The organism is Paenibacillus harenae DSM 16969, from assembly GCF_000422465.1.
Lineage (GTDB): Bacteria > Bacillota > Bacilli > Paenibacillales > Paenibacillaceae > Pristimantibacillus > Pristimantibacillus harenae.
Genome location: NZ_KE383842.1, coordinates 1,549,039 through 1,606,709, shown reverse-complemented (window position 1 = coordinate 1,606,709; position 57,671 = coordinate 1,549,039). Strand labels below are relative to the sequence as shown.

The 57,671-nt window shown below is 52.1% G+C and carries 52 protein-coding genes, 4 tRNA genes and 1 other annotated feature (1 of these 57 running past the window's edge); of the genes, 53 read left to right on the top strand and 3 right to left on the bottom strand.

All coding sequences use genetic code 11. The features are described 5' to 3' along the window. From H581_RS0117970 to H581_RS0117825, 30 genes are all read left to right on the top strand, one after another. Positions 1-138: the final stretch of an adenosylhomocysteinase gene (locus H581_RS0117970; RefSeq protein WP_028611234.1), read on the top strand. 1,128 nt of this gene lie to the left of the window's left edge; the window shows 138 of its 1,266 coding nt (coding positions 1,129-1,266); its start codon lies off the left edge, out of view; it ends in the stop codon at positions 136-138. Between the two features lie 141 nt (positions 139-279). Beyond that, complete coding sequence (locus H581_RS34385) at positions 280-1,290, top strand: DUF4349 domain-containing protein (RefSeq protein WP_051250909.1); 1,011 nt, start codon at positions 280-282, stop codon at positions 1,288-1,290. 136 nt (positions 1,291-1,426) lie between these two features. Beyond that, positions 1,427-1,864: a division/cell wall cluster transcriptional repressor MraZ gene (mraZ, locus tag H581_RS0117960; protein ID WP_028611233.1), complete on the top strand. Its 438-nt coding sequence runs from the start codon at positions 1,427-1,429 to the stop codon at positions 1,862-1,864. Between the two features lie 30 nt (positions 1,865-1,894). Beyond that, entirely contained in the window at positions 1,895-2,845 is a 951-nt protein-coding gene (gene rsmH / locus H581_RS0117955; RefSeq protein ID WP_028611232.1) for a 16S rRNA (cytosine(1402)-N(4))-methyltransferase RsmH, read from the top strand. Positions 2,846-2,858: 13 nt separating this feature from the next. After that, positions 2,859-3,260 (top strand): cell division protein FtsL, encoded by a 402-nt coding sequence (ftsL, locus tag H581_RS0117950; RefSeq protein WP_028611231.1) that lies wholly within the window; start codon positions 2,859-2,861, stop codon positions 3,258-3,260. A 98-nt stretch (positions 3,261-3,358) separates the two neighbouring features. After that, entirely contained in the window at positions 3,359-5,542 is a 2,184-nt protein-coding gene (locus tag H581_RS0117945; RefSeq protein ID WP_245600058.1) for a penicillin-binding transpeptidase domain-containing protein, read from the top strand. Positions 5,543-5,677: 135 nt separating this feature from the next. After that, a complete protein-coding gene (locus H581_RS0117940; RefSeq protein ID WP_028611229.1) occupies positions 5,678-7,618 on the top strand; it encodes a stage V sporulation protein D in 1,941 nt (646 codons plus the stop codon). Between the two features lie 77 nt (positions 7,619-7,695). Continuing rightward, positions 7,696-9,183, top strand: coding sequence for a UDP-N-acetylmuramoyl-L-alanyl-D-glutamate--2,6-diaminopimelate ligase (locus H581_RS0117935; protein ID WP_028611228.1), 1,488 nt, complete (start codon positions 7,696-7,698; stop codon positions 9,181-9,183). Further along, entirely contained in the window at positions 9,180-10,592 is a 1,413-nt protein-coding gene (locus tag H581_RS0117930; RefSeq protein ID WP_028611227.1) for a UDP-N-acetylmuramoyl-tripeptide--D-alanyl-D-alanine ligase, read from the top strand. The genes H581_RS0117935 and H581_RS0117930 overlap by 4 nt, the downstream gene beginning before the upstream one ends. Before the next feature lie 4 nt (positions 10,593-10,596). Continuing rightward, positions 10,597-11,553 (top strand): phospho-N-acetylmuramoyl-pentapeptide-transferase, encoded by a 957-nt coding sequence (mraY, locus tag H581_RS0117925; protein WP_028611226.1) that lies wholly within the window; start codon positions 10,597-10,599, stop codon positions 11,551-11,553. 80 nt (positions 11,554-11,633) lie between these two features. Continuing rightward, positions 11,634-13,064: a UDP-N-acetylmuramoyl-L-alanine--D-glutamate ligase gene (murD, locus tag H581_RS0117920; RefSeq protein ID WP_028611225.1), complete on the top strand. Its 1,431-nt coding sequence runs from the start codon at positions 11,634-11,636 to the stop codon at positions 13,062-13,064. Between the two features lie 46 nt (positions 13,065-13,110). After that, entirely contained in the window at positions 13,111-14,208 is a 1,098-nt protein-coding gene (gene spoVE, locus H581_RS0117915) for a stage V sporulation protein E (protein WP_028611224.1), read from the top strand. Positions 14,209-14,500: 292 nt separating this feature from the next. Next, the gene (murB, locus tag H581_RS0117910) at positions 14,501-15,406 is read left to right on the top strand and encodes a UDP-N-acetylmuramate dehydrogenase (protein ID WP_028611223.1); all 906 of its coding nucleotides are present in this window, start codon (positions 14,501-14,503) and stop codon (positions 15,404-15,406) included. A gap of 15 nt (positions 15,407-15,421) precedes the next feature. Next, positions 15,422-16,690, top strand: coding sequence for a UDP-N-acetylglucosamine 1-carboxyvinyltransferase (murA, locus tag H581_RS0117905; RefSeq protein ID WP_028611222.1), 1,269 nt, complete (start codon positions 15,422-15,424; stop codon positions 16,688-16,690). 124 nt (positions 16,691-16,814) lie between these two features. Further along, positions 16,815-17,585: a cell division protein FtsQ/DivIB gene (locus H581_RS0117900; RefSeq protein ID WP_028611221.1), complete on the top strand. Its 771-nt coding sequence runs from the start codon at positions 16,815-16,817 to the stop codon at positions 17,583-17,585. 57 nt (positions 17,586-17,642) lie between these two features. Next, entirely contained in the window at positions 17,643-17,822 is a 180-nt protein-coding gene (locus H581_RS0117895; RefSeq protein ID WP_028611220.1) for a hypothetical protein, read from the top strand. Continuing rightward, positions 17,809-19,050 carry a cell division protein FtsA gene (gene ftsA / locus H581_RS0117890; RefSeq protein ID WP_028611219.1) on the top strand — a complete coding sequence of 414 codons (1,242 nt, stop codon included), beginning with the start codon at positions 17,809-17,811 and terminating at the stop codon, positions 19,048-19,050. The genes H581_RS0117895 and ftsA overlap by 14 nt, the downstream gene beginning before the upstream one ends. Positions 19,051-19,166: 116 nt before the next feature. Then, positions 19,167-20,288, top strand: coding sequence for a cell division protein FtsZ (gene ftsZ, locus H581_RS0117885; protein WP_028611218.1), 1,122 nt, complete (start codon positions 19,167-19,169; stop codon positions 20,286-20,288). 449 nt (positions 20,289-20,737) lie between these two features. After that, entirely contained in the window at positions 20,738-21,661 is a 924-nt protein-coding gene (spoIIGA, locus tag H581_RS0117880; protein ID WP_028611217.1) for a sigma-E processing peptidase SpoIIGA, read from the top strand. A gap of 35 nt (positions 21,662-21,696) precedes the next feature. After that, a complete protein-coding gene (sigE, locus tag H581_RS0117875; RefSeq protein WP_028611216.1) occupies positions 21,697-22,419 on the top strand; it encodes an RNA polymerase sporulation sigma factor SigE in 723 nt (240 codons plus the stop codon). A 104-nt stretch (positions 22,420-22,523) separates the two neighbouring features. Then, positions 22,524-23,306 (top strand): RNA polymerase sporulation sigma factor SigG, encoded by a 783-nt coding sequence (gene sigG, locus H581_RS0117870; RefSeq protein ID WP_028611215.1) that lies wholly within the window; start codon positions 22,524-22,526, stop codon positions 23,304-23,306. 204 nt (positions 23,307-23,510) lie between these two features. Then, positions 23,511-23,792, top strand: coding sequence for a YlmC/YmxH family sporulation protein (locus tag H581_RS0117865; protein WP_028611214.1), 282 nt, complete (start codon positions 23,511-23,513; stop codon positions 23,790-23,792). Between the two features lie 81 nt (positions 23,793-23,873). Continuing rightward, positions 23,874-24,725 (top strand): peptidoglycan editing factor PgeF, encoded by an 852-nt coding sequence (gene pgeF, locus H581_RS0117860; RefSeq protein ID WP_028611213.1) that lies wholly within the window; start codon positions 23,874-23,876, stop codon positions 24,723-24,725. Between the two features lie 3 nt (positions 24,726-24,728). Then, positions 24,729-25,445: a YggS family pyridoxal phosphate-dependent enzyme gene (locus tag H581_RS0117855; RefSeq protein WP_028611212.1), complete on the top strand. Its 717-nt coding sequence runs from the start codon at positions 24,729-24,731 to the stop codon at positions 25,443-25,445. Between the two features lie 3 nt (positions 25,446-25,448). Further along, positions 25,449-25,898 carry a cell division protein SepF gene (locus tag H581_RS0117850; protein WP_028611211.1) on the top strand — a complete coding sequence of 150 codons (450 nt, stop codon included), beginning with the start codon at positions 25,449-25,451 and terminating at the stop codon, positions 25,896-25,898. Between the two features lie 10 nt (positions 25,899-25,908). Beyond that, positions 25,909-26,178 (top strand): YggT family protein, encoded by a 270-nt coding sequence (locus H581_RS0117845; protein ID WP_028611210.1) that lies wholly within the window; start codon positions 25,909-25,911, stop codon positions 26,176-26,178. 31 nt (positions 26,179-26,209) lie between these two features. Then, positions 26,210-26,995 carry a YlmH family RNA-binding protein gene (locus tag H581_RS0117840; RefSeq protein ID WP_028611209.1) on the top strand — a complete coding sequence of 262 codons (786 nt, stop codon included), beginning with the start codon at positions 26,210-26,212 and terminating at the stop codon, positions 26,993-26,995. Positions 26,996-27,092: 97 nt separating this feature from the next. Continuing rightward, positions 27,093-27,596 carry a DivIVA domain-containing protein gene (locus H581_RS0117835; RefSeq protein WP_028611208.1) on the top strand — a complete coding sequence of 168 codons (504 nt, stop codon included), beginning with the start codon at positions 27,093-27,095 and terminating at the stop codon, positions 27,594-27,596. A gap of 77 nt (positions 27,597-27,673) precedes the next feature. After that, positions 27,674-27,973 (top strand) — a binding site (T-box leader). A 48-nt stretch (positions 27,974-28,021) separates the two neighbouring features. Then, positions 28,022-31,120: an isoleucine--tRNA ligase gene (gene ileS / locus H581_RS0117830; protein ID WP_028611207.1), complete on the top strand. Its 3,099-nt coding sequence runs from the start codon at positions 28,022-28,024 to the stop codon at positions 31,118-31,120. A gap of 137 nt (positions 31,121-31,257) precedes the next feature. Beyond that, positions 31,258-31,596 carry a DUF5665 domain-containing protein gene (locus H581_RS0117825; RefSeq protein ID WP_028611206.1) on the top strand — a complete coding sequence of 113 codons (339 nt, stop codon included), beginning with the start codon at positions 31,258-31,260 and terminating at the stop codon, positions 31,594-31,596. Here the strand turns inward: H581_RS0117825 and H581_RS0117820 are convergent, their stop codons facing one another. After that, on the bottom strand, positions 31,597-32,328 hold the full coding sequence (locus tag H581_RS0117820; RefSeq protein ID WP_028611205.1) for a TraR/DksA C4-type zinc finger protein: 732 nt from the start codon (positions 32,326-32,328) through the stop codon (positions 31,597-31,599). It abuts the gene before it with no gap. Positions 32,329-32,501: 173 nt separating this feature from the next. Between H581_RS0117820 and lspA the strand changes: the two genes are divergently transcribed. From lspA to H581_RS0117735, 16 genes are all read left to right on the top strand, one after another. Next, positions 32,502-33,023 (top strand): signal peptidase II, encoded by a 522-nt coding sequence (gene lspA / locus H581_RS0117815; protein ID WP_028611204.1) that lies wholly within the window; start codon positions 32,502-32,504, stop codon positions 33,021-33,023. Next, the gene (locus H581_RS0117810; protein WP_028611203.1) at positions 33,004-33,942 is read left to right on the top strand and encodes an RluA family pseudouridine synthase; all 939 of its coding nucleotides are present in this window, start codon (positions 33,004-33,006) and stop codon (positions 33,940-33,942) included. Before lspA ends, H581_RS0117810 begins: the two co-directional genes overlap by 20 nt. 111 nt (positions 33,943-34,053) lie before the next feature. Continuing rightward, positions 34,054-35,289, top strand: coding sequence for an LL-diaminopimelate aminotransferase (locus H581_RS0117805; protein ID WP_028611202.1), 1,236 nt, complete (start codon positions 34,054-34,056; stop codon positions 35,287-35,289). Positions 35,290-35,675: 386 nt separating this feature from the next. Next, positions 35,676-36,251, top strand: coding sequence for a bifunctional pyr operon transcriptional regulator/uracil phosphoribosyltransferase PyrR (pyrR, locus tag H581_RS0117795; protein ID WP_028611201.1), 576 nt, complete (start codon positions 35,676-35,678; stop codon positions 36,249-36,251). Further along, positions 36,248-37,147, top strand: coding sequence for an aspartate carbamoyltransferase catalytic subunit (locus tag H581_RS0117790; RefSeq protein WP_028611200.1), 900 nt, complete (start codon positions 36,248-36,250; stop codon positions 37,145-37,147). The genes pyrR and H581_RS0117790 overlap by 4 nt, the downstream gene beginning before the upstream one ends. 39 nt (positions 37,148-37,186) lie before the next feature. Further along, on the top strand, positions 37,187-38,476 hold the full coding sequence (locus tag H581_RS0117785; RefSeq protein WP_028611199.1) for a dihydroorotase: 1,290 nt from the start codon (positions 37,187-37,189) through the stop codon (positions 38,474-38,476). A 66-nt stretch (positions 38,477-38,542) separates the two neighbouring features. Continuing rightward, positions 38,543-39,688: a carbamoyl phosphate synthase small subunit gene (locus H581_RS0117780; RefSeq protein WP_028611198.1), complete on the top strand. Its 1,146-nt coding sequence runs from the start codon at positions 38,543-38,545 to the stop codon at positions 39,686-39,688. Then, entirely contained in the window at positions 39,675-42,896 is a 3,222-nt protein-coding gene (gene carB, locus H581_RS0117775) for a carbamoyl-phosphate synthase large subunit (protein ID WP_028611197.1), read from the top strand. The genes H581_RS0117780 and carB overlap by 14 nt, the downstream gene beginning before the upstream one ends. Before the next feature lie 124 nt (positions 42,897-43,020). Next, positions 43,021-43,758, top strand: coding sequence for an orotidine-5'-phosphate decarboxylase (gene pyrF, locus H581_RS0117770; protein WP_028611196.1), 738 nt, complete (start codon positions 43,021-43,023; stop codon positions 43,756-43,758). Then, positions 43,751-44,398: an orotate phosphoribosyltransferase gene (gene pyrE / locus H581_RS0117765; protein ID WP_028611195.1), complete on the top strand. Its 648-nt coding sequence runs from the start codon at positions 43,751-43,753 to the stop codon at positions 44,396-44,398. The genes pyrF and pyrE overlap by 8 nt, the downstream gene beginning before the upstream one ends. A gap of 182 nt (positions 44,399-44,580) precedes the next feature. Beyond that, the gene (locus H581_RS0117760) at positions 44,581-46,314 is read left to right on the top strand and encodes a methyl-accepting chemotaxis protein (RefSeq protein ID WP_028611194.1); all 1,734 of its coding nucleotides are present in this window, start codon (positions 44,581-44,583) and stop codon (positions 46,312-46,314) included. A 181-nt stretch (positions 46,315-46,495) separates the two neighbouring features. After that, positions 46,496-47,227 (top strand): ABC transporter ATP-binding protein, encoded by a 732-nt coding sequence (locus H581_RS0117755; protein ID WP_084134608.1) that lies wholly within the window; start codon positions 46,496-46,498, stop codon positions 47,225-47,227. Next, positions 47,193-48,257, top strand: a complete 1,065-nt coding sequence (locus tag H581_RS0117750) for an efflux RND transporter periplasmic adaptor subunit (protein WP_028611192.1) — start codon at positions 47,193-47,195, stop codon at positions 48,255-48,257. The genes H581_RS0117755 and H581_RS0117750 overlap by 35 nt, the downstream gene beginning before the upstream one ends. Before the next feature lie 3 nt (positions 48,258-48,260). Further along, on the top strand, positions 48,261-51,179 hold the full coding sequence (locus H581_RS0117745; protein WP_028611191.1) for an ABC transporter permease: 2,919 nt from the start codon (positions 48,261-48,263) through the stop codon (positions 51,177-51,179). 5 nt (positions 51,180-51,184) lie between these two features. After that, entirely contained in the window at positions 51,185-52,072 is an 888-nt protein-coding gene (locus tag H581_RS0117740; RefSeq protein ID WP_028611190.1) for an ABC transporter ATP-binding protein, read from the top strand. 5 nt (positions 52,073-52,077) lie between these two features. After that, positions 52,078-53,586 carry an ABC transporter substrate-binding protein gene (locus H581_RS0117735; protein WP_028611189.1) on the top strand — a complete coding sequence of 503 codons (1,509 nt, stop codon included), beginning with the start codon at positions 52,078-52,080 and terminating at the stop codon, positions 53,584-53,586. A 61-nt stretch (positions 53,587-53,647) separates the two neighbouring features. On the opposite strand, the gene H581_RS0117730 is transcribed toward H581_RS0117735, so the two are convergent. Further along, on the bottom strand, positions 53,648-54,193 hold the full coding sequence (locus tag H581_RS0117730) for a 2'-5' RNA ligase family protein (RefSeq protein ID WP_245600057.1): 546 nt from the start codon (positions 54,191-54,193) through the stop codon (positions 53,648-53,650). Between the two features lie 153 nt (positions 54,194-54,346). On the opposite strand from H581_RS0117730, the gene H581_RS38445 reads away from it, so the two are divergent. The 6 genes from H581_RS38445 (at position 54,347) to H581_RS0117705 (ending at position 56,377) form a co-directional block, all read left to right on the top strand. Then, on the top strand, positions 54,347-54,511 hold the full coding sequence (locus H581_RS38445) for a hypothetical protein (protein WP_169507515.1): 165 nt from the start codon (positions 54,347-54,349) through the stop codon (positions 54,509-54,511). A 111-nt stretch (positions 54,512-54,622) separates the two neighbouring features. Continuing rightward, positions 54,623-54,699, top strand: a tRNA-Met gene (locus tag H581_RS0117725). 37 nt (positions 54,700-54,736) lie between these two features. Further along, positions 54,737-54,813: transfer RNA gene (locus H581_RS0117720), tRNA-Ile, on the top strand. Between the two features lie 22 nt (positions 54,814-54,835). Then, positions 54,836-54,921 (top strand) — tRNA-Leu (locus H581_RS0117715). 246 nt (positions 54,922-55,167) lie between these two features. Then, positions 55,168-55,656, top strand: a complete 489-nt coding sequence (locus tag H581_RS0117710) for a hypothetical protein (protein ID WP_028611187.1) — start codon at positions 55,168-55,170, stop codon at positions 55,654-55,656. A 28-nt stretch (positions 55,657-55,684) separates the two neighbouring features. Further along, complete coding sequence (locus H581_RS0117705) at positions 55,685-56,377, top strand: uracil-DNA glycosylase (protein ID WP_028611186.1); 693 nt, start codon at positions 55,685-55,687, stop codon at positions 56,375-56,377. A 57-nt stretch (positions 56,378-56,434) separates the two neighbouring features. On the opposite strand, the gene H581_RS34380 is transcribed toward H581_RS0117705, so the two are convergent. Beyond that, positions 56,435-57,385 carry an S-layer homology domain-containing protein gene (locus tag H581_RS34380; protein WP_036718771.1) on the bottom strand — a complete coding sequence of 317 codons (951 nt, stop codon included), beginning with the start codon at positions 57,383-57,385 and terminating at the stop codon, positions 56,435-56,437. 203 nt (positions 57,386-57,588) lie between these two features. Here H581_RS34380 and H581_RS0117695 point away from each other — a divergent pair. Then, positions 57,589-57,661 (top strand) — tRNA-Val (locus H581_RS0117695). Positions 57,662-57,671: the final 10 nt, after the last annotated feature.

Genomic DNA, 57,671 nt, shown 5'->3' with positions numbered 1-57,671 from the left:
GGTCACAAGGTCGTTAACGTGCCGTACGAGCTGGATGAGCGGGTGGCCAGATTGAAGCTGGAGTCGCTTGGCTTCGGCATCGATAAGCTGACGGATGAGCAGATCGCTTACTTGGACAGCTGGAAAGAAGCCGAATAACGGGTTGCAGGGGCAATACGGAAGAAAACCGCGAGCGATCGCGGTTTTTTTGTTGGGCAAAGAAATGATACATCACGAACGATCCTGTAACCTTTTATTGCCCATCAACGTCTGAGAGGGAAATAATAAGGGGGGATATCCTTGTATAAACACAAAAAAAGGATGTATCTATGGGCAATCGTTATTCTTGTCACCGGTTTGCTGGCAGGCTGTTCGGCGAGCAATGAAGATTCGGCGGCTAAATCGGAGAGTGCGGCCGGTAACGGCGCTGCACTGTCACAAGAAGCGGGAGCTGCGAAAAACGACTCGCCCGGGGAATCGGAGGCGCTTGGCGATGCCTTTGCTAATGGTAAAGAAACAGGAGCTGAAACGGCATCGGGCGGTGGTTTTGCTTCGGACACGCTGCCCGTTACGGACGGGTATAATCAAAAAGTCATTTATTCGGCGTCGTTGAACATGCAGGTAGATGAATTAACGACTGCAGCCGCGTCGCTTCGCAACGCGATTCAGCTAAGCGGCGGCTACATTTTGCAATTTCAGGATACGAGACATGACGGCGAGATCGGTTCGAGCTACACGATCAAGGTGCCCGCAGCCGGGTTCATGTCCTTCATTGACCGGGTGGAGCAAATCAAGCACCGCAGCTTCGAACGGAAAATCGCGGGCAAGGATGTATCTGAGGAATACGTTGATCTGGCGTCCAGGCTGAAAGCCAGACAGCTGGTGGAAGAGCGGCTGCTAAGCATGATGGATCAAGCGGTGAAAGCCGACGATTTGTTGAAGTTCTCGCAGCAGCTCGGCACCGTGCAGGAGGATATTGAACGGATCAAAGGTAGAATCCGATATTTAGATAACAACGTTGCCTTCTCCACCGTGGAGCTGCGCATGTACCAGACGGATCAATCGATCGTGCAAGTAGGCGAGGGGGATCCGAATTTGGGAACCCGCTTGTCGGAAGCGTTGTCCGGAAGCGCGAAAGCGGTGTGGGAAGGGGTAAAGCTGCTGCTTGTCGTCGCGGCGGGAGCGCTGCCGGTATTGGTTGTCCTTGCGGTTATCGCCGTGCCGGCGGTATGGCTGAAACGCCGCTGGAAGCGTGTGAATAAACCAAGTGCTGCAAAATCCGAAGACGAACAGCAGCCGCCTTCGCCATAATCATTAATAGGATGAATTATTTTTGAAAAATCCTGCTCTCAGAGCAGGATTTTTATTTTAGGTGGCGAACTACTGTATCTAGGTGGGGAAAAGTGGGGCAAAGTGGTGGCATAGGGGGAAGGGGTGGGGCGAACTCATGTTTATGGGTGAATATCAACATAGCATTGATGAGAAAGGCCGCATTATTATTCCTTCGAAATTCCGCGAATCGCTTGGGACCTCATTTATTGCAACCCGCGGTTTGGACAATTGTTTATTCGTCTACCCGATGAGCGAGTGGAGCGTGCTGGAGCAGAAACTCAAGTCGCTGCCGCTTATGAAATCGGATGCCCGCGCCTTTACCCGCTTCTTCTTCTCCGGCGCAACCGAATGTGAGCTGGACAAACAGGGAAGGGTAAACATACCCAGCCATCTTCGCGAATATGCGAAGCTGGATAAGGAATGCATGGTGCTTGGCGTGTCCGGACGGGTGGAAATTTGGAGCAAGCAAACATGGGACGGCTATTACGAGCAGTCCGAGCAAGCCTTTAACGAAATCGCGGAGAAGCTCGTCGATTTCGATTTTAACTTCTAGAATTGACAACAAGAACGGGAGGGCTGAAGCGTGTTTCAGCATATTACAGTGCTTTTGGAAGAGGCGGTTGACGGTTTGGCTGTTAAGCCGGACGGAGTCTATGTCGATTGTACGCTTGGAGGAGCGGGTCACAGCGAGCTGATTGCATCCCGCCTGGGCGAGGGAGGCCGCTTAATCGCATTCGACCAGGATGACTGGGCGCTGGATAACGCTCGCAAGCGGCTTGCCCCTTATATGGATAAAGTGACGCTGGTACGCAGCAATTTTCGCGATTTGGAGCAGGAGCTGAGAGGCTGCGGCGTCCCGATGAATGACGGAGTGCCTCAAGTAGACGGAATCCTGTTCGATCTTGGCGTCTCCAGTCCGCAGCTGGACGAAGCGGAGCGCGGCTTCAGCTACAATCACGATGCGCCGCTCGATATGCGGATGGACCGGGAGGGAGACTTGACGGCGCACGAAATCGTTAATACGTGGGAGGAACGTGAAATCTCCCGAATTTTGGACCGGTACGGCGAAGAGAAGTTTGCCCGTTCAATTGCCCGCAACATTGTGAAAGCGCGGGAAAAGGCGCCGATTGAAAAAACAGGCGAGCTGGCGGAGCTGATCAAGCTGTCGATACCGGCGGCGACAAGGCGTACGGGCCCGCATCCGGCGAAGCGTTCCTTTCAAGCCCTCCGCATTGCCGTCAATGACGAGCTGGGGGCCGAAGAGGAAGCGCTCGAACAGACCGTACGATGCTTGAAACCGGGCGGCAGAGCTTCCGTCATTACGTTCCATTCGCTAGAAGACCGCATATGCAAGCAAATTTTTGCGAAGTTCGTAGAGAAATGCACTTGTCCGCCGGATTTTCCGTTATGCGTCTGCGGGAACAGCGGCACAATAAAATTAATTAATCGGAAACCGATATTGCCAAGCGAGGAAGAGCTTGAGCTCAATCCGCGCGCAAGATCGGCCAAACTTCGAATAGCTGAAAAATTGTAAAGGGGGATTTGAATTGGCGTACATTAATGGCAATTTGGCGCTGCAGCCGAAGCGTAAGCAAAACCAGCAAACGGTAGTTAAGGAAACGAAGAAAGTCGTCGTCACCCGCAAATCGATTCCGGTACAGGAGAAGCTATTGTACATGTTCACGGTGCTTGTTTGCGTTGCAGTTGCCGGCGTCATTATTTTCCGCTATGCTCAAATCTATGACATGAACGTTGAGATCAAGAAGCTTAACAGCGACTATCAGACGATGACGGTTGAGATGGAAGATTTGAAGAAGCAGGTCGAAATGCTCAGCGACCCGGAACGGATCCGCAGGCTGGCGGAATCGCATGGTATGGTCAGCTCGCTGGACGGCGGAATCACCGTGATGACCGGCAATAAAGAGACGAAATCGGCATCGGACGAATAGGGTGAATAATGATGATTAAACGAATCAGATTACGGACATTGTTGTTTGGAGGGGTAATGACCCTCCTTTTTCTCATTTTAATCAGTAGAATCTACTTTGTGCAGGTTGTGCAGGGCGCATTCTGGTATGGAGAAGCGAAGGAACGCTGGTCCGCGGCCGAGGTGCTGTCCGCCAAGCGGGGTTCGATTACGGACCGGAACGGGAATATACTCGCGATGGACACGATCGCTTATAATATCGCGGTCAATCCCCGGGTAATCCATGACGCGGATATCGAGGATGAGATTGTGGACGGGCTGAATAAGATTTTGGGTAAGCCGAAGGAGGAGCTGCGCAAGCTTGTAACGGCGAAAAATGCGGAAGGGAAATATTACAGCAATAGGGAAATGCGCGAAGGCGGCTGGGGAATCGATAAATCGCTTGCCGATCAAATCAAAGAATTCCGCGAACAATTATCGAAAGAAAAGGAATTATCTGATGTCGGCATTTATTTGACGGAGAGCTTGAAACGTTATTATACGAGAAATACGCTGGCCTCGCAGCTGGTCGGATATTTGGACAAAGAGGGCAAGGCCCTGAGCGGCATTGAAGCGTTCTATGACGAGCAGCTCAGAGGCGTGGACGGTTGGATCAAATATGAGAAGGACGGCAAAAGAGTCCAGCTGGCCGAAGGCGAGGTTGATTTTCAGCCGGCCGAGAACGGCCAGGACATCGAGCTCACCATTGACAGTGACATTCAATATTACGTAGAGGAAGCGCTGCAACAGATCGTGAAGGAATATAATCCGAAGAGCGCGACGATTATTGCGGCCGATCCGAATACGATGGAAATATTGGCCATGGCGAATGTGCCGACCTTTAATCCGAATGAATTTTGGAAGAGCCCTTATGCGAATTTTTATAATCATGCGATCAAATCGTTGTACGAGCCGGGCTCCACGTTCAAAATCGCTACTCTCGCGGCTGCGGTGGAGGAAGGCGTGTTCAATCCGGACGAGATGTTCAAATCGGGGAGCATTAAGCTTCAGGGAATACCAAAGCCGATCAACGATATCAAACGCGATGGCTGGGGGACGATCTCGTTCCTGGACGGGCTGAAGCATTCGAGCAACGTTGCCTTCGTTAAGCTGGGTTATGAGCGGATAGGCGCGGATAAGCTCCGCGATTATTTCTCTAAATTCGGATTCGGCCAGAAGACAGGCATTTCGCTTAGCAATGAACTGGCAGGCGTGATTAATCTTCAATATCCGAGTGACGTTGCCAGAGCGACGTTCGGTCAAGGCAACGTATTGGTGACGCCGATCCAGCAGGTGGCTGCCGTAGCGGCTGTGGCGAACGGCGGAGAGCTGCTTCAGCCTCAGATCGTGAAGAAAGTGACGGATCCGATAACGAAAACGACAACGGAAATCGAGCCGAAGGTCATTCGCAGAGTCATCTCCGAGGAAACCTCGAAAAAAGTCGGCGAATATTTGGAGCAGGTCGTATCCGACCAGGATAAGGGTACCGGTAAAAACGCGTACATTGAAGGTTACCGCGTAGCAGGCAAAACGGGAACGGCGCAAAAGGTTGTAAACGGCAAATACTCGGCCGATAAATTTGTTGTATCCTTCATCGGATATGCGCCTGTCGAAGATCCGAAGATCGTTGTCTACGTCGTCGTTGACGAGCCGAATGATCCATTGGTGGGCGGCGGTAAAGTTGCCGCGCCGGCTTTCAAGCAGATCGTGCTGAAGAGCCTGCGCAAAATGGGCGTGCCGCCTAGCCGGGAAACCGTTCCTGATTCCGGTAAGAAGGAAGCGACCGTAGAGGTTCCAGATCTTTCGAAGCTAAAGGTCGCTCAAGCAAAGGCGGAGCTGGCGGCATTGGCGATTAATTGCGAAATGGTTGGCAACGGGGCGACCGTGTTGCAGCAAATCCCGGCCGCAGGATCGGCGATTCATCCGACGCAGCGCATTTACTTAATTACGGAGCAGAGGGATAAGCTGGTGATTCCGGACTTGACGGGCGTCTCGCTGAGGGACGCCCTCGAGATCGCGTCATTGGTCGGCATCCGTCTTATTCCGGAAGGACAAGGCTTTGTCGTCTCCCAGAAGGAAGAAACGTTAAACCATGTGAAGGTTTTAAAGGTCGTTCTCGCTCCGCCGCTCGGTGCGGTTACGGAATCGGAGGGCGCCGGAGGCGAAGCCGATCCGTCGGCTGACGGCAGTACGGCGGAAGACAATACGGAAGCTGCCGGTGAAAATAACACAGACGATTCCGCTGACGACGAGGCGGAAGGGTAGCGCACTGAAGTCGTGTCTGCCGAGTAAGGCAAGAGTCACTAAAGCTTGTTCTATCCTCCGCTTGTCCCGAATAGGCTGGGAATGAGCGTAAGCGTACGCTCCACGCGAACCAGTCATGCGGAGGAGGAGCAAGTAATGAAGGTATCCAATGTGACAGTCAGGCGCCGTTTATTTATAATTCTTATTTTGGCCGGAGTATCGTTTATGGCCTTGTGCTTCCGGCTTGCTTATGTGCAGCTCTGGCAGGGCGAGGAGCTGGCCGGCAGGGCGGAGGACTCCTGGAGGCGGAATATTCCTTATGTTGCAAAACGGGGGGAAATCGTCGACCGCAACGGGGTGCAGCTTGCCTATAACGTGAGCGCACCTACGGTCTATGCGATTCCGGTTCAAATAAAGGATCATCAAGCGACGGCCGCGGCGCTGGCGCCCCTGCTCGACATGTCGCAGGAGACGATTCTCAAAAAAATCAAAAGCAAGGAAATGATCGTAAAGCTGGGTCCGGGCGGCCGGAAAATTACGATCGATAAGGCGGAGCAAATCCGTCAGCTTGGGCTGCTGGGGGTTGTGGTCGCCGAGGACAATAAGCGTTTTTATCCGTACGGCAGTCTCGCCGCGCATGTGCTGGGCTTTACGGGCATTGATAATCAGGGCTTAACGGGAGTAGAAGCCAAATACGATTCCTTGCTAAGCGGAATTGGCGGAAGCGTATCGTTCTTGTCGGATGCCGCGGGGCGTACGATGCCCAATTCTTCTGATACCTATGTCGAGCCGAAGGACGGCCTCACCATGAAGCTGACGATCGACAAGGACATCCAAACCGTCATCGAGCGGGAGCTTGACCAGGCAATGGCGAGACTGCTGCCGGACGGCGCGATCGCGATTGCGATGGATCCGAACAATGGAGAAATTCTGGGCATGTCGAGCCGTCCTACTTACGAGCCGGATAAGTACCGCGAGGTGCCTTCGGAGGTTTATAACCGCAATCTTCCGATTTGGATGACGTACGAGCCCGGATCGACCTTCAAGATTATAACGCTGGCAGCCGCTTTGGAGGAAAATAAGGTCGATTTGAAAAATGAACGTTTCTTCGATCCCGGCTTCATCGAAGTCGGCGGCGCCAAGCTGCGCTGCTGGAAGAAAGGCGGCCATGGCAGCCAAACCTTCCTGGAGGTCGTCGAGAACTCCTGCAACCCGGGCTTCGTCACGTTAGGCAACCGGTTAGGGAAAGTTAAGCTGTTCGAGTACATTAAAAATTTTGGCTTCGGCACGAAGACCGGAATCGATATCGGCGGCGAAGAGAACGGCATTCTGTTCAAGCTCAGCCAGGTCGGACCGGTCGAGCTGGCGACAACCGCCTTCGGCCAAGGCGTCTCGGTAACGCCGATCCAGCAAATTACGGCCGTCTCCGCAGCCATTAACGGCGGCACGCTATACAAGCCTCATGTCGCAAAGGAATGGATTAACCCCGAAACGGGCGCAATTGTGGAGACGGTTGAACCTGAAGCGGTGCGCCGTGTCATCTCGGAGGAAACGTCCAAGGAGGTGCGGGAGGCGCTCGAAAGCGTCGTCGCTCAAGGCACGGGGAAAAACGCGTTTATCGACGGTTATCGCGTCGGCGGCAAGACAGGAACGGCGCAGAAGGTCATAAACGGACGCTACTCTCCGAATGAACATATTGTATCGTTTATCGGCTTCGCGCCGGCAGATGATCCGCAGATCGTCGTGTACGTAGCGGTTGATAACCCGCAGGGCATCCAGTTCGGCGGCGTCGTCGCCGCGCCGATCGTCCACAACATCATGGAGGATGCGCTCTCTATCCTGGAAGTTCCGCCGCGCGAGAAGCAAATCGAGAGGGAATACACATACGGGGAAATTCCGATTGTAACGGTTCCGAATCTGGTCGGCAAGACGGTAGCGGAAATCTATGAAGACTTGAATATGAATTTCAATTTGACAACGGCAGGTTCCGGCAAAACGGTCATTCGCCAAGCGCCCGCAGCGGGCACGAGAGTTGACCGCGGCTCCACCATCCGCATCTATTTGGGCGAAGACGATAATATATCCCACTCCCACTGACTATAATTGTAGTTAACGAGAGCGCAGCTGACGGCATATAGTAAAACCGTTAGCGCTTAAGAGAGGGGTTGTAGCAGATGCGATTGAAGGAAGTTGCTAAGCTGCTTATAACGTCGCGGCTCGTTGGCGATGGGGAGACGGAATTGACCGGAATCGGGAATGATTCAAGAACCATCCAGGCAGGCCAATTGTTTATTTGTTTGAGGGGACACCGGGTAGACGGGCACTTATTTGCACAGGAAGCGGCAGCAGCCGGCGCGGCCGCCATCATAGCGGAGAGAGAGCAAGAGGTAAACATTCCGCAGCTCATCGTACGGGACGCGAGGCTGGCCATGGCCGTTGTCGCAAATCATTTTTACGGCTATCCCAGCCAGGACGTCAAGCTGATCGGCGTTACCGGCACGAACGGAAAAACGACAACGACTTATTTAATCGAGCAAATCCTAAACGATCAGAATAGGGCGACCGGCGTCATCGGCACGATCGAGCTGCGGTATGCGGGGCTGTCCTTCCCGATGTCAAGCACGACGCCGCAGACGCTGCAATTGCAGCAGTATTTGAGCCGCATGCGCGACGCCGGCACCGAATACTGCGCCATGGAGGTTTCCTCGCATGCGCTGGAGCAGGGCCGGGTGAAGGGCTGCCGCTTCCGGACGGCCGTATTTACGAATTTATCCCAGGATCATCTGGATTATCATGAAACGATGAGCCGGTACGCGGCGGCGAAAGGGTTGTTCTTCTCCCGTTTAGGCAATGCATATAAAGCGAAGGAAACCGAGCGTTCATACGCTGTACTTAACGCGGATGATGAAGTCGCCGCTGCGTACGCAGAACTTACAGCCGCCGATGTCGTAACCTATGGCATCGATCATCCCGCCGATGTCCGCGCGTCGAATATCCGTATAACGGCGAAGGGAACAACCTTTCGCGTCAGCACGTTCCGGGGCGATGCGGACGTTACGCTCCAGATGGCCGGCAAGTTTAATGTTTATAATGCATTAGCGGCCATGAGCGCAGTACTAATTGAAGGGGTAGAGCTTGAAGCGATAACCTCCAGCCTAAGCTCTATTCCCGGCGTGCCCGGACGCGTTGAGGCGGTCCATGCCGGACAAGACTTTGCCGTTATTGTCGACTATGCTCACACGCCGGATGGACTCGATAACGTGCTGAGAGCGGTAAGGGAGTTCGCCGAGAAACGGATTATTTGCGTATTCGGCTGTGGCGGCGACCGTGACCGGACCAAACGTCCGTTAATGGGAGCCATAGCGGCGGCGCATGCCGAGCATATGATTATTACCTCCGATAATCCGCGCACGGAAGAGCCGGAACGCATTATGAAGGATATCGAAGCGGGACTGATAAATAGCAATATTAACCATGAAAAATACGAGTTAATCGCCGACCGCAAGGCCGCAATTCAAAAAGCGGTTGAAATGGCAAGCCCGGGCGATGTAGTATTGATTGCGGGGAAAGGTCATGAAACCTACCAAGACATAAACGGCATCAAGCATCCGTTCGACGATCGAATAGTTGCGAAAGAAGCGATAAGGGGAATCATACATTGATTAAACGTACGATCAAGCAAATAGCCGAAATGAGCGGCGCTAAATGGAATGGAAGCGATCCTGAGCTTCTAATATCGGGTGTGACGACCGACTCGCGGCAGGCAGGGGCGGGTCGGTTGTTCGTGCCTCTGGCCGGCGAGCGTTTCGACGGCCATGATTATTTGGAGCAGGCTGTTCAGAACGGAGCGGCGGCTGCGCTGTGGCAGAAGGGGCGCGAAGTGCCGGAGGGACTCGCGGATGTTCCGCTGCTTATCGTGGGAGATACGCTGGCCGCGCTCCAGCGTCTCGCTTCGGCTTACCGCAGCGAGCTCGTCGTCCGCGTGGTCGGCATTACGGGAAGCAACGGCAAAACGACGACCAAGGATATGACGGCCGCCATCCTCGGCACGACTTATCGGGTGCGTAAAACGGAAGGCAATCTGAATAACCATATCGGATTGCCGCTTACGGTTCTCGGGCTGGACGAGGAGACGGAGGTTGCGGTACTGGAGATGGGCATGAGCGGATTCGGCGAGATTGAGCTTCTGACGAAAATCGCTCAGCCCGACGCCGCGATCATCACGAACGTCGGGGATGCTCATTTGCTGCACCTCGGCTCCCGAGCGGGAATTGCGAAGGCGAAGCTTGAGATTGCCCAGGGCTTAAGCGAGGACGGGCTGCTGCTGTACAACGGCGATGAGCCCCTGCTGGAGTCGGAGCTTCACCGGGCCGTTCTTCCCGCAGGCATCGTTCGCCGGACGTTCGGATTAAGCGAGCGTAACGAATGGTCGGCTGCCGATATTACGATCGGACCGGAGGCGTCGTCGTTTACGACGCTGTATAACGGCACGCCGAGCGGGATGGGTACCGTCCGCATTCCGGTTCCCGGCCGGCATAACGTAAGCAATGCGCTGGCAGCGATAGCCGTCGGACGATTCTTCGGCGTTCCCGCCGCGAAGATCGTTGAAGGACTTGGCGGCATGAAGCTTACGGGCATGCGGATTCAACCGGTTCGCGCCTTTAACGGGGCAATGATTCTCAATGACGCATACAATGCGAACCCAACCGCGGTAAAGGCGGCTGTCGATCTTGTCGAACAATTAGACGGCTACCGCCGCAAATGGATTGTGCTTGGCGATATGCTGGAGCTGGGACCCGAAGAACAGGAGCTGCATTTCGATGTCGGCGCATATATTACGCCGTCAAAGGCCGATGCCGTGTTTACCTACGGACCTTTGTCGGTACATACCGCAAAGGGTGCGGGCTCGCGGTTTCCAAGCTCGGCTTCGGAAGCCGTCATCCATTTTGACGATAAGGAAAAGCTAGCGCAGCGGCTTCGCGCCGAGCTGCGGCCGGAGGACATTGTGCTGATCAAAGGTTCGCGCGGCATGCGGATGGAACAGATTGTCCAAGCTTTAGAGGTGGGGTGACGTTATGGACATGATGGTCATTTTATTTTCGATCGGAGCTTCGTTTTTGCTGGCGGTTTTGATGGTGCCATTGTTCATTCCGCTGCTCCGGCGTTTAAAGTTTGGTCAGCAGATCCGTACGGAAGGCCCGCAAAGCCATTTGAAAAAGAGCGGAACGCCGACGATGGGCGGTATTATCATTATGTTCGCGCTCATGATCGCCTTCTTGAAATTTTCCGATAAAACGGCCGAATTTTGGGTGCTCCTTACGGCATCTCTGGGCTTTGGGCTTGTCGGCTTTCTGGATGATTATATTAAAATCGTATTCAAGCGGTCGCTTGGCCTGACGGCCAGGCAGAAGCTGTTCGGACAGCTGCTCTTTTCGATTCTGGTCTGCGCTATGCTGTATAATATGAACCACAGCACGGAAATTACAGTTCCCGGTACAAGCTGGGGCATGGATCTGGGTTGGTTTTATTATCCGTTAGTAGTCATTATCATGTTCGCCGCGAGCAATTCGGTTAATTTCACGGACGGGCTCGACGGCCTGCTTGCCGGCACCAGCGCGATCGCGTTCGGCGCGTTCACGATCGTGGCGCTGCAGACCTCGGCCCATGAATCCGCGGTTTTCTCCGCCGCAATGGTCGGCGCCGTGCTCGGCTTTCTTGTATTCAACGCCCATCCGGCCAAGGTGTTCATGGGAGATATGGGCTCGCTTGGCATCGGCGGCGGTATTGCGGCAGTGGCTATCCTGACGAAGACCGAGCTGCTGCTCATTATTATCGGGGGCGTTTTCGTGCTTGAGATGCTGTCGGTCATTTTGCAGGTAACGTCCTTCAAACTGCGCGGCAAGCGGATTTTCAAGATGAGTCCGATTCACCACCATTTTGAATTGATCGGCTGGTCGGAGTGGAAGGTCGTGACGGTGTTCTGGCTCGTCGGACTTGTTCTGGCGGCTGCCGGTCTGATGTTTGTCATTTAAGCTTGTCCAAATGCAAGTCGAGCAGACGGCTTCCGCATAAGCGGAGCCGTTTCATGTATCCATAGAAGGGACTGTCAGTTATGAACCATCCGGCAACTTATCAAGGCAGCCGAGTAGTCGTATTAGGCTTGGCCAGAAGCGGGGTCAGCGTTGCGAAAGTATTTCATCAATTAGGCGCCGACGTCTTCGTGAACGACAAGAAAGAACGCGAATTATGCCCCGAAGCGGATGAACTCACTGCTTTGGGCATTTCTGTGCTATGCGGTTATCATCCGGATGATCTGATTACGGAGGATACGGCATTGTTAGTCAAAAATCCGGGCATTCCATATTCGGCGCCGCCAGTGGCGCAAGCCGAAGCGATCGGCGTTGAGGTCATTACGGAGGTGGAGGTTGCCTATTGGCTCTCGCCTGCGCCGATCATCGGCATCACGGGCTCCAATGGAAAAACGACAACGACTACCTGGATCGGCGAGCTGCTGGAATCTGCCGGCATGAAGCCGATTGTGGCCGGCAATATCGGACGCCCGCTCTGTGAGGCGGCGCTCGAAGCGGCGGAGGATCAATGGATCGTTGCCGAGCTGAGCAGCTTCCAGCTGAAGGGAACGGATGCATTTCGTCCCCGCATTGCGCTGCTGTTGAACATTGCGGAGACGCATCTTGATTACCATGGCGATATGGATGACTACGTCAATTCCAAAGCGAAGCTGTTCGATAACCAGACGCCGGAGGACACGGCCGTGATCAACTGGGATGATCCGGAATGCCGGGCATTATCCGCGCTGCTCGCAGCGGAGCTTCTCCCGTTCTCCCTGTATGAGCGATTGGAGACAGGCGTCTACATAGATCCCCCGTTTCCATTGGACCCGGAGGATAAGGGGGGGCATACGGTTAGGCAAATTATGTTCCGTCAGGCTGACGGATCCGAAACGGCGATATTGCCGGTAGACGAGCTCGGTATTCCAGGGCGCCACAATGCCGCTAACGCGCTGGCTGCCGTCGCGGCATGCTTGGCGGCGGGAGTGCCGCCGGAGCAGCTTATAGAGCCTCTGAAGCAGTTTAAAGGCGTCGAGCACCGGCTGGAGTTCGTTCGCGAGGTGAACGGCGTGAAATATTATAACGATTCCAAAGCGACGAATCCTGCGGCGACGAAGATGGCGGTGCGTTCGCTCGCCGCTCCGATCGTACTTGTGGCTGGAGGACTTGACCGAGGCTCGGATTACATGGAGCTCGTTCCGCTATTCCGCGACCGCCTGAAGGGGCTCGTTGCGTTTGGCGAGACACGGGAGAAGCTGTCCCGCGCGGCCAAGCTCGCAGGTTTAGCGAGAGTGGAAATCGCCGAACCTAGTGAGGACGCCGAATCCGTCCTCCGGCAAGCGGTGAAGCAAGCCGCGGCCATGGCGGAGCCCGGCGACATCGTCCTGCTGTCGCCGGCGTGCGCCAGCTGGGATATGTTTGCTACCTATGAGCAGAGAGGGCGCATTTTTAAGGATTCGGCGCATACCTTGTAAGTAGGGGGCATGTCCCTACTTTCCCATGCTAAGAGGTGTGTTCGCTATGGCCAAAGCGCGTTCTGCCCCGGATATTTGGATGCTTGCCGCAATAGGGCTGATTCTTGCAATCGGATTAATTATGGTGTACAGCGCAAGCGCTGTCCTTGCTTTTCATGAGCACGGAGACCGATTCTATTTTGTGAAGCGTCAGGCGCTATTTGCCGCCTTAGGCATCGGCGCATTAATTTTTACGATGAATACGCACTACACGACCTGGAAGAAATGGGCTCCGATCGCGCTGCTCGTCTGCTTCGGGCTGCTTGTGCTCGTGCTTATTCCCGGCGTCGGCGTCGTCCGCGGCGGCGCTCGCAGCTGGCTCGGCATCAGCTCCTTCGGCATTCAGCCTTCCGAGTTCATGAAGCTGGCCATGATTCTGTTTCTGGCGAAGTGGCTATCCGAGAAGCAGCAGACGATTACCCACTTCACGAAAGGGCTCATGCCGCCGCTCGGCTTGGTCGGACTAGCCTTCGGACTCATTATGCTTCAGCCGGACTTGGGAACGGGAGCGGTCATGGTGGGAGCGTCGCTGCTGCTTATTTTCACGGCGGGCGCCAGACTGACTCACCTGGGCGGTTTAGCGATGATCGGGGTTGCAGGTTTTGTCGGGCTGATTATTGCGGCGCCTTACCGGCTGAAGCGGATCACCAATTTTCTTGATCCCTGGGCCGATCCGCTTGGCGGGGGCTACCAAATTATTCAATCCTTGTTCGCGATCGGGCCGGGCGGCTTGGTCGGTCTCGGACTCGGCATGAGCCGGCAAAAATACAGCTACCTGCCCGAGCCGCAAACGGACTTTATTTTCTCGATCCTGGCGGAAGAGCTTGGCTTCATCGGCGGAACGTCACTGATCTTATTATTCTTGATCGTCGTATGGCGCGGCGTGCGCGCGGCAATCGCGGCTCCCGATACGTTCGGCAGCTTGCTGGCTGTAGGCATAACCGGCATTGTCGGCGTACAGGTTCTTATAAATGTCGGTGTTGTCATCGGGATGATGCCTGTTACGGGGATAACGCTGCCGCTCGTCAGCTACGGCGGATCATCACTGACGCTGTTGTTGACGGCGCTTGGCATATTACTTAATATTTCACGATATTCAAGATGAGAAATTATTCATAGGAATGAAACGGGGCGGTTCCCGGGGGAGAAAGACAACCCTGAGAGCTCCCTGACTGAAACAGGATGAGAGTGCGATTGAACGCGGATCGCGGCGTATGGGCCATTGTCACACAAGAGCCTACATGGGCATAAGATACTCTATATTCGTGACCGTCGCCCGAAAGGCGGTTGTTGCAGCTGAAATGTCCGGCCGCGCGGCTCCCGTGCTGCCCGATCCGGCATTTGCGAATCGTTCGATACTCATCCCCATTGCTAGTTCCGAAGGAGGATTCAACGAGATGGATGCATTTAAAGCGGAATTGGAACAAGCCGGCATAGGCGAAATATTGTACAATGAACCGCTCTCGAACTATACGACATGGAAAATCGGCGGACCTGCCGACATCCTTATCCTCCCCGCAGGCAAAGAAGAATTAGCCTTAGCTGTCCGCTTGTTCCGCAAGCACGGGATTGCTTGGACTAATTTGGGCCGGGGCTCCAATATGCTGGTGAGTGACAAAGGGATTCGCGGAGTTGTAATGAAGCCGCACAAGGGATTAGATTATGTGCGTTTCGAAGGCTCGCTAGCGGTCGCCGGCGCTTCTTATTCGTTCATTAAGCTATCGGTTATGGCGGGGAAGGAAGGGCTGACCGGACTTGAATTCGCGGGGGGAATTCCAGGTACGGTAGGCGGCGCCGTCTATATGAACGCCGGTGCGCACGGATCGGATGTGTCACGTATTTTTAAGTCAGCTGAGATTGTACTGGAAACAGGAGAATTGGTTCGCTATGAAAAGGACGATATGCGGTTTTCATACCGGCATTCCGTGTTGCAGGATCAAAAGGGAGTCGTCGTGGAGGCGACCTTTGAGCTTGCGGAGGGTGACCGGAAGGAAATAGCAGCCGCAATGGCCTCTCATAAGGATAGGAGACGAAAGACGCAGCCGCTGCAGCTTCCAAGCGCGGGCAGCGTATTCCGTAATCCTCCGAACGATCATGCCGCCCGGCTTATTCAAGAGGCGGGGCTTAAAGGCGTACGCCGCGGCGGCGCGCAGGTTTCCGAGCAGCATGCCAATTTTATTGTAAACACCGGGCAAGCGACAGCTGAAGACGTTCTCGCCCTCATCGCTCATATTCGAAGCACTGTGCAGGATCGCTTCGGCATCCTGCTGGTACCGGAAGTATTGGTGGTGGGCGAGCGGTAATTCGGAGGTGATACATTGGACAAATTGGTGATTGAAGGCGGGAAACCACTCTCAGGAACCATAGTTATCCAAGGAGCGAAAAATGCCGCTTTGCCGATACTGGCTGCCAGTCTGCTGGCCGAAGGCACCATTACGATCGATCATGTGCCTGATTTGCTTGATATCGATGTCATGCTGAACATTTTGCGCGAACTAGGATGCCGCGCCGAGCATACGGGAGGCACGGTTGTGCTGGATACAGAAACCGCACATACTTCCCATGTGCCGGAATCGTTAATGAGACAGATGCGTTCTTCTATTTTTCTAATGGGGCCGTTATTAGCCAGGTTTGGCGAAACGCAAGTTTATCAGCCGGGCGGTTGCGCAATCGGCGAACGTAAGATCGATCTTCACCTGCAGGGACTGCAAGCGCTTGGCGCGGAAATAGAGGAATTGGGTAACCGGATCATATGCCGCGCGGATAAACTGACCGGAGCCGATATTCATTTAAGCTTCCCGAGCGTCGGCGCAACGGAGAACATTATGATGGCCGCTGCTCTGGCCGAGGGACGGACGACGATCAGCAATGCCGCACGCGAACCGGAAATTCAAGATTTGCAGCGTTTTCTGATTACGATGGGCGCGAAGATTATGGGCGCCGGAACGGATACCATAACGATAGAAGGGGTACAGTCGTTAACGCCATGTCGTTACAAGGTGATTCCGGACCGGATCGTAGCAGGGACGATTATGGTAGCCGCTGCCGCGACGCGCGGTCAAGTAACCCTCCAAAATACGCAACCTGCGCACTTAACCTCCCTAATTCACGTTCTGCGCCGTGCAGGTGTTCAAATTGTCATCGACGGTGATATAATTAAAGTCGGCAGCGCCGCCAGACCTAAGGCGGTCGAGAGGATCGTAACGTCTCCGTACCCCGCTTTCCCTACGGATTTGCAATCGCAACTCATGGTGCTGCTTACGCTCGCCGACGGAGTGAGCGTACTGAAAGAAACGATTTTCGAAGGCCGGTTGAAGCATGTGGATGAACTGATCCGGATGGGGGCCGATATTCGCGTGGATATGAATGCCGCTTTCATTCGCGGCGTGCCTCGTCTCTATGGAGCTACGGTCGAAGCGACCGATCTGCGGGCAGGCGCCGCGCTTGTTATTGCCGGACTGGCCGCGCAAGGAAAGACGGTCGTTGAGCAAATTCATCATATCGATCGGGGCTACGACAAAATCGAAACCATGTTATCGAGGCTTGGAGCGCGTATTTCGCGATACTCGCCGGTGCCTAATAATTAATGATATGCAAATGAGCAGCAAGATAGAAACTACCGGCTTCCCTCGCTTAGCCTTACTTTGTAAGCTGAGACGATCTTTCCGAAGGGGAACGCCGGATGTTTTTTGGTAAAGGAAGGGACGAGTTATGAGCGCTCAGATGCCTGTATTAAAAGAACCTGGCCGAAAGCGAACGGGAAGCCGAAAGCTGATCATTATACTCTTTCTATTATTTATTGCTCTACTGGCCGTTTTATTCTTTAATTCTTCGATTAGCAAAATTTCGGAAATTCAAATCGATGGAACGAGATTCGCCACCAAGGAGGAAATCGGACAAGCAGCCGCCGTTGCTGTCGGGGACGCTTTTTTCGGCACCTCTTCCGGAACGATCGAAGAAAATATTAAGACGCTGCCGCAAGTGAACCAGGCAAAGGTGACGAAGGTTTTTCCAGGCGTATTCAAAATTGCGGTGGAAGAATTTCCGGTCGTCGCTTTCGAGTTGTCAGATCAAGGAGAGATGACTGCGCTATTGTCGAACGGCACAAGCGTAAGCGCAAGCAACGATCAACTGCTGCTGGTAGACAAGCCTGTGCTTTCCGGTTGGTCTCCGGATGATCCGATTAAGGCGGAGTTGACGACGCAGCTTGGCAAAATCCCCGCAAAACAGCTTTCGGACCTGTCCGAGATCATTCCTTTTCCGTCAAAAGCTTATCCGGACCGGATCGTCATGTTTACAAGGACAAAGTTTGAGGTTATTACAGCCGTATCCGTCTTGCCTGACAAGATCGAAGCGCTGAATGCCGTCATTGAAACCCAGGAGCCTGGAAAGATTACGATGCTCCTTGCCGACACCTATGTTCCGTTCCAGCCGGAATCTCCAGAAAATATGGATGCGGAGCAAAAAGAGACTACTCAATAGCTTGAAAGAATGGTAGAATTTTAGTTATCGCATTTATTATCGGCAGTTCTGAAAAACATGAGAAAAATGAAGGCTCAGCAAGGGACGGAGCTCGACACGATACGAAAAAATAATGAAAATTTTGTTGAAAAAAGAGGGAAAATATTAAAGGCGTTGAATATGTACAAAGACCTTGGGCAAGTGCAATATATCAAATCTTTATTTGAAACGGAGGTGCCGCGAGTTGAGCAGCAATGACATCATCGTCAGTTTGGACATCGGTACATCCAAAGTTCGTGCTATTATTGGCGAAATGAATAATGGAGCCATTAATATTATTGGAGTTGGATCTGCCGACTCGGAGGGTATTCGCAAAGGTGCTATTGTAGATATTGACCAAACCGTGCAATCGATCCGCAACGCGATTGAGCATGCGGAACGTATGGTTGGCATTCAAATATCAGACGTTTATGTAGGAATTCAGGGCAATCATATTGCGCTGCAGACTAATCGTGGCGTCGTTGCAGTATCCAACGAGGATCGTGAAATCGGAGAGGAAGACATTGAACGCGTATTGCAGGCGGCAAAAGTAGTCGCGCTTCCACCTGAGCGTGAAATTATCAATCTGGTTCCGAAGCAATATTTAGTGGACGGCCTTGAAGGGATTTCCGATCCGCGCGGGATGATCGGCGTTCGTCTCGAGGTTGAGGCGACCATCGTGACAGGCACGAAGACGGCGATACATAATCTTATGCGCTGTGTGGAGAAAGCTGGACTTCGAATATCCGGCGTCATCTTGTTATCTCTGGCTTCCGGGGTCATGTCGCTAACCAAGGACGAGAAGTCGATGGGCACCGTGCTGGTTGACATCGGCGCCGGCTCATGTACGATCGCTATTTATGATCAAGGCGGACTGGCAGCCACTTCTACGCTGCCGATCGGCGGCGAGTATGTGACGAACGATATTGCGTACGGTCTGCGCACGCAAAGCGAGCAAGCGGAGAAAATCAAGCTCAAATACGGTTGTTCGAATGTTCCTGACGCTGCCGAAGATGTGAAGTTTAAAGTAACCCGCATGGGAAGCAACGTGGAGAAGGAATTCTCGCAATTGGATCTGGCAAGCATTATCGAGCCGCGGATGCAGGAAATCTTCCATCTGATCCGTCAGGAAGTCCGCGTTCTCGGATACGGTGATAAGGTGAACGGTTTTGTGCTGACAGGCGGCACCGTATCGATGCCGGGAACCCTTGCTTTGGCCCAGGCAGAGCTGGAGTCCTCGGTAAGAATTGCGCTCCCGGATTACATCGGGGTTAGAGATCCTGCTTACAGCAGCGGCGTCGGCATGATTCAGTATGTTTCGAAATATATGGGGGCTCGTGGAGCCGGAGCAGTGAAGAAAACGGCAAGCCGCAAAGCAAGTCCAGCACCTTCAGCTAAACCCGGTATGTTCGAGCGGATTAAAAGCATGTTTAATGAATTTATTTAAAATTTGAGATAATATAAGTTTCACCTCAACGCGATGCTTATATTTCACCGCGGAACGCTGCCAGCCGCTTTGTTGCCGGTTGCAGCGGTTTACGCTTGACTGGGGGAAAATGAAAGATGTTGGAATTCGACTTTGAGCTTGAATCACTTGCTCAAATTAAAGTAATAGGTGTAGGCGGAGGCGGCAGCAATGCCGTGAACCGGATGATTGAAAATGGTGTGAAAGGCGTAGAATTTATAACGGTCAATACCGATGCTCAAGCGCTGCATCTGGCCAAGTCAGAGCATAAGCTGCAAATCGGCGATAAGCTGACCCGAGGTCTAGGCGCAGGCGCTAATCCGGAGGTAGGCGGCAAAGCAGCCGAAGAATCGCGCGAAGTGATTGCGAATCAGCTTAAAGGCGCTGACATGGTGTTCGTAACCGCCGGGATGGGCGGAGGCACGGGTACAGGAGCGGCTCCGGTAATCGCAGAGATCGCACGCGAATGCGGCGCGCTCACTGTCGGTGTCGTAACGCGTCCGTTTACTTTCGAAGGCCGCAAACGTTCCGGACAAGCTGAGCTTGGAATCGAAGCGCTCAAGGAAAAGGTGGACACGCTGATTGTCATTCCGAACGATCGTTTGCTTGAAATCGTTGACAAGAAGACGCCTATGCTGGAAGCGTTCCGTGAGGCGGACAACGTGCTCCGTCAAGCCGTGCAAGGTATTTCCGACCTTATCGCCGTTCCGGGACTAATCAACTTGGACTTTGCCGACGTGAAGACCATTATGACCGAACGCGGATCCGCGCTTATGGGTATCGGCATCGCTACCGGAGAGAACCGCGCTGCGGAAGCGGCAAGAAAAGCGATTATGAGCCCGCTGCTTGAAACGTCTATCGACGGCGCGCGGGGCGTCATCATGAATATTACAGGCGGCAGCAATCTTTCGCTCTATGAAGTGAATGAAGCTGCTGAAATCGTCATTTCGGCTTCCGATCCGGATGTGAACATGATCTTCGGTGCCATTATTGACGAGGATTTGAAGGATGAAATCAAAGTTACCGTTATCGCGACCGGTTTTGAACACAAAGCGCCTGCCCCGGTACGCCGCGCACCTCAACAGCAGCAAGCTGATTCGGCAGATTCAAGACATACCGGCAACAATCCGGCAGTTAAGCCGTTCGGCGCCAATAACACATCCAGCGATCAACTGGAAATTCCCGCGTTTCTCCGTAATCGACCGCGGAGCGACCGTTAATATGCAGACCGATCCCGCCATGCCGGACATCCCGGAATTGGCGGGATTTTTTTGATTTTCACTTATTAAGCGTATCAGGCTTCGCTCGCCCGCCTGTTTATTCTATGAACCAACTGCTAAATAATTGTCATAAACCGCGTGAACTGACAAAAACTTCTAATCTCCCCAATACCGAAATTACCGCTTTCGCCGGATAACAAAAAAGTCAGCATTGCAATACGTCTTTTAACTATACGTATAGTCCTAATTTACATCAAATTCTAAATGGAATTCCTTTACGCAGTGAGGTAAGTTTGACGGTTTTTATACAATCACTCGACAAAAAAAGATGCGTCAAGCCGTCATGAATAGACAGACTTTGAAATAGGATTTTAATATACTAGTCTCAATCGTTCTCCCGGGTGCCTGCTGCAGACCCGTTAACCGACAGTGGCAGGAAGGTGACCGAAGTGGCTGTATATGTGGATGTTATGTTTTTGCGAGAGCTTCTCGTTGACGGTGCGATTCTATTAACTTCGGCATGGGCCCGTCATTTAAAGCCGCGTCCATGGCGGGTGTTATTGGCTTCTGCTGTCGGAGCCTGTTATGTCGTTCTGATGCTATTTCCGCAACTTTCTTTTTTGTTTACCTTAGCCGTGAAAGTAGCCATATCGTTATTTATGGTCTGGATTGCGTTCGGATTTTCGTCGATCCAACATTTTGTGCGAAATATCGGAGCGTTTTACGCAGTTAACTTTGTCGCTGCCGGCGCTGTGTTAGGGCTTTATTATTTATTTATGCAAGGCTCCGGGGAAGTATGGAGGACGATTTCGTTCGTGAATGGCAGCATGAGGGTAGAACTCAAGATGGGATTGTTTTATTTCATTGCTGCGTTTTGTATCGGGCTGTATATATACCGTACCGTATTGACGCAAAAAAGAGAACGGGAGCTGGTGCGCACACATCTGGCAGAAGTGAAAATTACGATCGGTGAAAGAATTCATACCTGCACGGGGCTGATCGATACCGGCAATCAATTGTATGATCCGCTCACGCGAACGCCGGTCATGGTGATGGAAGCCGCTTTATGGCAGGAGGATCTGCCCGAATCGTGGTTGAACAGCATACGCGACGCACAAGTGGATCGTCTTGTAGCGGGAATGGATGATCAGACTTTTATTTGGCAAGACAGGTTGCGGCTCGTGCCCTTTAGAGGCGTTAACCGGGGTTCGCAGTTTATGCTTGCGCTTAAACCGGATTCGGTTGAAATTACGCAGGAAGGTCGAGTTTATGAAACGCGAAAAGTCCTTATCGGACTTGATGGCGGAAAGCTAACGTCTGATGGGGCATATCGAGCGATTATCCATCCGTCAATGGTACAACAGCAAGCGTGAACGAATGCATATACAATCAAGGAGGGATGGGCCAGATGCTCGTCAAGTATAAATTGATCCTTCAGTTATATTATTATCGAATTTTATTTTTATTCGGGCTAAAAAGCGAAGAGATTTATTATATCGGCGGCAGCGAAGCGCTCCCGCCTCCATTAACCCGCGAGGAAGAAGAATATTTGCTGGAGAAGCTCCCTTCCGGCGATACGGCGATCCGAGCGATGCTTATCGAACGAAATTTAAGGCTCGTCGTCTATATTGCCCGGAAGTTTGAGAACACCGGCATTCATATCGAGGATCTTGTATCGATCGGCGCGATCGGATTGATCAAGGCCGTAAATACGTTTGATCCGGAGAAAAAGATTAAGCTCGCGACTTATGCCTCGCGCTGCATCGAGAATGAAATATTGATGTATCTGCGCCGCAACAGCAAGACAAGAACGGAAGTCTCATTCGATGAACCGCTCAATATCGATTGGGACGGCAACGAGCTGTTGCTGTCAGATGTGCTCGGAACGGAGAACGACACCATTTACCGCAATATCGAGGAGCAGGTCGACCGAAAGCTGCTCCATAAGGCGCTGGATAAACTGTCCGAGCGGGAGCGTATTATTATGGAGCTGCGGTTCGGACTAGCCGACGGCGAGGAAAAAACGCAGAAGGATGTCGCAGACCTTCTGGGCATTTCGCAATCGTATATTTCCCGCTTGGAGAAGCGAATTATTAAGCGTTTGCGTAAGGAATTTAATAAAATGGTCTAGTTTGCGGCATAAACTGGCGGATGTCGAACGATGTCGTTGCAGGAATAAAAAGACCTGCTGAGGAGATAATGTACATTAATGTTTCTCCTTGGGAGGTAATCACGTTGACCCGAAATAAAGTCGAGATCTGTGGAGTGGATACCGCGAAACTGCCTGTCCTAACGAATGCCGAAATGAGGGAATTATTTACGGCATTGCAAACCCGCAACGAGTGGGCAGCAAGAGAGAAATTAGTAAACGGCAATTTACGGCTTGTTCTTAGCGTTATACAACGGTTTAACAATAGGGGAGAGTTTGTGGACGACTTATTTCAAGTCGGCTGCATCGGTCTTATGAAGGCGATAGATAATTTCGACCTTGGACAAAACGTCAAATTTTCCACCTATGCCGTACCGATGATTATCGGAGAAATACGCCGTTACTTGCGAGACAACAATCCGATACGCGTATCGAGGAGCCTGAGGGATATCGCTTATAAGGCGCTTCAGGTGAGAGACAGCTTAACCAACAGAAATTCGCGCGAACCGACGATATTTGAAATATCGGAAGCGCTCAATGTGCCAAAGGAAGACGTCGTTTTTGCCCTTGACGCGATCCAGGATCCCGTATCCTTGTTCGAACCGATCTATCATGACGGCGGCGACCCGATTTATGTGATGGATCAAATTAGCGACGACCGGAACAAGGATGTGTCGTGGATTGAAGAAATTGCGCTGCGGGAAGCGATGCACAAGCTGAACGACCGTGAAAAAATGATTTTGTCGATGCGATTTTTTGAAGGCAAAACCCAAATGGAGGTCGCCGATGAAATCGGCATCTCGCAGGCTCAAGTGTCACGGCTGGAGAAGTCGGCCATCCAACAAATGCAAAAGCATGTAAAAACGTAAAAGACGGTGCCTCGCGGCACCGTCTTTTTAAATTTGACAAGGACGCCAATAAGCGTTTTCGCTTAGATAAACCGAACGAGGCTCGCGCTCGGCCGAAAGTCAGATCATTTTTCGCGGCGATGAGGACATTTTAGGCGATTTGCTCATATAGTTATATAAACAGCAATACGGACGAATTCTTAATAGGAATGGGGGGGGCGGCTGATGAAGATTTCCGATTTTCAAACGAAGGACGTCATCAATATTGTAGACGGCAAGAAGCTCGGCCAAATTACGGATCTGGAGCTTGATCTGAGACAAGGCCGCATTGATTCCATCGTAATCCCGCAGTACACGAAATTTCTGGGGATGTTCGGCAGCGGAGGGACGGAGGTCGTCATTCCATGGAGAAATATCGTGAAGATCGGAGCGGATGTTGTGCTCGTAAGAATGGATGAACCCAAAGCGATTCGTTCGGAAGAAGATGATTTGCACGCTCGCTCATAACGAGATAAACTAAAGTCTAACTGCGTGAACGCTTGCGATGCGTGGTTTACAGCGAAAACCTTTATAAAGGCGGATGTTCAAATGGAAGTGTTTAACCATATTCAAACGGCGAAGGGACCTTCGCTTTTTTTGTTGTCCGGCTGGAATCAGCGCTATGAACGCTTGACCGCCGGCTTTACGGGCAGGGATGGAGGAATAAGCGAAGCGCCTTGGGCTTCTTTAAATATGGGTCTGCATGTCGGCGATCGCGATGAAGCTGTTATTAGAAATCGGAAGCTCGTCGCGGAAGCTCTAAATTGGCCGTTTGAGGCGTGGACCTGCGCCGAACAGGTTCATGGCAACCGGGTACATCGTGTTATGAGAGAAGAACGAGGCAAAGGAAGAGGAGCTCATGCTGACGTGATCCGCGGCTGTGACGCCCTTATTACGAATGAACCTGGGGTACTGCTTGCCTCTTATTACGCGGATTGCGTGCCGCTTTACTTCTATGATTCGAAGCATCATGCAGTCGCGCTGGCGCATGCAGGCTGGAAGGGCACGGTTCAGCAAATTGCGCTGGAAACCATCCATGCGATGGAAGAGGCGTTTGGATCGCGTCCGGAGGAGATGGCCGCCGCAATCGGACCTTCCATCGGTTCGTGCTGCTATGAGGTGGACGGCGCCGTAATCTCGCAGGTCAATCAGCTGCTTGAAAACCTTCCTCTGCGCGAGACCGATGCAGATTATTTGCTCCGCATGCATGAAAACGGCAAAGGAAACTTAAACTTGAAAGAAATAAACCGACAGATTATGATAAAAGCAGGAATTTTGCCGATCCATATCGAATTGACAGAGTGGTGCACTGGCTGCAGGCGGGATTTGTTTTTCTCCCACCGTAAGGAAGGCGGCCCGACCGGCCGGATGGCCAGCTGGATCGGCATCTTGGAGAGGTGAACAATGTCGACAACATTAGAGCATAGATTACTGCATGTTGAAGAGCGCATAAGGCAAGCCTGCGAGCGGTCAGGAAGAAACAGAGATGAAATACAGATTATAGCTGTGACCAAGTATGTATCGCTTGCTACAACTAGAGAAGCGCTGGACCGGGGCCTGCATCATCTAGGAGAAAACAGATGGCAGGATGCGCAGGTCAAATGGAATGCGATCAGCGGCAGCGGGCAGGCCGAAGAGGGACAGCCGGTTTGGCATTTTATCGGCTCCTTGCAATCGAACAAAGCTAAGGACGTCATCGGCAAGTTTACATACATTCATTCTTTGGACAGGCTGTCGCTTGCGGAAGCGATCAATAAACGGGCATCGCAGCTCGATATAGTTGTTCCGTGTTTTATTCAAGTAAATGTATCCGGGGAAAATTCGAAGCAAGGCCTAGCCCCGGAGCAGTTATTCGATTTCGTAAGCCAGCTGCGATCTTATAGATTCATCAAGCCGGTCGGACTCATGACAATGGCGCCGTACGAAGCCGAGCCGGAACAAACAAGACCGGTCTTCAAAGCGCTGCGCGAGCTGCGGGACAAGCTGAACCGCCGATCTGAGGCTATGGGAACAATTACCCATCTATCCATGGGAATGTCGAATGACTTCGAGGTTGCGATTGAAGAAGGAGCGACATGGATACGTTTAGGCACGATACTAGTAGGGAAAGAGGAGGATTAAGACATGAGCGTCATGAACCGATTTATGAATTTCCTTGGCCTGCAGGATGAAGAGGAAGTCGTTGAACGTGAAAGAGTCGTCCAGCAGGATGATCAAGAACCTGAAACCTCTCCGTTTGAAACACGTAAAAATACGAAGAGCAATAACGTCGTCAGCATTCATTCACAGAAAAATGTCCGGGTGGTCCTAAGCGAGCCCCGTTCTTATGACGAAGCGCAGGAGATTGCCGACCATTTGCGTTCGCGCCGTGCGGTTATCGTGAATTTGCAGAGAGTCCGGACGGACTTGGCCGTTCGGGTTGTTGATTTCCTCAGCGGTACGGTGTACGCTTTAAACGGCAGCATCTCTAAGCTTGGTCCTAATATTTTTCTATGCACGCCGGATACGGTAGAAATTCAAGGTGCCATTACGGAAATGCTGGCGGAGGATATTGAATACAACAAAATGAGGTGACCTTGAGATAATGGATAAAGTAACTTACGCAGTTATGACGTTACAAAATATTTACACCTTTATGATTATCGGTTATGTGCTGCTTTCTTGGCTGCCTAACGCCCGTGAAAGCTTTATCGGGGTGTTTTTAGGCAAGCTCGTTGAACCGTACTTAGGTATCTTTAGAAGATTTATCCCACCGATCGGCGGGATGCTTGATCTATCGCCGATATTGGCCGTATTCGCGCTGCGCTTCATAGCGTATGGATTAATCGCGGTAATAGGTTTCTTTGTGAAGTGATGGACTTCTTTGTTTAAAGGAATGAAGACGTATGAAACAAGGCATATATGATCATTTCCACCCCGAAGAAAAACCTTTCGTGGATCGGGCATTGGAATGGATAGAGCGGTCCGCACAGCAGCACGAGCTGAAGCGGACCGATTTTTTAGACCCGAGGCAAGCGCAAATGGTGACCATGCTCGCCAATCGCAATCCCGACGTCATTGTGCGCTTTGACGGCGGGTATCCGCAGGCGGAACGTCAGCGGGCCATGATCGGGCCGGATTACCGGGATTTGGACAGCGAGGACGCAGGCATTTCGGTGCTTGCGGTTCACGGCGGGCCGGGACAAGCCCGGCTGGAGCTGGATCATGGCGATTTTCTTGGCGCCCTGCTCGGTCTTGGCATTAAGCGCGACCGGATCGGAGACATTCATGTCCATGGTCAATTCTGTCATATCATTGTTACGGATGAAATTGCCGATTATTTAAATATCCACCTGAGGCAGGTACATCGGGTGAATGTCATGACCGACGTCATTCCGCTCACGGAGCTTCTGACCATCATTCCAAAGCTGGAGGAAATGAGCCTGTCCGTCGCCTCTTTGCGTCTGGACGGAATCGCAAGCGACGTCTACCGGGTGAGCCGGTCCAAAATCGTTGATCCGATTCGAGCCGGACGCTGCCGAGTGAACTGGAAAGCGGAAGAGGATCCCTCCTCGCCGCTCCGCTCGGGAGATGTCGTCTCTTTCAAAGGGCTTGGTCGATTCAAAGTGATTGAAGTTGACGGCGTGACAAAAAAAGGCAGGATTCGAGTCAGAATTGGCAAATTTATTTAATGGAATGCAGGATTTTTTGTGTGGTTGTCGAATGTTTTCTCATAAAACTCATGTGATCCGGTAAGCAGTGTCACAAATACCCAGAGGAGGTGCGCCAATGCCGTTATCGCCATTGGACATACATAACAAAGAGTTTGGCCGGAGATTGCGCGGTTATGACGAGGATGAAGTTAACGAATTTCTCGATCAAGTCATCAAGGATTACGAATCGCTCATTCGTGAAAATAAAGAACTGCAAAATCAAGTGCTGAATTTGCAGGAACGATTGAATCATTTTACGAATATTGAAGAAACGCTCAGCAAGACGATCATCGTTGCGCAGGAAGCGGCGGATGAAGTGAAAAACAACGCGAAGAAGGAAGCGCAGCTCATTATCAAGGAATCGGAGAAAAACGCCGACCGTATCATTAATGACTCGCTCGCCAAATCGCGTAAGGTTTCGCTTGAAGTGGAGGAGCTTAAGAAGCAAGCTTCGGTTTACCGTGCAAGATTCCGCACATTGGTGGAAGCGCAGCTTGAACTGCTTAGCGCGGACGGATGGGAGACGCTGGAGCCGCAGCAGCAATCGAGAATATCGGAGATCGAGCTGCAGCGCGGGTAGCTTTAGCAAATGGGCGAATCGCTATTTGACATATAGCCCGTATTTAAGCTATAACTAATAGTAATCAAGTGATAATTGAAACTTCGTTGACGAGAACAAGTACGTTCTTGGACCACTCCCCAGAGAGCCGGCGATTGCTGAAAGCCCGGCGTGTGTGCCATTGCGGAATATCCTCTCCGAGAAGCGGCGCCGAACCTGCGAATGCGGCAATAAGCGCTGACGGATGTCCCCCGTTACAGGGAACGCGAGCTGTTTGGCTCGCGACTAAGGTGCCGCGATAGGCAGGGCTTGATTTAAGCGTCTGCATGCACAAGCTTGCCATGTCATTGCAAGCGCGCGGAACAAGGGTGGTAACGCGACTAAGCCTCGTCCCTTCTCATAGGGATGAGGCTTTATTTTTGTTTTACAAACAGGAGGCTGAAGCAATGCAACGCGTAGACGTGAAGGAACGCGCCCGCAGCCGTGAGCTGCGTGTATTGGAGCAATGGAAAACAGAGGATACGTTCAAAAAGTCGATTACGAATCGTGAAGGCAAACCGAATTTCGTATTCTATGAAGGACCGCCGACCGCTAACGGGGCGCCGCATATCGGTCACGTCCTCGGCCGCGTAATTAAGGATTTTATTTGCCGTTATAAGACGATGGCCGGCTATCGCGTCGTCCGCAAAGCCGGCTGGGATACGCACGGCCTGCCGGTTGAGCTTGGCGTCGAGAAGCAGCTTGGCATCTCGGGCAAGCAGGAAATCGAGGAGTACGGCGTCGAGAAGTTCGTGAAGAAGTGTAAGGACAGCGTGTTCGAGTATGAGAAGCAATGGCGCGAATTGACCGAAGCTATCGCTTACTGGACAGACCTGGACAATCCGTATATTACGCTGAAGAACTCTTATATCGAAAGCGTATGGCATATTTTATCGACGATTCACGGCAAAGGACTGCTGTACCGCGGTCACCGTGTAAGTCCTTATTGCCCGGATTGCCAGACAACCCTTAGCTCGCATGAGGTTGCCCAGGGCTATGAAGATGTCAAGGATCTAAGCGCAACCGTGAAGTTCAAGCTGAGCGATTCGGGTGAATCCATCCTGGCATGGACGACTACGCCGTGGACGCTTCCTGCGAATGTGGCGCTTGCCGTGAACCCGGAGCTGAATTATGTCCGTGCTTCCAAGAACGGCGAAGTATTCATTGTGGCCGAGGCGCTGGCGGAGAACGTGCTGAAGGAAGACTATGAAGTTCTGTCCGTCTTGAAAGGCTCGGAGCTGGTCGGACGCAGCTACTTACCGCCGTTCCGTTACGTACAGGTTGAGAAAGGCCACATCGTCATTGCAGGCGATTTCGTCAGCGACGCGAGCGGTACAGGAATCGTGCATATCGCTCCGGCACACGGCGAGGACGACTATCGCGTATCGCGCGAGAACGGTATCGGCATGCTGAACGTCGTTGACCTGGCAGGGCGTTACACCGCAGAAGTAACGGATTTCGCCGGTCGGTTCGTCAAAGACGCAGAGCTGGACATCGACATCGTGAAGATGCTGAGCGAGCGCGGCTTGCTTTATTCCAAGGAGCGTTATGAGCACAGCTACCCGTTCTGCTGGCGATGCAAAACGCCGCTCATTTATTATGCGATGGAAAGCTGGTTCATCAAGACGACTGCCGTCAAGGATCAATTGATCGCCAATAATAACGGCGTGGACTGGTATCCCGGCCATATCCGCGAGGGCCGCTTCGGAAAGTTCCTGGAGGACCTGGTGGACTGGAATATCAGCCGCAATCGTTACTGGGGAACGCCGCTTAACGTATGGGTGTGCGAAGCGACCGGCAAAGAATATTCGCCGGGCAGCATTGCGGATCTCCGCGCCATGGCGGTAGGAGACGTTCCGGAGGATATCGAGCTTCACAAGCCGTATGTGGACGGTATCAAGCTGAAATCGCCGTTCGCCGAAGGAGCGGTTATGACCCGCACGCCTGAAGTGATCGACGTCTGGTTCGACAGCGGCTCTATGCCGTTCGCGCAGCATCATCATCCGTTCGAGAACGGCGACCAATTCGCGGAGCAGTATCCGGCGGATATTATCTGCGAAGGGATCGACCAGACGCGCGGCTGGTTCTACAGCCTGCTGGCGGTTTCCACGCTTTATAACGGCAAAGCGCCGTACAAAGCCGTTATTTCGACGGGTCATATTTTGGATGAGAACGGCCAGAAAATGTCCAAGTCGAAAGGGAATGTCATCGATCCATGGGAGATCATTAATGAATACGGAACGGACGCTTTCCGCTGGGCGCTTCTTGCGGACAGCGCGCCTTGGAACAGCAAACGTTTCTCGCGCGGTATCGTAGGGGAAGCGAAGTCGAAGGTCATTGACACAATCGTCAATACGCATGCTTTCTACGCTCTATATGCATCGATTGACGGCTTTGACTATCTCGCCCATCCTGAAAGCAATTCGGATAACAAGCTCGACCGCTGGATTATTTCAAGACTGAACAGCTTGATCAACGCTGTGACCAAAGGTCTCGATACGAATGATTTCCTGAATCCGGCGAAATCGATCGAGAATTTCGTTGACGAGCTCAGCAACTGGTACATCCGCCGTTCCCGCGACCGCTTCTGGGGCAGCGGGCTTTCCGGGGATAAAATAGCGGCCTACCAGACGCTTCGAGGCGTGCTGCTTACGCTGTCGCGGCTCATCGCTCCATATGCGCCGCTGCTTGCCGATGACGTGCACCGCAATCTGGGCGGGGAAAGCAGCGTGCATCTGGCGGATTATCCGCAGGCGGACAACGCTCTGATCGACGAGATGCTGGAACGAGATATGGAAAGCGCGAAGCAAATCGTCGAGCTGGCGCGCAACGTGCGTAACGAGACGGGGATCAAGACGCGTCAGCCATTGTCAGAGCTTATCGTATCGCTTGACCGCGAATTCAATATTGCGGATTATGAGGAGATCGTCAAGGATGAGATCAATGTAAAAGCGATCTCCGTACAAAATTCGGACAGCGGCTTCGTGGATTTCACATTGAAGCTGAATCTAAAGATTGCCGGGAAGAAGTACGGTAGAAATGTAGGTCCGATCCAAGCGGAGCTAAAAGCTTTAACCGCTGAACGGACGCGCGCTATCGTTAACGGCGGCAGCTTTGATTTTACAAGCGCCGAAGGGGAACAGCTGGCCGTATCGGTTGATGAACTGCTGATCGAGAAGCAGGCGAAGTCCGGTTTCGCTTCCGCATCCGGCAATGGAATTACGGTTGCGCTCAATACGGATATTACCCCCGAGCTTGAGCAAGAGGGCTGGGTGCGCGAAGTGATCCGCGCCGTTCAAGACACGCGCAAAAAACGGGATCTGCCGATCGAGAAACGGATTGACCTGGTGCTCGATGTCGATTCGGAACTAAGGGCGGCGCTCGACGCATTTGCCGAGGTGCTGCATGAGAACGTGCTGGTTCAAACGGTAACTTATGAGACCGCGCCGCAAATGGAAAGGGTTATGCTCGGAGATAAAGGAATAGGGATTTACATTCGCGGATAAGGATATAGTATAGAGGGAATGGTCAAACATGAACGAGGCCGCCCGCAGGCAGCTGACAGCCAAGCAAAAGCATGCCCGCTTGACGCAGCTGCCGGCAGGCTGACCTCGTTTTATTGTTTGGAAAGGGGATGCCTCATATGAAACCTAATCATCCGGATCAACCGAAAAATTTACAGGAATTGCATTCATCCTTAAGCAAGCTTGATCTGCGGCTTCAAGGAATCGCGAAGGATATGGAACGTACCCAGATCGCCGATTATGTGAGGCTGCTTAATAAGCCATGGACGCTTATTTGGAAAAACTTGCTTGCCGGAACGGCGCGGGGCATCGGTATCGCGATCGGCTTCACTTTTTTTGCCGCTACCATCCTATATGTGCTGCGCATATTAGGAGCGCTTAACTTACCGATTATCGGGGACTACATCGCCGATATCGTCCGGATTGTACAAATTCAGCTTGAAGGAAAAACATACTAGCTACTTGTTATCGTAAAGTTCTTCATATTCGAGGCCGTGATCGCCTTCGCCGCTTTGCATATAACGATTGTATTCCCTGTTTCGGATAACGGAGACATGGCGTCCGGTAATATCCGTGGCGACAAAGCTTTCGATCGGCTCGACAAATCCGTCATTCTCATCGTATTCGATGCTCATATGATTATAATCGGTGACTTCCCTGTTTTCGGATAACGCCGGAGAGTCTGCATTGCCCCACTGCTCAACGATTTGCCAGGCATCCTCTCCGTCAAATCCGTTGTAGGAGCTTTGCTGATCCATACTGCTTCTGCCGAAAGGCGGATTAAGCAGCGATTCCTCTGCCGGACGGTCGCGCGATATTTGCTGCCTGGGCGAATGCTCGATGCAGTAAAGCGTGTCGGGAACGGCTTCGAGACGCTCGAACGGAATCGCCTCGCCGCAGGCTTTGCAAATGCCGTATGTTCCGTTATTCATCGCTTCAAGCGCGGCATCGATCCGGCTTAATTGAAGATCCTCCTGCTCGAGAAGAGCAATGTCCTTCTCACGCTCATAGAGCTCCGTTGCCGTATCGCCAGGGTGATTATCAATGGGGGACAGCTCGCCCGTATCATCCCGAAGGGAGCTTGCAAGTCCGTAATGTTCGTTTTCCGCAAGCCGCCGTTCGATATCATGCTGATCGTTCAGCAATCGGTCCCGAAGCAATTGAAGCTGAGAGCCGTTCATCGTTGTCATGCGGAGCACACCGTCCTTTCGATAATAAAATTGCCTTATTAGCTTTTGCCACAGCGGCCTTTTTCAGTATGGACTTCTATGGAAGGGAAAGTGGCAAGCGCTGGCTCTTATTCCGTACGATATGATACAATCAAATAACATGATAAAATTGGAGTGCACTTAGGAGTGATAGGATGCGTTACTATTATTACGGGATCGCTTTACTCGTGTTTATTCTTGATTATGTAACGAAAAAAATTATCGCAACGCAGTTAGAGCTGGGCGAACAAATCAGTGTAATCGGCAATTTCTTTCTCATTACCTCGCATCGCAACAGCGGAGCCGCATTCGGCATTTTGCAAGGGCAGCGGTTGTTTTTCATCATTATTACGATCGTTATCCTGACCGGCATCATCTGGTATATTCAAGTCGTTCGCAAGACGGCCAAGCCTTGGCTGTTGATTGGACTCGGCTTAGTGCTTGGAGGAGCAATCGGCAATTTCCTGGACCGCGCCCGTTTCGGCGAAGTAGTCGATTTTCTCCAATTTAATTTTGGAAGCTACCAGTTCCCGATTTTTAACGTGGCGGATTCCGCGATCGTTTGCGGCGTTGCGCTTATTTTAATCGATACGCTGCTAGCTGCCAGGGACGAGAAGAAAACGATGGATAACGGAGAGGACAAGGAATCTAACAATCATGAACAGCAGCCCGTTTAATGAAGACGCATTGGAGTGGACAGTAGGCGCGGAGCAATCCGGCGAACGGTTGGATAAATATATAACTGACAGCTTGGACGATGCCGCCGTATCGCGTACGCAGGTGCAGGAATGGATTAGGGCAGGCGCCGTAGAGGTTGACGGCAAGCCGGCTAAAGCCAATTACAAGGTTGCGGCCGATAACCGTGTTTTGCTTCAAATTCCGGAACCGGAGGATGCGGCGATTATGCCTGAGGCGATACCGCTCGAGATCCTCTATGAGGATTCGGACCTTATCGTCGTGAATAAGCCGCGCGGAATGGTCGTTCATCCGGCACCCGGCCATTCATCCGGCACTTTAGTGAATGCATTGATGCATCATTGCAAGGATTTGTCGGGCATTAACGGCATGATCCGTCCGGGTATCGTTCATCGGATCGATAAGGACACGACGGGGCTTTTGATGGCGGCCAAAAACGATCTTGCCCATATTTCGCTTGCGGAGCAATTGAAGGAGCATTCCGTCACCCGAAAATATATTGCTCTTGTACACGGTAATTTGCCTCATGATCAAGGCACCGTCGACGCCCCGATCGGCCGCGATACGAATGACCGCAAGATGTATACGGTAACGGAGCGCAACAGCAGGCATGCGGTAACCCACTTTGTCGTCATGGAGCGTCTAGGCGACTACACGGTTGTGGAATTGCAGCTGGAGACCGGCCGCACCCACCAAATTCGCGTTCACATGAAGTATATCGGGCATCCGCTTGCCGGCGATCCCGTGTATGGGCGGAATAAGACCGTTGCCTTGGACGGACAAGCTTTGCATGCGGCGGCGCTTGGCTTTACTCACCCACGAAGCGGTGAAAGGCTTCAATTCGAGGTGCCGCTGCCGGCCGATTTCGAGCATGTGCTGAACAGCTTGCGGTTAAGGTAGTAAATAGTGCAAACTTTTCACCACTTTATTCATTATTTCGAAGCGGGAAGTACGATATTCTAAACATTAACGGTAGAAAATTATGAAGAATTAAGGATAGGTGACATCTAAATGACGGCTATTAATCAAAATTATTTGGAGCTGCAGGGCAGCTACTTATTTTCTGAAATTGCGAAGCGCCGCACGAAGTTTATTCAAGAAAATCCGAATGCTGAAATTATCAGCCTCGGGATCGGCGATGTAACGCGCGGTTTGCCGGACGCCGTTTTGAACGCAATGCACAGCGCGGTGGACGAGCTCGCTTCCCCCGGTTCTTTCCGCGGTTACGGCCCGGAGCAGGGCTATGATTTCTTAATTCAAGCGATTATCGAAAATGACTATAAAGCACGCGGCATCGAGATCGCTTCGAACGAAGTTTTCGTAAGCGACGGATCGAAATGCGACGTCGGCAACATCCAAGAGATATTCAGCGAGAACAGCATCGTTGCGGTGCAAGATCCGGTTTACCCGGTTTATGTGGATACGAATGTAATGGCCGGCCGTTCCGGTAAATACAATCAAGATACAAAGCGCTACGAGAATATCGCTTACCTGGAATGCACGTCGGAAAATAATTTCAAGCCGAGCTTGCCTGACCGCAAGGTGGATATTATTTACTTGTGCTACCCGAACAACCCGACCGGGATGACGCTGACGAAGGAAGAGCTGAAGGTATGGGTGGATTACGCAAGAGCAAACAACTGCATTATTTTGTACGATTCGGCGTATGAAGCGTTCATCCAAGAAGAGGATGTGCCGCACAGCATCTACGAAATCGAAGGCGCCCGCGAAGTGGCGATTGAATTCCGCAGCTTCTCCAAGACAGCCGGCTTTACCGGCGTACGCTGCGCGTATACGGTTGTGCCGCGCGAGCTGAAAGGCTTGGACGCTTCCGGTAACGAAGTGCTGATCAATGACCTGTGGAACCGCCGCCACACAACGAAGTTCAACGGCGTGTCTTATGTGACGCAGCGCGGAGCGGCAGCGATTTACTCCGGAGAAGGCAAGAAACAAATCAAGGAACTAGTCGATTACTACATGACGAACGCAGCTATTATCCGGGATGGATTGGCTTCGATCGGCCTTGAAGTGTACGGAGGCGTAAACGCTCCGTATATCTGGCTGAAAACGCCAAACGGCATGGATTCCTGGTCGTTCTTCGACAAGCTGCTGTCCGAAGCGAACATCGTCGGTACGCCAGGCGTCGGTTTTGGTCAGAGCGGTCAAGGCTATTTCCGCCTTACGGCTTTCGGAAGCCGCGAGAATACGGAGAAAGCGGTTGAAAGAATCCGTAAGCTTAGTCTGTAACAATCTGTATCAATGAAATTGTGATTGTATATTCGATTGAAACGATGGCAATCCATGCATAGCTGCATGGGAATTAACCACACTAAGCATATGCATAAACATGCATAAATTAACGTTTACGCTTGACAAGTTTTGTCGAACGTGGGATAATTCCTTTGATAAACAGCAGTACCTTTAACTCAGTCCCGTGAGGCTGGCAAGGTAGCGTGAACAACAAGTCAATAGAAGAGAAGAAATGGGACATCCTACTGCGGGCTTTCTGTGACGAAAGCTTCGACGGCATGCACCCAAATCTTTTCATGACTGATCACAAGCTCCTTGCGAACGACGCAAGGAGCTTTTTTTTGCCGCAACCGGGCAGGTAATTACGGAGGGAGACAGCGGGAATGACGGAGGAAGAGCATCTGGTCATCATGGATGAAACGGCGATTCGCCGCGCATTAACGCGAATTGCTCACGAAATCGTAGAGAAAAACAAAGGGATCGACGATTGTGTAATCGTCGGGATCCGCACGCGAGGGGTTTACCTCGCAGGGCGGATCGCGGAACGGATTAAAGAAATCGAAGGCAAACCCGTGCCGGTAAGCGAGCTGGATATTACCCGTTATCGCGACGACCGCAAAAGCACGGATTCCGCAGACAACGAAGCGGCAGCCGCCAACGGAGTTTATGAGGGCATGCCGTTTACGGTGCAGGACAAACGAATCATCTTGATTGACGATGTGCTCTACACCGGGCGGACAATCCGCGCGGCTATGGATGCGCTAATGGATTGCGGACGGCCGCAAAGCATACAGCTTGCCGTGCTCGTTGACCGCGGACACCGGGAGTTGCCGGTCCGGCCGGATTTCGTCGGCAAGAACGTTCCGACCTCGAAGCAGGAGCAAATTGAAGTCGCTCTGACTGAAATTGATCTTGTCGATCAAGTAACGATTATTAACCATAGGGGGCAGGCCGGATGACGATGACGCAGCTGAAGCAGCGAAGTTTGCTCGGATTAAAGGAACTAAGCAAGGATGAGATCGAGTCGATATTGGATCGAGCGGCATTCTGGGAGAATCATCCCGTTAAAGTTCACCAGGCGATGCAGGGAAAATTCGCGGCCAATATGTTTTTTGAGAACAGCACGAGGACGAGATTTTCCTTCGAGGTCGCGGAGAAAAGGCTTGGAACGGAAGTGCTTAACTTCTCGGCTGCGGTTTCCAGCGTACAAAAGGGCGAATCGATCTATGATACGGTGCGGACATTGGAGTCAATGGGGATTGACGTCGGTATTATCCGCTTGAAGCCGATCGGAGTTCTGGCAGAGCTTGCTGCGAAGATTAAAGTGCCGCTCATTAATGCCGGCGATGGGAACAACGAACACCCGACGCAAGCGCTGCTCGATCTCTACACGATGCGCAAACATTTTGGCCAGCTCAAGGGGCTGTCGGTTTCGATTGTCGGAGATATTCTGCACAGCCGCGTAGCGAGATCGAACTTGTGGGCGCTTCGGAAATTCGGCGTGAACGTGAGATTCTGCTCGCCGCCGAACATGCAGGCTTCTGAGCTTGATGCGCCTTACATCTCCATAGATGAAGCCATAAAATCGGATGTTGTCATGATGCTCCGAGTCCAGCTGGAGAGGCATGAGAGCGGTATGTTGAGCTCGGCGGAGAGCTACCGCGAGCAGTACGGCTTGACTGTCCAGCGGGCGGCAAAGCTTGCCGAGCATGCGATCATTTTGCACCCTGCTCCGATTAACCGCAATGTAGAGATAGACGATGAGCTTGTCGAGCATCCGCAATCGAGAATCTTCCCGCAAATGGAGAACGGGGTTCCGGTCCGGATGGCAGTTATCGAACGGGCGCTCAGCTAATTTAACATAAACCGAATAATTCCGGAGGGTGAACAAACAATGTCATTATGGATTATAAACGGTAACGTATGGAACGAAGCTTCCGGAAGCCTGGAGAGCAAGCATATCCGACTTGCGAACGGCATTATCGAAGAAATCGCAGACGGATCGGCTCTACCCGATACCGGCAGCGCAGAGGTCATCGACGCTCGCGGGAAGCTCGTATCCGCCGGTTTCATCGATATGCACGTACATCTGCGCGACCCGGGCTTTGAACATAAAGAGGACATTGTTTCAGGCTCGCGATCCGCGGCTAAGGGCGGCTTTACGACGATCGCATGCATGCCGAACACGCGTCCGGTTACAGACACGCCTGAAACCGTCCGATACATTACGAATAAAGCCGGAAAGGACGGCATCGTGAAGGTGCTTCCATATGCGGCTATTACCAAGAACGAACTTGGCCGCGAGCTGACGGATTTCGCCGCGTTGAAGGAAGCCGGAGCCATCGGCTTCACGGATGACGGCGTCGGCGTTCAAAACGCGCAAATGATGAAGAATGCCATGGCACTGGCCAAATCGATGGATATGCCGATTATCGCCCATTGCGAGGATGATTCGCTGGTTGAAGGCGCTTGGGCATCCGAAGGCGAGTTTTCCCGCAAGCACGGCTTGAAGGGCATACCGAATGAATCGGAAGCCATTCATGTCGGCAGGGATGTATTGCTCGCGGAAGCGACCGGCGTTCACTACCATGTATGCCATGTAAGCACCGAGCAGTCGGTTCGGCTCATCCGGCTTGCGAAGCAAATCGGCGTGCGTGTAACCGCTGAAGTATGCCCGCATCACCTGCTGCTGTCGGACGAGGATATTCCGGGACTTGAGGACGCGAATTGGAAAATGAATCCGCCGCTTCGCACGCCGCGCGACGTCGAGGCGGTTATCGAAGCGCTGGAGGACGGCACGATCGATATGGTCGTCACCGATCATGCGCCGCACAGCGCGGAGGAGAAAGCGCGAGGCGTTCAGCTTGCGCCATTCGGAATCGTCGGCTTCGAAACGGCTTTTCCGCTGCTGTACACGAAGTTCGTGCAGACAGGCAAATGGACGCTAGGCTTCCTTCTTCAACGAATGACTTCGGACCCGGCCCGCGTATTCCGCTTGCGGGAAGGCCGATTGGAGCAGGGCATGCCCGCTGATATTACAATCGTCGATTTGAACAGCGAACGCACGGTCGATCCGAGCACCTTTGCCTCGAAGAGCAGCAATACGCCTTTCGGAGGGTGGAAGCTTAGCGGCTGGCCGGTAGCGACGATCGTAAACGGTACGGTTGTCTGGTCTGAGAACTAACAGGTAACAACTGACAATAGCCAGATCCTATATAGGGAATAAATCAACACCTGAGGAGTGAAACGGATGCAAGCAAGATTATTGTTGGAAGACGGAACGTTGTTTACGGGCCTTTCGTTTGGCGCTGAAGCGCAAATGATGGGCGAGGTCGTTTTTAATACAGGAATTACGGGCTATCAAGAAGTATTGTCGGATCCGTCCTATTGCGGCCAGATTGTTACGATGACCTTCCCGCTTATCGGGAACTACGGCATTACGCGCGACGACTTCGAGGCGGTTCGCCCCTTCATTCACGGTTTTGTCGTACGCCGTCACGAGGAGGTGCCAAGCAACTGGCGCGCCCAATACTCGCTCGGGCAGCTGTTGAAGGAATACGGAATTCCGGGCATCAGCGATATCGATACAAGGATGCTGACTCGCAAGCTGCGTCATTACGGGACGATGAAAGGCTTGATCACAACGGGCAATGAGCATGTGGAAGAGCTCGCTGAGCGTCTTAACGGATCGAAGCTGATGACGGACCAAGTCGCGCGCACTTCTACGACGCATTTGTTCTCAAGTCCGGGCCAAGGCGAGCGCATCGTGCTGGTTGACTTCGGCGCAAAAAGCGGAATCCTTCGCGAACTGACGAAGCGCGGCTGCGATGTGGTCGTCGTTCCGCACGATACGACCGCTGATGAAATCCGACGCCTCGCTCCGGACGGCATTCAATTGTCGAACGGCCCTGGAGACCCGAAAGACGTGCCTTATGCCGTCAAAATGATTTCCGAGCTGCTCGGCGAATATCCGATCTTCGGCATATGCTTAGGCCACCAGCTGTTCGCTCTCGCTTGCGGCGCTGATACGACGAAGCTGAAATTCGGCCACCGCGGCGGCAACCATCCGGTTAAAGAACTGGCTACCAACCGCTGTTTCATCACTTCTCAAAACCATGGCTACACGGTGCTTGAGGAATCCGTTCTTAACACGCAGCTGTCCGTGACGCACATTAATAATAACGACCGTACCATCGAGGGTCTGAAGCATAACGCGTTCCCGGCGTTTTCCGTGCAATACCATCCGGAGGCGGCGCCAGGTCCGTTTGATTCGGGCTACTTGTTCGATGACTTCCTGCAAATGATCCGTACGCACAAGAAGAACAACCCGCAAAAACCTCGTCAGGCTGTGTTATCGGAGACGTTGAAAGGAGAGCTTCAGTATGCCCAAAAATAATGAACTCAAAAAAATTCTCGTGATCGGGTCCGGCCCGATCGTCATCGGACAGGCGGCTGAATTCGATTATGCCGGCACGCAGGCTTGCCAAGCTTTAAAAGAAGAAGGCTATGAGGTTGTCCTGATTAACAGTAACCCGGCTACGATTATGACCGATACGAACATGGCAGATAAAGTATACATCGAGCCGATCACGCTTGATTTTGTATCGCAAATCATCAGGCAAGAGCGTCCTGACGGCCTGCTTCCGACGCTTGGCGGCCAGACCGGTCTTAATATGGCGGTTGAGCTTGCGCGCGCCGGCGTTCTTGAACGCGAGAATGTGAAGCTTCTTGGCACGCAGTTGACGGCGATTGAGAAAGCGGAAGACCGCGACCTGTTCCGCGACCTGATGCGTGAGCTCGAGCAGCCGGTTCCGGACAGCGACATCGTTACAACGGTTGAGGAAGCTGTAAATTTTGCTAACCAAATCGGCTATCCGATCATCGTACGCCCGGCTTATACGCTCGGCGGTACGGGCGGCGGCATTTGCGCAAGCGAGGAAGAGCTGCGCGAGACCGTTGCTTCCGGGATCCGTTACAGCCCGATCAGCCAATGCCTGATTGAGAAGTCGATCGCAGGCATGAAGGAAGTGGAATACGAGGTTATGCGCGATGCGAACGACAATTGTATCGTCGTTTGCAATATGGAGAATTTCGACCCCGTCGGCGTGCATACGGGCGACAGTATCGTTGTAGCGCCGAGCCAGACGCTCTCCGACCGCGAGTACCAAATGCTTCGATCGGCATCGCTCAAAATTATTCGCGCTCTGAACATTGAAGGCGGCTGTAACGTGCAGTTCGCGCTTGATCCGCACAGCTATCAATACTACGTCATCGAGGTTAACCCGCGCGTAAGCCGGTCGTCTGCGCTGGCTTCCAAAGCGACGGGCTACCCAATCGCAAAGATGGCTGCCAAAATTGCGATCGGCTATACGCTGGACGAGCTGGTTAATCCGGTCACCGGCCAAACCTACGCTTGCTTCGAGCCGACGCTTGACTATATCGTTTCGAAAATCCCGCGCTGGCCTTTTGACAAGTTTATTAACGCGAACCGTAAGCTCGGAACGCAAATGAAAGCAACCGGCGAGGTTATGGCCATCGGACGCACTTTCGAGGAGTCCATCCATAAAGCGGTTCGCTCTCTTGAAATCGGTACGCACCGCATTCATTTGAAGGATGCGTCCTCGCTTGAAGATACCGTGCTCCGCGCACGTTTGGAGAAGCCGGACGACGAGCGGATGTTCCTGGTGGCGGAAGCATTCCGCCGCGGCTATAAACTGCAGGAAATTCAGGACTTGACGAAGATCGACTGGTGGTTCCTGGATAAAATTCAAGCGATTGTCGCGTTCGAGGATCGTCTGCGCGGCGAATCGACCTTGTCGCAGCAAACGCTGTATGAAGCGAAACGCATGGGCTTCTCCGATCGTTCGATTGCGGAAATTCGCCGAGAAGGCTTCCCGAACGGCAGCCATACGACGGAAGACGATGTTCGCGACCTTCGCATGAAGCTGAATCTAAAGCCGGTTTATAAAATGGTAGACACGTGCGCGGCTGAATTCGAGGCTTCGACGCCGTACTACTATTCCACCTATGAAGTGGAAAACGAAGTTATCGAAACGGATAAGCAAAAGGTGCTCGTGCTCGGTTCCGGCCCTATCCGGATCGGTCAAGGCATCGAGTTCGACTACTCGACGGTTCATGCGGTTTGGGCGATTCAAAACGCCGGCTATGAAGCAGTCATTATCAATAACAACCCGGAGACGGTATCGACGGACTTCAGCACGTCCGACCGCTTGTACTTCGAGCCGTTATTCTTCGAGGATGTTATGAATGTTATCGAGCAGGAGAAGCCGCTTGGCGTAATCGTCCAATTCGGCGGCCAGACGGCAATCAACCTTGCCGCTCCGCTGGCGAAGGCCGGCGTGCGCATTCTCGGCTCCAGCCTGGAGAGCATCGACGCGGCGGAAGACCGCAAGAAATTCGAAGCTCTGCTGCGCGGTTTGAACATCGCTCAACCGGAAGGCAGCACCGTTACTTCGGTCGACGAAGCGGTAGCGACAGCGCAAAAGCTTGGTTACCCGGTGCTTGTTCGCCCATCCTATGTCCTTGGCGGTCGCGCGATGGAGATCGTATACTCCGATGAGGAACTGCTGGGCTACATGGAGGTTGCGGTTAAAATCAATCCGGAGCATCCGGTGCTGATCGACCGTTATATGCTGGGCAAAGAAGCGGAGGTTGACGCGATTTGCGACGGCGAAACGGTTCTGATTCCCGGTATCATGGAGCATGTCGAACGCGCAGGGGTTCACTCCGGCGACTCGATCGCGGTATACCCGCCGCAATCGTTATCCGATGAGATCAAGCAGCAGATCGTCGACATTACGATCAACATTTCCAAAGCATTGAAAGTAATCGGTCTTGTAAATATCCAATTCGTCATTCATAACGATCAAGTGTACGTCATTGAGGTCAACCCGCGTTCGTCGCGTACGGTTCCGTTCCTGAGCAAAGTAACCAACCTGCCGATGGCGAACCTTGCGACAAAAGCGATTCTAGGCACGAAGCTTGCCGAGCTTGGTTATACGGACGGCTTGTGGCCGGAGGATGAATATGTGTCGGTTAAGGTGCCGGTTTTCTCCTTCGCCAAGCTGCGCCGCGTTGACCCGACGCTGACGCCTGAGATGAAATCGACGGGCGAGGTTATGGGACGCGACGTGAAATATGCGAAGGCGCTGTTCAAAGGCTTGATTGGGGCAGGCATGAAAATCCCTACCTCCGGGGCCATTATCGCAACGGTAGCGGACAAAGATAAAGAAGAAGCGACGGAGCTTCTCCGCGGCTTCTATAATCTCGGCTACAAAATTATTGCGACCGGCGGAACGGCAGCCGTGCTTGAAGCGGCCGGGCTTCATGTCACAACCGTGAACAAGCTGAGCGAAGGCTCGCCGAATATTTTGGACCTCGTTCGCGAAGGCCAGGCGCACTTCGTCGTCAATACGTTAACGAAAGGCAAAACGCCTGAACGCGACGGCTTCCGGATCCGCCGCGAAGCGGTTGAGAACGGCGTCGTCTGTATGACATCGCTGGATACGGTGCGCGCGCTGCTTGTGATGCTGGAAACGATCAACTTCTCCTCGCGCTCGATGCCTGTGCCGCAGAAGAAGTAAGAAAAGCTTATATGCACGGCCAGCGTCAGCTGCTTCCCGCCCTCCTAATTCTTGGGAGAGGCGAGGGAGACGCGCGTATGGCCGTTTATTATGCCATTTGACAGGGAAAAAGGGGAGATACCGATTGAAGCTGACAAGTGAACAAGCGGCTGGGAAAATCATGGTTGCGCTGGATTATCCGGATGCGGCCGCAGCGGAACGTCTAATCGCGGAGCTGGAAGGGATTCCTTGCTATATGAAGGTAGGGATGCAATTATTTTATGCTGCGGGACCTTCCTTCGTAGAAAGCTTGAAGAAGAGGGGCTACTACGTGTTTCTCGATGTGAAGATGCATGATATTCCGAATACGGTCAAAGGCGGAGCGAACAGCGTGACCAGGCTTGGGGTAGATATGTTCAACGTTCATGCCGCAGGCGGCGGCGCGATGATGGAAGCGGCGCTGGAAGGCGTGGATGCCGCATGGGCAGGCAGCGGGCAGCGCAGGCCTGCCGTAATTGCCGTAACGCATTTAACAAGCACAAGCCAATCGATGCTTAACGAGCAAATCGGCATTTCGGGCACAGTCGAAGAAGCGGTGCTCCGCTACGCACAGCTGGCGAAAGCGTCCGGGCTGAACGGCGTTGTCGCTTCGCCTTCTGAAGTCGCAGCCATTAAATCGGCATGCGGGGTTTCGTTCCAAACCGTAACGCCTGGCATCAGGCCGGCCGGATCGGACGTAAACGATCAATCCCGGATTATGACGCCGGGCGATGCCTTGAAGCAAGGAACGGATTTTATGGTTATCGGCCGGCCGATAACGACGGCCAAGCAGCCGCGCGCTGCGCTAGAATCCATTATTGAGGAGCTGATTTCTAATGAGTAAACTGACAGTGGCGGAACTGCCGAAGGAAATTGCGAAGAGCTTGCTTGAAATCGAAGCGGTAACGCTGCGGCCAAACGATCCGTTCACCTGGACGTCCGGAATCAAATCGCCGATTTATTGCGATAATCGTCTGACGATGACTTATCCTGCGATCCGCGATCTTGTCGCGGAGGGTTTTGCATCGATCATCCGTGAGAACTATCCGGATGCCGAGGTTATAGCGGGAACGTCTACAGCCGGGATTCCGCATGCCGCATGGGTCGCGCAGAAGCTGAATCTGCCGATGGCCTATATTCGCGACAAAGCGAAGGGCCATGGCAAGCAGAACCAGATCGAGGGTCGTATTCTGCCCGGACAAAAGGTTGTTGTTATCGAAGATTTAATCTCGACCGGAGGAAGCTCCCTGAAGGCGGCGCTCGCCGTTCGCGAAGCGGGAGCGGAGGTTTCCGCCGTGCTTGCCATCTTCACGTACGAATTCGACATGGCGGCGGCTGCATTCGCGGCTGAACGCATGCCTTTGGCTACCTTATCCAACTACAGTACGCTTATTGAAACGGCCGCTCAGCTGGGCAAGGTTGCGCCTGGTGACGTGAATGCGCTGCATTCCTGGCGGAAAGATCCCCAATCCTTCGGTAAATAAACCGCAAATGACATACAAGCATGTGCGCTTCCTGTTTTCCCGGGCGAGCACATGCTTTTTTTCTGCGTCCAATCAGCGCGATTCGACACAAATTCATGCAATATTTGAGATCATCTCTATTTAAACGCCTCCAAATTTCCGATATTTATGAAGTGGAAAACATGTGCGAGGGGCGGATCATCATGAAACTTACATTATCATTGCGTTGGAAACTTATTTTGTTAGCTGCTGTGCCATTGGCTTTTTACGTTACATCGGGCGTGTACCTGATAAACGAGCAGAAGACAATGATGGAGGAAATGACGAACGAGATTTATGAGACTTCTCATACGATCGGCTCGCTGGTGCTCAACGCGGATCGAGATATGTATCAGGCCTTTCAAGCCTATTTGAAGGTAGAATCCGGTTCGTTGGATCAAGCCCAAACGGAGGCTGCCTTGTCGGAGTTGACCGAGAATATGAAGCAAACGGCTGACCGGATGGGGGAAGCCTACCGTATCATAACTGACAAAGGGCTTGTTCATTTGAGCTATGGGGAATCCGAACGGTCGGTTGAACAAATTATGAACGAATTCAAGCAAAACTTCGACATATGGTCGGTTGCAGCGGAGAAGGCGGCAGCGGACGGGGTCAGCCGGTTTGAGAACGAAGAAATTAACAGCAGCTTCGAGACCAGCCGTGCGGGACTTGACGAAATCGATCATAGCCTGGAAGTGTATTCGGAGATGTCGATAGCTGAAATAACGGAACGGTTCGGGACGACGCGGCTGGTTACGTTCGCGAGCATCCTCCTTATTACGCTGTTCCTGATTGCCGCGGTTTTCTTTACTGTCCGGCGCATCATGCAGACAATCAGGAAGGTGATCGGCAAAACAAAAAGCGTATCCGAAGGAGATTTGACCGTCCTGCCGGACGCAGCCTACAGCAAGGATGAGCTGGGCCATATTGCGATTTCTGTTGATCTTATGATTAAGACGATGAGAGAGCTTATCTCGGGAATTGCCGTTAACGCAAGCGCGATCAGCCAAACCTCATCGCAGCTTACGACGGTATCTACGGAGTCGGCCGCTGCCGCCCATCACGTAGCCTTGCAAATCCAAGAGGTGGCAGGCAGCTCCGAAGTACAGGCTAGAGGGGCTTTGGAGACATCGAAAGCGATTGAGGAAATGACGACCGGCATTCAAAAAATCGCGGAAAATACGGCTGCGATCGCGGATCATTCGAGCTCCACCTCGCAACAGGCCGGTGAGGGACAAGCGGCTCTTGCCCGACTGGTCGATCAAATGAGTGAAGCGAGATCCGTTATCGGCAAGCTCTCTGCAACGATAAGCACATTAGAGAATCGATCGCAGCAAATCGGCGTAATCGCAGAGAACATAACCTCTTTTTCGAATCAGACGAACATTCTCTCTTTGAACGCTTCGATAGAAGCAGCTCGCGCGGGTGAGCATGGAAGAGGCTTTGCGGTTGTGGCGGGAGAGATTCGCAAGCTTGCCGCCGGCTCGCTGGAGTCGGCGGAGGGCATTCACCAGCTCGTCGAAGTGACACGCAGCGAAATCGCAGGAGCTTCCGCCTTTATGACCCAAACGATCAAGGAAATGGAGCGGGGCAGCGACAGGGTAAAGGACGTTCATCAAAATCTTGACATTATTGTTTCCGCAATTATTCAAATGAACGAGCAGGTGCATGAGAATTCAGCGATCACGCAGCAAATGTCCGCCAGCTCCGAGCAGGTCAGCGCATCGATGGAGCAGACGGCATCGTCGGCTTCCGTTAATCTGGAGAAGACGGAGAGCGTCGCTGCCGCTACGGAGGAGCAGCTTGCGCTTATGGATAACATCTCATCGTCTGCCGACCATTTAAATGAAATCGTGAGCGGGTTGGACCTTGCCATTTCGCATTTTAAGTTGAAATAACCGGAGTTCATAAAGTCGTAATCGGCGAGCAAGGAACGCGCTGCCGCTTACGGCTTTATTTTTTTTACGGAAAAGTTTAAAAAAGTTGTTTGAATTTGGCGTAACTTTTTGAGCATGTCCTTCGTCTATCATGTAAGATGAGAATTATGAAGGTGGATTAAGGAGGGAAATAGAAGCGCATATGGCCATACCGCAGGAAGCTGAACAAAGGAAAGAGCAGCCGCTTGAGCCCGATCATGAACGTCGACAGCTTCTCACGGTTAACGATGTAGAGCGGACATTTCAAGTAGGCGGCTCGCCGCTTCATGTTTTGAAGGGGATCCGGATGGAGCTCAAGGAACGCCAGCTCGTTATGTTGAGGGGCCGATCGGGCTCAGGCAAGACGACGCTGCTCAATTGCTTAGGCGGTCTGGATACGCCGACCAAGGGAGAAATCCTATTTAACGGATTGCCTTTCCATAACATGAGCGATGATCAACGGACCTTAATCAGACGCAAGGATATGGGCTTTATTTTCCAAGCGTTTGCGTTAATGCCGTTGTTGTCGGCTTGGGAGAATGTCGAGCTGTCGCTTCGGATGGCCGGTATTTCCCGTACTTTATGGAAAGAGAGAGTTGTGCAGTGCCTGGAGCTGGTCGGGCTGGAGAAGCGTATGCATCACCGGCCGTTCGAGCTGTCGGGCGGAGAGCAGCAGCGCGTGGCCATCGCAAAGGCGATCGCGCATAAGCCGAAACTGCTGCTTGCGGATGAGCCGACAGCAGAGCTTGATACCGGAATGTCGGCTCAAATCATGGCGGTCTTTCAAAATATAATCCGCACCGAACACGTTACAATATGCATGACTACACATGATCCTACGATTTTGGAGGTTGCCGACCATGTCTATGAAATGGTGGACGGGAAGTTTATTTAAACGTTCTATGGTTGTATCTATGAGTGTATCCTTACTATTGGCAAGCGGGTGTTCGCTGCTCCCGCCGGAGAAAGAAGAAGAGGTGCTGCCTGAGATCGCTCCGCCTCAAATTTCCAAGAAGCCGGAATACGAGGTAACGACTGCAACGCTGGAGACGAAGGTTCAAGTTATCGGCAAGCTGATTTCACTTGAGGAAGAGACGCTTTTCTTCACGCTTGACGGGAAACATTTGAAGGAGCTGTACGTGAAGGCGGGAGATACCGTCGAAGCGGGCCAAGTGATCGGCGAGCTTGACGTGGATGATCTGGTTAAGGCGCTGCGCCTCGAGAAGCTATCCTTCAAGAAGGAAGAAATAGCGATGAAGGAGACGCTTCGTCAGCGCGACGAGATGGATCCGATCGAATTCGAGGAGAAATCGATCGCCTTTGAAGAGCAGAGGCAGAAGCTTGTCGACATGGAGGAAGAAATCGCCAAGGCAACGTTAAAAGCGCCGTTCGGCGGCACAATCGTTACCCTTAACGTGCAGAAAGGCGATTCCATCAAAGCCTATGCCCCGATTGCCATCGTCGCCGACACGAGTCAAATTACGCCTGCCGCCAAGCTGACCAAGACCGAATTGGAGAGGGTATCTGCCGGTATGGAGGTTGCTGCAAGCATTAACAGTGTCGGTGAATTCAAGGGCATCGTAAAGCAGCTCCCTAGCAAAGCCGATGAGCAGAACAACGGAGGCGGCCAACCAGGGGAACCAAAGCCGGAGCGCCCGGAGGATTTTCTAATTGTAGAAATTAAGGATCTGCCAAAAAACTTGAATCGCGGAACTCCTCTTTCCCTTAATATCATTACGAAGCGTACCGAAAACGCCATTGTCATTCCTCCTTCCACGCTTCGTTCGATCGGTTCGCGCACCTACGTGCAGGTTATAGATGAAGAAGGCAAACGCGAGGTGGACGTGGAGGTCGGACAACAAACCGCGACGCAGGTTGAAATCCTGAAAGGGCTCACGCCGGGGCAGAAAGTTGTAGGTCGATAGCTGATGGGAATACCATTATTTCGTTTTTTGTTCCGGAAGATGTGGAACACGCGCTGGCTTACGTTAAGCACGCTGGCGGGATTAACCTTGGCGGTGGCCTTTGCGACGAGTATACCGATGTATGCGGACGGGGCCCTCAAAAGAGTCGTGGCCGATTCCTTGCAGCAGAAGAGCGCCGGATTGCCGGCGGGCTCCCTGCTGATGCGGTATCAATCGCCCGCCGGCGGAAAAACGGATTTGCCCGCCTTATCCGAACTGGAGCGATATATATCGGAAGGCGTGCCGAAAGAAATCGGATTTCCTTTCGATACGTTTGTACACGGCTATTCCATCCGAAGCGCGGAGGTCGTGCCGGAGGATTCATCTAAGGTCGACGCGAGCCGCAACCGCCAGCTGACCATGATGAACACGTCTGGCCTGGAGGCGAATACGGAGCTGACGCAGGGCAGATGGTTCGTTAACGCCGAAGGAGACGGCGAGCTCCTCGAAGCGGTGATGTTCGAGGAAGCGATGTTCCGAAACGATGTACATATCGGCGATATTTTCGAATATCCGGTATACGGCGGTCTTGATCTGACGCTTCGGGTCAAAATCGTCGGGGCGGTTAAGCCGCTTAACGATACGAGTTCTTATTGGTACCAGGGCATGGAAGGCCTTCTCAATACGTTCCAGATCAGTGAAGAAGCTTTTGAGAAAATACTGCTCGATAAGCTTGGCATACCGCTTCATAATGCGAGCTGGTATTACGCCTTCGATCTGTCGGAGATCCAAACGAGCCAATTGTCGCCGCTCGGCCGGACCCTTGAAAGGCTCAACATCGAGCTGTATCAGCGCCTGAAAGATACGAGAGTGGAAATTTCCTTCGCTTCCACGCTGACGGAGTTCAAGAAGCAGAGCCTGCAGCTTCAGACGCTGCTCTTTACGCTCGCGGCGCCTATGCTTGCGATGGTATTTTATTTTATCGCGATGAATGCCCGGCAATCTTTGGATAAACAGCGAAGCGATATTGCCGTGCTGCGAAGCCGGGGAGCGGGAACGCGCCAGATCATTTGGATTTATTTGCTCGAAGGACTTATTCTAGGCGGGATCGCGCTGGCGTCCGGGCCGTTTATCGGCTGGTTCATGGCGAAGAGCATCGGCTCGGCGAACGGCTTCTTATCCTTCGTCGACCGCAAGTCGATTCCGGTCGGCTTCTCGACCGAAGCGATTATCGCCGGCGGCGCGGCGGTGCTGCTCGCTTTGCTGGCAACGATCATTCCCGCGGTCATTTATGCGCGGTCATCCATCGTCAGCTATAAGCAGGAACTGGCCCGTTCCGACCGGAAGCCGGGCTGGCAGCGATGGTATCTTGACGTGCTGCTGCTTGCCGCGGCGGGTTATGGCTGGTATATGTTCAACGAGAGGCAAATGCTTACGTTTCAGACCGGCATGACGACCGATCAGCTTAACGTTCAGCCGTTTTTGTTCTTTGTGCCGGCGCTGTCGATATTTGCGTTAGGACTGTTTTTCTTGCGGCTGTTCCCTTGGCTGCTTAAGCTGTTCAACTGGCTCGGCCGGAAGTTCCTGCCCGTGCCGCTCTACTTGACGTTAACCCAGCTGTCTCGATCGTCCAAAGGCTATTATCCGCTAATGATCCTGTTAGTGCTGACGCTCGGACTTGGCGTCTATAACGCTTCTGCGGCGCGAACGATCGATTTGAACTCGACGGAACGCACCTTATACAAATACGGATCTGATGTGATGATTCAGACCGTTTGGGAAGGTTCGCCAGAAATTGTCACAACGCCGGGAAGCGGCGGTAACGGAGGAAATGGCGGAAATGGCGGCGGAGGAGGAAACGGTAACGGAGGAAACGGTAACGGAGGAAACGGAGGGAACGGAGGGAATGGCGGAGGCGGTGGCGGCCAAACGGTGCCGACCCGCATTTTATACAGCGAGCCTCCATTCGAGTTATTCCGTTCGCTTGACGGCGTAGAGGCTGCCGCCCGCGTCATGCAGACGAAAGGGAATGTTGTGATTTCCGGCAAATCCATCGGTCAAGGCACCGTGATGGGGATCGATAACGTCGACTTCGCCAAGGTGGCCTGGTTCCGGGAGGATTTATATCCGGTTCATCCCTTCAATTATTTGAATAATTTAGGCTTGTATGAGCATGCGGCGATTATCCCGTCCAAGGTTGCCGAGAAATATCAGCTGAAGCTGGGCGATCTTGTATCCGTCGGGTTCCCGGAAGGAATGCTTGAGTTTACGGTTGTCGGGATACTGCCTTATTGGCCTAGCCAATATCCGGATAAATCTCCTTTCGTCATTACGAATTTGGATTATATCTACGATCAAATGCCGCTTATACCTTATGAAGTATGGTTGAAGATGAAGCCTGACGCGAAGGTTGCGCCGATCATCGATACGCTGCAGAAAGCGGGAGTTGGGCTGGCGTCCGTAAAGGATGTAAGGAGCGAGCTGATATCCCAATCGAAGCATCCTACGAGGGGCGGCGTATTCGGCATATTGAGTCTTGGCTTCTTGGTTTCCGTGATCATTACGCTTGCAGGGTATGTGCTTTACTGGTTCTTTAACTTATCCGGCCGCGTCGTTCAGTTCGGCGTGCTGCGCGCAATGGGTCTCTCCCGCAAGCAGCTTACCGGCATGCTGCTCCTCGAGCAGCTGTTCACAGCGGGACTTGCGATCGGCCTTGGCATATTGATCGGCAAGGCGGTCAGTCTTCTGTTCCTGCCATTCCTGCAAACGGCCGAAAATGTAGCTGAGACGGTGCCGCCTTTCCGCGTCGTGTTCGACTCGAACGATACGAACCAACTGTTCTATGTCGTCGGATTTATGATGCTGGTCGGCGCCATGCTGCTCTTCTTGCACATCCGCAGGCTGAGAGTGCATCAGGCGGTCAAGATGGGAGAGGAACGATGACTACGATGATCGATTGCGAAGGCTTGGTAAAAATCTACAAAACCGAAGATCTGGAGGTCGTCGCGCTGCAAGGCCTCAACTTGAAGGTCGAGGAAGGCGAGCTGATGGCCATCATCGGCAACAGCGGCAGCGGCAAATCTACGCTCCTGAATACGCTGGGCGGGCTTGACCGCCCTTCTGCCGGTCAGGTGAAGGTAGGCCCATGGGATTTGCTTAAAATTACGGATGAGGAGCTTGTGCAATACAAGCGGGAAACCGTGGGTTTTATTTGGCAAAATAATGCTCGGAACCTGCTGCCGTACCTATCTGCTCTTGAGAACGTGGAAATGCCGATGATGCTTTCCGGCAAGGTTGACCGGGAGTATGCGAAGCAGCTCCTTGAATGGGTGGGACTGAAGGAGCGAATGCATAACAAGCTGCATCAGCTCTCCGGCGGCGAGCAGCAGCGCGTAGCTATTGCTATTTCTTTATCTAACCGTCCGAAGCTGCTGCTCGCCGATGAGCCGACCGGCTCGGTCGATACGGCTACGTCGGATTTAATTATGGGTATTTTCCGCCAATTGAATCGCGAGATAGGCATAACGATTGTCATCGTTACGCATGATCTGACGCTGGCCAGCAAGGTAGACCGCGTTGTTGCCATCCGCGACGGCTTAACAAGCACCGAATTTATTAAGCGTAATCCGAACATAAACACGGATGGAGGTGAGGTCGAGCTGCCGGCTGCCGGCGGGCTGCAAAATGTGCATGAGGCGTATGTTGTCGTAGACCGGGTCGGAAGATTGCAGGTGCCTAAGGAATATTTATCGGCTCTTCATATTAAAGACAAAGCAACGATGGAGTTTGACGGTGAGCGGATTATCATTACTCCGCCTAAATCATTGGGGGGTTAAATCGAATGTATAACAAACGGTTGTCAGGATTTCGTAAATTCGCATTGCTCAGCTTAACGCTTGCCATGCTCATCGGCTTGCTTGCCGCTTGCAGCGGCGGCTCTAACGAATCAGCGGAGACGCGGGTGCTGAGGATCGGCGTCCTGTATGGCGGCGCCGAAAACGAGCCTTATTTCCGCCAGCAATATACGGATATGTACGAATTGACGCATCCGAATATCCAGTTTGAAATCGTAGGAGCAATCAGTTACGAGGATCAGCGTTTCGAACAGACCGAGCCCGGCAAGCCGGTAGATCAGCCGGATCCTTACGAGAAAATGAAAGAAATGCTAACGGGACAAAATCCGGTTGACGTCGTTGTACTGGACTACAACATGCTTCGCCGCTTAACGCAAGACAACCTGCTTAAGCAGCTTGACCCGCTTGTAACGCAGGACAAATTTGATTTGAGCGACTACGTTCCGACGGTTATCGAAGGCATTAAAGCGGCTGGAGACAGTAATCTATTCGCTTTGACGCCGACCTTCAGCTCATCCGCCCTCTATTATAATAAGAAATTGTTTGCAGACGCGGGCGTTACGCTTCCTACGGACAAAATGGAATGGCAGGATGTATTCAACCTGGCTCGTCAAGTAGCTAAAGGAGAAGGCGAGGATCGTTCATTCGGCTTTACCTTTAACCGCTGGCCGTCCGACGGCTTCAACGATACGCAGGTATACAGTTCGGCGCTGCAACTGAAAATGTGGGATGACAAAGCCGAGAAAATGCTTGTAAACAGCGATGATTGGGAAGGGGTATGGAATTCCGTCGCCTCGCTGTATAAGGAAGAAATCGTTCCTACTCAAGAATTCATTAATAAGATGAACGAGAAGCAAAACGCCGAAGGCATAAATGATCCGTTCTACGGGGACTTATTCATCAAGGGCAAGGTCGCCATGACGATCGGCGATTACAGCTATATCAACGAGCTGAAGAGAGCGTCTGACAATGCGTCCAAAATAAAAGATTTTGTACCGGTTGATTGGGACGTCGTAACGGTTCCCGTAAACCCTAAGGATCCGGAGACCGGCGGCAACATCTATCTTAGCCAGCTGATGGGGATTAATGCCAAAGCCCAGAATGATAAAGACGCCTGGGAGTTCATTAAATTTACGAACGGTAAGGATTGGGCGAAGCTGAAATCGAGAAGCTTGTACGAGATGGTAGCCCGCAAAGAGTTCTTGACTCCAATCGGCGGTCTGCAATACAACATCGATGCATTCACAACGCTTAAGCCGCTGCCGCCTACGAGCACGGATGCCGACAAGGTATACCGTGAGAAGCCAGGCATCTGGGAAGCGCAGTCGCCTGGCTACGAGCTGTTCCAGGAAGTCATCAACGAAACGAAAACGGCGCGTGAAGCGTTAGCGGAGTGGGAGACGCGCGGCAACGCCGTGTTGGAGCGAATAAAAGCGAATCCGAACGGAGACGGCGGTGGCGGAGGCGCTATCGACATTATGCCAATGCCTAGATAAATACAGAATATAGAATAAAGCCCGCATGTGACGGAATGTCGCATGCGGGCTTTATTGATTCTTACTGCGTTGCGGATGAACCTTTAAACAAAAAGGACTGATAGGCGGTCCATGAACCGTTATCCGTCTGGTAGAGCAAATGTATGCGGTCTATTTTTGAGGTGATGTCGAAGGCTTGCATTCGCAAATTTCCGTACAGGTCGTGAAGCTCGTCTGCGGACATATCCCGTCCGATCGTAAGATGCGGCGTATACACATGCTTTGGCGCTTCAACCGTCAATGGCCCGCTGCATATATGCTTGTGGAGCTCCTGCATGCCGGTCGTGTCTTCGAGCGCTAAATAGAGCACATGGTTTGATGGATAGAAAGAGGACACGCGGTTAAAATGTACGGTGAAGGGGGACAGCGAAGCTGTTGCCTGCTCCAAATAAGCGACCGTTTCTTCTAACTGTTCCTCCGTCCAGTCCTCCTTCTCCCGTACTGTCATATGGGCGGGAATCGTGGTGTAATGGGGGTCATACCGCCTGCGCCAGCTGTTTGCAAGATCTTGTGCATGCTTTTCGGGGAAAACGGCAATGCCGAATAACATCGTGATCAGCTCCTTCATAATGACCTACTTTGAGTATACCCGATTTGCCTCAAATAATAGAGGCTTTAGGGAAATCCGCTTGTAATATCCGAATTTTGGGGTATTCTAATCGCGACATGCGTTGTTTCGTCGGTACAGATAATAAAATTTTTTTGATCTGGGGGGATTTGTATGAGATGGGTGTACTGGGTCAGATTATACGAAACGAAGTTTCAGGCGGGGTGCCTTGTCAGGCGTATGGAAAACGATTGGTGGGTTTACGGGTACGAATGCCCGCGCGAGGTGGAAGTATTCCGTTCGCGCAAGGGGCGTTACGGCGTAAGGTTTATTCCTTAAAATATGAGGAGTAAAAATAAATTAAAATATTTTACTTGACTTAAAACCCGCTCATATAGTATATTAATTGATGTCGCCATTCAAGAAACTTACTTTCAAATGGTATTACGTCGCGGGGTGGAGCAGCCCGGTAGCTCGTCGGGCTCATAACCCGAAGGCCGCAGGTTCAAATCCTGCCCCCGCAACCAACCTTTCGATGAATACGTTGAAATATACGTTTTTCGAGGGCCCTTAGCTCAGTTGGTTAGAGCGGTCGGCTCATAACCGATTGGTCGGGGGTTCGAGTCCCTCAGGGCCCACCATTTGCAGAAGCGCTCATGACATGCCGGGGTGGCGGAACTGGCAGACGCACAGGACTTAAAATCCTGCGGTGGGTGACCACCGTACGGGTTCGATTCCCGTCCTCGGCATACCTACAAAACCTCAATAAAACAAGGTTTTGGTTTAAAGGTACATTTATTTGCACGACTACATAGCTTTGAATCCCGAGTGTTTGATAAACATGAGATCAATTACGCTGGATTTCCGGATAAAGATCCTTCTTTTGCTCAGAGCAAAGAGGGATCTTTTTCTATTTCCGCACATGGTAGACTTACTAGGCCGGAAAACGATACAATAACAAGAGCAATTATTTCTTAGGAAGGGGGACATCTGCTATGTTCTCGGCGAATAAAGAACAGTCTTCATTCAAAGAAAGGTCGCGCATGCTGTATGCCCAGGTGGATTCGCTCAAAGACAGCTTATATGCGGATCTGCTGGAAAGATTCAGGCAGGATAAGTCGATCGGAGAGCATGAAGCGAGATGGAAGCTGGGCATTATGGTGGCGGCCATTTCGACGGCGCTGTTCAGTAAAGCGCTAGCCGTCAATAAGGAATATCCGGTCATATACACGTACTTCAAAATCAAGCTGAACGAATATTCCCCCGAAAGCGAAGCGGCGATCGAGGATTGTATGGGCTTAATCGCGGACATTATGAACCGGACGGATTACGACCCCATTTCGTTTACGGATACAATTGCATTATGGCTATATTTTAATATCAGGGGCAAGGAGCAATTAATGATTGATGAGACAACACCTTACTTGCTGGTTGCGCAGTTTATAAATAATAATTTCTTTAACTGGTTTGATGAAACGGAATGAGTAGAATATGGACAGAGGAGCCTCACGGTTGAATATACGATTACACAATGATTGGTCGGAGCGGCTCGGGAGCGAGCTGTCTGCGCCTTATATGAAGAAGCTTCTTGCCTTTATCGAGAAAAAATATGCGGCGGCTGCCGTCTACCCGAGCCAAGAGCATATATTTAATGCCCTTCATTATACGTCCTATGAACAAACAAAGGTCGTCATTCTTGGCCAGGATCCGTATCATGGTCCAGGGCAAGCGCAGGGGCTTAGCTTCTCCGTTCAGCCGGGCGTAAAGGTACCGCCTTCGCTGCAAAATATTTATAAGGAGCTGGAGGCGGATATCGGCTGCCGTGTTCCCGATCACGGCTGCTTGGAGTCATGGGCGGCGCAGGGAGTGCTTCTGCTGAATACGGTGCTGACCGTGGAGGAAGGTAACCCGAATTCACATAAGGGGATCGGCTGGGAACGATTTACCGATGCCGTCATCGATGCCTTGAATAAGCGGAAAGAGCCGGTTGTATTTATTCTCTGGGGGAAGCATGCACAGTTAAAGGCTGTTCAAATCGACGGGGACAAGCACCATATCATCGTCTCGCCGCATCCGAGTCCGTTTGCCGCCCGCAAAGGATTCTTTGGCAGCAGACCATTCTCAAGGACAAATGCTTTTCTAGAAAGCACGGGACGTACCCCGATTGACTGGGCTATTCCTTCGCTCGCCATGCAGCATAAATAAGAAAAAGCTTCTCCGGGGTCTGACGTATGGTCAGTCGATCAGAGAAGCCTTTTTCATTTATTGAGCAGCTGCGCTGGAGGAGACGGAATCACTGCCACCGCCGCTAGCCGGCAGAACGGGCTTGAACGCTGCATCAACGTAAGTGGATACCGTCACGTCGGTAATGACCTGCGGGTACATTTTGTCCGGGTCGGGCATCACCGTATCTACATTAATGACGGCTTGCCCGCCTTCAAACTGTATGGAGGAGATGCGAATGCCATAGCCGGGGTGCGGAACCTGCGTACTGACGGTAACTTTATTGATATCAGCATTTACGGGTGTTACGGCAAGATTTAAATCAAACGTCGGCAGTTCGGGCTGCGGAGGAATAGGCGTCGTCTCCTTCACGAATTTAATAGCGTCATACAGCCAGCCGGCAGCTTCGCCTCGAGTGATGGCTTTCTTCGGATAAAACTTATTGTCATTGTCCAGCTCAGCGATTTTGCTGACCAACAGCTTTTGGATGCTGTCCATGTAGGCTTTATCCACATCCGCTTCGTCTTCAATCAACATATACATCTCAATAAAAGCATAGTCGCCTTTCTTCTGAACGGCTTTAAACAGGTGATGCGCGAATTGCTCGCGTGTCATGGCATCGTTAGCTTTAACATCCTTTGGAATTTCTATGCCGTTTAAGTGGGCGATAATGAAGGCTTGCGAATACCAGGCATTATCCTTCAAACGAGGGAAGTAATCGGTCGCCTTCGGTTCCTTGATGAATCGGATGTGATCGATGTTCAGATCAAAACCCTTTACGAGCAGCGAAACGCCTTCCGCATAACTGAGTTTGCCTTTTGGATTATACTTATCATGCTTATCGCCTTTCAAAATGCCGCGCTCTTTCAACTCGGCGATTTTTTGTTCGTTGGCATCATTCTTAATGTCATTAAATGCCCAAACGGTTTGTCCCAGCGTGAATAGCATCATAGCAACGACAGCCATGATCATAATCGATCTTTTTTTCATACGTTCACCTCTTCTGTATTTTGCTGCAGCACTTATTTTGACGCAACGAATTGATAAATTGTTGCAGGGTATATAAACACATTATGACCTATTGCGGGAGAATGAAATCGATAAAAGCGAGGAGCAAGGTTCATCAAAAAAATACGATATTAGCTGTTGACTTCTAATTGTAAACCTGATATATTATTAATTGTCGCTAATACGATCTGGTAGCTCAGCTGGGAGAGCACTATCTTGACAGGGTAGGGGTCACAGGTTCGAACCCTGTCCAGATCATACTAGAAGA

Bases quoted from the DNA above. Each gene is read 5' to 3' on its own strand.
- ileS (WP_028611207.1), top strand. From the start codon at position 28,022: ATGCAACGCGTAGACGTGAAGGAACGCGCCCGCAGCCGTGAGCTGCGT.
- mraZ (WP_028611233.1), top strand. From the start codon at position 1,427: ATGTTTATGGGTGAATATCAACATAGCATTGATGAGAAAGGCCGCATT.
- H581_RS0117855 (WP_028611212.1), top strand. From the start codon at position 24,729: ATGTCGACAACATTAGAGCATAGATTACTGCATGTTGAAGAGCGCATA.
- pyrR (WP_028611201.1), top strand. From the start codon at position 35,676: ATGACGGAGGAAGAGCATCTGGTCATCATGGATGAAACGGCGATTCGC.
- ftsZ (WP_028611218.1), top strand. From the start codon at position 19,167: ATGTTGGAATTCGACTTTGAGCTTGAATCACTTGCTCAAATTAAAGTA.
- carB (WP_028611197.1), top strand. From the start codon at position 39,675: ATGCCCAAAAATAATGAACTCAAAAAAATTCTCGTGATCGGGTCCGGC.
- lspA (WP_028611204.1), top strand. From the start codon at position 32,502: ATGCGTTACTATTATTACGGGATCGCTTTACTCGTGTTTATTCTTGAT.
- H581_RS0117805 (WP_028611202.1), top strand. From the start codon at position 34,054: ATGACGGCTATTAATCAAAATTATTTGGAGCTGCAGGGCAGCTACTTA.
- H581_RS0117790 (WP_028611200.1), top strand. From the start codon at position 36,248: ATGACGATGACGCAGCTGAAGCAGCGAAGTTTGCTCGGATTAAAGGAA.
- sigE (WP_028611216.1), top strand. From the start codon at position 21,697: ATGCTCGTCAAGTATAAATTGATCCTTCAGTTATATTATTATCGAATT.
- H581_RS0117825 (WP_028611206.1), top strand. From the start codon at position 31,258: ATGAAACCTAATCATCCGGATCAACCGAAAAATTTACAGGAATTGCAT.
- H581_RS0117785 (WP_028611199.1), top strand. From the start codon at position 37,187: ATGTCATTATGGATTATAAACGGTAACGTATGGAACGAAGCTTCCGGA.
- pyrE (WP_028611195.1), top strand. From the start codon at position 43,751: ATGAGTAAACTGACAGTGGCGGAACTGCCGAAGGAAATTGCGAAGAGC.
- H581_RS0117745 (WP_028611191.1), top strand. From the start codon at position 48,261: ATGGGAATACCATTATTTCGTTTTTTGTTCCGGAAGATGTGGAACACG.
- H581_RS0117750 (WP_028611192.1), top strand. From the start codon at position 47,193: ATGTCTATGAAATGGTGGACGGGAAGTTTATTTAAACGTTCTATGGTT.
- murD (WP_028611225.1), top strand. From the start codon at position 11,634: ATGAACCATCCGGCAACTTATCAAGGCAGCCGAGTAGTCGTATTAGGC.
- H581_RS0117835 (WP_028611208.1), top strand. From the start codon at position 27,093: ATGCCGTTATCGCCATTGGACATACATAACAAAGAGTTTGGCCGGAGA.
- H581_RS0117900 (WP_028611221.1), top strand. From the start codon at position 16,815: ATGAGCGCTCAGATGCCTGTATTAAAAGAACCTGGCCGAAAGCGAACG.
- H581_RS0117780 (WP_028611198.1), top strand. From the start codon at position 38,543: ATGCAAGCAAGATTATTGTTGGAAGACGGAACGTTGTTTACGGGCCTT.
- H581_RS34380 (WP_036718771.1), bottom strand. From the start codon at position 57,385: ATGAAAAAAAGATCGATTATGATCATGGCTGTCGTTGCTATGATGCTA.
- H581_RS0117740 (WP_028611190.1), top strand. From the start codon at position 51,185: ATGATCGATTGCGAAGGCTTGGTAAAAATCTACAAAACCGAAGATCTG.
- H581_RS0117940 (WP_028611229.1), top strand. From the start codon at position 5,678: ATGAAGGTATCCAATGTGACAGTCAGGCGCCGTTTATTTATAATTCTT.
- spoVE (WP_028611224.1), top strand. From the start codon at position 13,111: ATGGCCAAAGCGCGTTCTGCCCCGGATATTTGGATGCTTGCCGCAATA.
- H581_RS0117935 (WP_028611228.1), top strand. From the start codon at position 7,696: ATGCGATTGAAGGAAGTTGCTAAGCTGCTTATAACGTCGCGGCTCGTT.
- H581_RS0117710 (WP_028611187.1), top strand. From the start codon at position 55,168: ATGTTCTCGGCGAATAAAGAACAGTCTTCATTCAAAGAAAGGTCGCGC.
- H581_RS0117735 (WP_028611189.1), top strand. From the start codon at position 52,078: ATGTATAACAAACGGTTGTCAGGATTTCGTAAATTCGCATTGCTCAGC.
- mraY (WP_028611226.1), top strand. From the start codon at position 10,597: ATGGACATGATGGTCATTTTATTTTCGATCGGAGCTTCGTTTTTGCTG.
- H581_RS0117755 (WP_084134608.1), top strand. From the start codon at position 46,496: ATGGCCATACCGCAGGAAGCTGAACAAAGGAAAGAGCAGCCGCTTGAG.
- H581_RS0117810 (WP_028611203.1), top strand. From the start codon at position 33,004: ATGAACAGCAGCCCGTTTAATGAAGACGCATTGGAGTGGACAGTAGGC.
- H581_RS0117820 (WP_028611205.1), bottom strand. From the start codon at position 32,328: ATGACAACGATGAACGGCTCTCAGCTTCAATTGCTTCGGGACCGATTG.
- H581_RS0117845 (WP_028611210.1), top strand. From the start codon at position 25,909: ATGGATAAAGTAACTTACGCAGTTATGACGTTACAAAATATTTACACC.
- murB (WP_028611223.1), top strand. From the start codon at position 14,501: ATGGATGCATTTAAAGCGGAATTGGAACAAGCCGGCATAGGCGAAATA.
- H581_RS0117840 (WP_028611209.1), top strand. From the start codon at position 26,210: ATGAAACAAGGCATATATGATCATTTCCACCCCGAAGAAAAACCTTTC.
- H581_RS0117760 (WP_028611194.1), top strand. From the start codon at position 44,581: ATGAAACTTACATTATCATTGCGTTGGAAACTTATTTTGTTAGCTGCT.
- H581_RS0117895 (WP_028611220.1), top strand. From the start codon at position 17,643: ATGAGAAAAATGAAGGCTCAGCAAGGGACGGAGCTCGACACGATACGA.
- H581_RS38445 (WP_169507515.1), top strand. From the start codon at position 54,347: ATGAGATGGGTGTACTGGGTCAGATTATACGAAACGAAGTTTCAGGCG.
- pgeF (WP_028611213.1), top strand. From the start codon at position 23,874: ATGGAAGTGTTTAACCATATTCAAACGGCGAAGGGACCTTCGCTTTTT.
- H581_RS0117850 (WP_028611211.1), top strand. From the start codon at position 25,449: ATGAGCGTCATGAACCGATTTATGAATTTCCTTGGCCTGCAGGATGAA.
- H581_RS0117865 (WP_028611214.1), top strand. From the start codon at position 23,511: ATGAAGATTTCCGATTTTCAAACGAAGGACGTCATCAATATTGTAGAC.
- H581_RS0117730 (WP_245600057.1), bottom strand. From the start codon at position 54,193: ATGAAGGAGCTGATCACGATGTTATTCGGCATTGCCGTTTTCCCCGAA.